A 55,570-nucleotide genomic window follows, 5' to 3' on the forward strand; every position below is an offset into this window, starting at 1 on the left:
CGCTTATTCTGGCAGGTCCCCCCTTCAATTGGGCAAACCCGTTGGCGCCATTGTGGGCCCTTATCGAATCCTGAGCGTGGAATATGACGCCATGGCTGTGATGACCCACAAAACGCCACAAGAGGCGGTGCGTGGGTTTGGACAAGCACCGACCAATTACGCCCTAGAAACGGGCATCGACAAAGTAGCGCGTTTCCTCAACATGGACCGCATTGCTTTGCGCCGTGTTAATTTGATTGGCAAGGATGAGTTTCCTTACCTCATTCCTAGTGGCACCCACTACGACTCGGGTGACTACGACACGGTCATGACCAAAGCTTTGAACACAGCGGCTTTCGAAGACTTGCTGAAAGAGCGTGATCACTTGCGCTCACAAGGCCAATTGGCAGGCATTGGCATTTCCACATGCTTGGAGCCTTCTGGCGGCAACTCCTCTTTCGAGCCTTTGTTCAATCCTAAAAACCAAACCACCACTTGGATGGACTCGTGTTTGGTGCGTGTCGATTTGTCGGGTGCCATCACGGCGTTGATGGGCACATCTACTTCGGGTCAAGCCCACGAAACCATGGTGTCAACTGTGGTGGGCGAAGTCTTGCAAAAAGAGCCCGATGGCATTCGCGTGTTGCATGCTGACTCGCTCAACGCCCTGCCCTCCAACAGTCCAGTAGGCAGTCGCATGGCCATCATGTTGGGTGGTGCGGCCGCTGGCGCTGCCAAAAAAATCAAACAAAAACTATTGACAATTGCGGCACACAACTTGGGTGTTGCGGTTGAAGACTTGGTCTATGAAGACGGGCATGTGCACGTCACGAACAACCCATCTCAAAAAATGTCATGGGATACCTTGGTCGAAATTGCACACCGTCACTTTCACAAGCTCCCCGAAGGCATGGAGCCAGGACTGCAAGAAAAGTTTGTATGGGAAGTTCCCACTGGCGGCATGCTGCCGACTGAAGATGGTCGCGTACAAATGTACCCTTGCCATTCATTTGAATCGCATGTGGTGTTGGCCAGCATCGATCCAGAAACTTGCAAAGTTAGCATTCGCAAATATGTGTGCGGTCACGATTGCGGCGTGATGATCAGTCCCGACGTGGTGCATGGCATGACCTATGGCGGCATTGCCCATGGCTTGGGTGCGGCGCTGATGGAAAAGTTTGCATTTTCCCCCGAAGGCCAGTTGTTGTCGGGGACCTTCATGGACTACCTGTTGCCATCCTCTGCAGAGGTGCCCGCCATCACCATCGTGGACCACTGCACCCCCTCACCGCTCACCGAGTTTGGCCAAAAAGGCTCTGGTGAAGCCGGCTATTTGGGAAGTCCAGCCGCCATTGCGAGCGCCGTGAACGACGCCCTGTCGACACAAGGCGCCAAGATCGACCACTTGCCCATGACACCGCAAGCCATTTGGACCGCGCTGAATGTTGCGCGATCTGCACAAGCTTAAAAGGACAGTTGATTGAAATGACACATCAAAGTAAAACACAATTTGTTTCGGGACCTGCAGGAAAAATTGCAGTTCACACGCAAGGTTCTGAAACAGGTCCAGCGGTCATCCTGACGCATTCCATCCTGTCGTCCAGCATGATGTGGTTAGAGCAAGCCTATCTGCTATCTTCGTCTGGTTGGCGTGTGATCGCCATCGACACGCGCGGCCATGGCCAATCCGAATGCCAGTCAGTGATGTGCACGATGGACGACTTGGTGGCCGATACGCTGGCCGTGATGGATGCCATGAATATCTCCAAGGCCCACTACATGGGCTTGTCGCTGGGCGGCATGAGCGGTGTGGGTCTGGGCATCCAACATGCCGATCGCTTGCTGAGCATGGTGCTCTGTGATTGCAGAGCCGACATGCCCTCCCCGATGGGCGATGTTTGGAATGATCGAATCACGAGCGCCATCACAGAAGGTTGCCAGTCATTGGCCGTCGCCACCACAGAACGATGGTTTGGTGTGCCCTTCCTTGAAGCCAATGAAGTGGTTGGAAAAGCCTTCCGTCAAACCATTGCAAGTACCACAGCCTCAGGCTTTGTCAGCTGCGCCCGTGCCATTCAAGGTCTCGACTATTTGGATCAAGTGTCGCACATCAAGGTGCCCACCACCTTGATCGTGGGCGCCAAGGACGGTCCATTGCCACAGGCCATGCAAGACATGCAACAGCGAATTACGGGTGCCAAGCTCGAAGTCATACCGGATGCAGGCCATCTTCCCAACATCGATCAGTCCGTTTTATTCAACGCAGCAATGATGCGTCACTTTTTTCAAAACCCAGCATGGAGTCAAGCATGAGCGATCAGATCCAAATTCAACAAGATGGCCGCATTTTGCGCATCACTTTTAACCGCCCAGAAGGCAACGGTGTGTCCGACAGCATGGCAGCCGCCTTGTCAGATGCCGTCATGAAGGCACATGAAACATCTGATTGCGTGGTCCTTCGCAGCGTAGGTCCTGACTTTTGTACCGGACGAGTTCGTGACGCAGACTTCCCACCTTCACCAGAAGCTTACTCACGTCGCCCCGAATACGATTCGATTTTCAACAGCTACAAAGCATTGCGCAGTTGTTTGGTGCCAGTGATTGGCGTCATTGAAGGCAAGTGCATGGGCTTTGGAACCGCCATTGCAGCTTTGTGCGATGTTTCATTTGCCAGCGACAAGGCCACCTTCAACATCCCCGAAATTGCGCACAACGTGATGCCCACCATGGTGATGTCCGCCATCTACGACCGCATGAATCGCAACGCCATTTTGTACATGGCCTATTCAGCTGACTTCATCAGCGCGGCGCAAGCTCAGTCTTACGGCATCATCAGCAATGTGGTGCCCGAAGCGCAATTGGATGCAGAATTGAATCGATTCTGCGACTTATTGCTCAGCCGTCCTCGCCCTGCCATTTTGGGCTTGAAGGAGTATTTGCGTGTGGCACCCCGCATGGACGAACAAGGTGCCATTGACTATGCGCGCAGCTTGCATTCCATGGTCAACACTTCCGCGGCCATGAAGAAAAAAGCCCACTGATTTTTTTGACACAGAAAGCACGCCATGGAAATACTGGGCCAACAACTGATTGCAGCGCCACGCCAAAGGGTGTGGGATGCATTGAACGATCCCGTCATTTTGAAGGCCAGCTTGCCGGGCTGTGAGTCCGTCGAGCGCGTCACACCAGACGAGTTTCGTGTGGTCATCAAAACGGCCATTGGCCCATTGAAGGCGCGCTTTCAAGGTTCTTTGAAAATAGCCGAAGCCTCGCCGCCAGAATCTTGTGTCATGCAATTTGAAGGCCAAGGTGGTGCAGTTGGATTTGGCAAAGGCACATCTACCGTCACGCTCAAGGAAGTCCCTGAAGGGACTGAATTGTCGTATGAAGCAAAAGCACAAATTGGCGGTAAGTTGGCACAAGTGGGCTCACGCCTGATTGACAGTGTTGCCAAAAAAATGGCCGATGACTTTTTCAAGGCATTTCAAAACGAGTTGTCACCCCAAGACAACAAGACCTCTGCAACTGAAGCACCTGCAAGTGCTTCAGCAGCGCCAACGGTTGCCAATCCTTCGAAACAGCCTGTCACCACGACCTCCCTCCAACAAGGGACGTCTGCAGAAAACCCAAAGGTACCGGCTTGGTGGCTTTTTCCTGCCGCCTTGTTTGGCGCCGCGCTCATGCTGGCCGGCTCTCGCTGGATGCATTGACTTGTTTCACTGATCGTTTGAAGGAGTTACACCATGCAACAGTATTTCAACGAGCATCTCACCTTGAAGCATCGCAATGCCAAGTCTTGGCAAAGCGGCAGCCTTTTTCTCAAGGCCCTTGCATTGTCGGCATTCGCTGCCGTGTCATTCTCGGCCATGTCCCAATCGGCCAGTCCAGCAGCAAGCGTTGTCATTGCAAACAGCTTGATGCAATACGACAAACCCGATCGTGCAGAAAAGATTTTGGAAGCCGCCAGCAAAGAAGGCACCCTGACGCTTTACACGGCATTCAGACCTCAAGATTTGCCTCTGATCTTGGGACCCTTTGAGGCCAAATATGGCATCAAAGTGAAAGCTTGGCGCTCTGGCAGTAACAATGTGACACAGCGCGTGGTCCGAGAAGCCGCAGGCAAAAAACCCGAGGTCGATGTGATCATGATGCCCGCCAGTGAGATGGAGGCCGTCTATCGCGAGAAATTGCTCCAACCCGTCACATCACCACTGGTCAAGGACCTGATCCCCAGTGCCACCGTTTCGCACAAACAGTGGTCGACCGTCTTCATGAACGTCACCGTTCACTCTTACAACACCCAGTTGATCAAAAAAGAAGATTTGCCAAAGTCCTTCAACGACTTGTTGGATCCCAAATGGAAAGGCAAGTTGGGCGTGGAGTCCAAAGCCGAAGAGTGGTTCAGCAAAGTGGTCACCGTGATGGGTGAAGAGAAAGGCACCAAATATTTTCGAGAATTGGTCACCAAAAACGGCATGTCAGCACGCTTAGGCGCATCGCTGCTGCACAACCTGGTCATAGCGGGTGAAGTGCCATTGGCCTTAACGGTTTACATCGACTTGCCCGAGAAAGATAAGCGTGCTGGCAAACCGGTCGATTGGTTTGCACTCGACCCTGTTGTCGCGCAAGGCTTCAACATGGCCATTGCCCAAAAAGCACAGCATCCTGCCGCTGCGCTTCTTTTTTATGACTACATGCTGTCGCCAGAGACGCAAAAATTATTGGCCTCGCTGCATTACTACCCCGCCAGCACCAAAGTTGCCAACCCTTATACCAACATGAAAATTGAAGTGATTGACCCCGTGGTCACCATGGACAGCTTTGCCAAGTGGACCAAGTCTTTTGATGAGATCGTGATCAAAAATTCCAGTTCCAAATAAACACGCCAATTGACCTATGAAAAAAAGTACCCAAACTGCGTCTAAAACAGCCAAAGCGGCAAAGACGTCGAGCACGATAACACCCCAACGTGGCTACCGTGATTTGCACGAGCATTTGGCCGATCTCGATAAACAGGGTTTGTTGGTCACCATCGATCGCCCGATCAACAAAGACACCGAATTGCACCCCTTGGTTCGCTGGCAGTTTCGCGGTGGCATTGCCGAACCTGATCGCAAAGCTTTTTTGTTCACCAACGTGGTCAACGGCAAAGGCAAGAAATACGACATTCCCGTGGTGGTGGGCGCCTTGGCCGCTACTCGCAAGATTTACAGCGTGGGCATGGGCTGCAAGATTGAAGACATTGGTAAGACTTGGAGCCACGCCATTGCCAACCCCATCAAACCCCATGTCATGAAAGAAGCCCCTTGCCAGGAAATTGTGGTTCAGGGCAAAGAACTCTTAAAGCCAGGCAAAGGCGTCGACAGTTTGCCCATCCCCATTTCCACACCGGGTTGGGACAATGCGCCCTACACCACCCTCTCGCAGTACATCACCAAAGATCCCGAAACTGGCATCCAGAACATGGGCATCTACCGGGGTCAAGTGAAGTCGCCTACGCGCTTAGGCATGAACCCCTCTTTGGAAAATCAACCTGGCATTTACACCCATTGGGAAAAAGCCAAAGCCAAAGGTCAGAAATTACCAGCGGCCATCATTTTGGGTTGCCCTCCCTGCGTGGCCTTCACCTCTGCGCAAAAACTGTCGGAAGACACAGACGAGTTGCATGTTGCAGGCGGTTTGGCTGGCGCGCCAATCAATGTTGTCAAATGCAAAACCGTTGACTTGTTGGTCCCGTCAGAAGCAGAAATTGTGATTGAAGGCTACATCAACACAGAGTGGCTTGAACCCGAGGCGCCCTTTGGTGAGTCACATGGCCACGTGAACTTGCAAGAGTTCAACGCCTACATGGAAGTCACGGCCATCACACGCCGCAAAAACGCGATTTTGACGTCCATCATTTCGCAAGTGACACCTTCCGAATCAAGTTTGATCAAGCGCGTGGCCCTCGAGCCTGTTTTCCTCAATCACTTGAGCAAAGCAATGGGCATCAAAGGCGTCAAAAAAGTGGTCATGCATGAGCCACTGACCAATTTGCGCAAAGTGATCTCCATTGTGGTCGACCGAAAAATGCCACAAACAGAAGTATGGCGTGCCCTGTATGGCGCGGCATCCTTGCTGCGCTCTGGCGGCAAAATGGTCATCGCCGTCAACGAGGACATTGACCCAGACAATGCAGATGCACTGCTGTGGGCCATGAGCTACCGTGCCAATTTCGCACTCGACTTGCAGGTGCTGCAAAACCGAGATCCAGGCCACGGACCTCGCAGTCCGCGCAATGGCGGCATGGACTCTTCTTTGTTGATCGATGCCACACTCAAAGATGACTTCCCACCCATTGCATTGCCCAAGAAAGAATTCATGGAGAACGCCAAAGCCATTTGGGAAGAATTGGGCCTGCCCAAATTGAAACCAGAATCCCCTTGGTTTGGTTATTCTTTAGGCGACTGGAGCGAACGCAACGAACAAATGGCACAGCGTGCGGTCAAAGGCGACTACTTCATCACAGGCGAAGAAATTGCCAAAATGCGTCGCAATGACGTGCCCATGAACACTGAAATCAAGCACGTCATGGCCAATGAAGTTCGCAAAGCTTTGCCCGAGAAATCAAAGACGAAGGTTCAGGCTAAAGCTAAAACGCCAACGAAAACAGCAGCGAAGGCGCCATCTAAAACTTTGGCTCAAACCAGCGCAAAATCAGTGGCTCAAAAGAAGACCACCCAAAAATAACAGGTAGAGGTGAGACATGGAAAGCGCGAAGCAAAACAAGCTACTGACCGAAGTTGGCAAAGGCACGCCCATGGGCAATTTGATGCGCCGATACTGGCAGCCCATTGGCGCATTGGTTGATCTTGAGAACAAGTGGACCCGACGAATCAGGCTGCTGGGCGAAGATCTGGTCTTGTTCAAGGACCGGCAGGGCCGCTTGGGCTTGATTGCCGAGCAATGCCCGCACCGACGCGCTTCATTTGCCCACGGCATTCCCACCCAAGACGGCATTCGTTGCCCCTACCATGGCTGGGAATACAACGCGCAAGGCAAATGCATCAACCAGCCTAACGAGCAAGACAAATGCGGATTCAGAGACAAAGTCAGCACCGACGCTTACCCCGTTGAAGAAATGGGCGGCATGCTTTGGGCCTACATGGGTCCCCAGCCACAACCTTTGCTGCCCCGCTGGGATGGCTTTGTGGCAGAAGGCACCATTCGCATCATGGGTCGCACCATTTTGCCGATCAATTGGTTGCAAATTATGGAGAACTCGCTAGACCCAGTTCACACCGAGTGGTTGCATGGTCATCACTATGAATTCTTGAAAGAGCAAGAAGGCGTGAAGGTGGCGATCAGCGCACGCCACCTCAAAATCGACTTCAAAGAATTTGAATATGGCATGACCAAGCACCGCTTGTTAGAAGGCCACTCTGAAGACGGTGACGACTGGAAAGTAGGCCATCCCATTGTGTTTCCCAACATGCTGGCCGTTGGCAATGGCGATGAAAAATCGCGCTATTACTCATTCCAAATGCGCGTCCCAGTGGATGACACCCACACCATGCACCTTTGGTTCAATGCTTATGTACCACCGAAGGGTGTGGAAGTGCCAAAGCACCTTTTGGAAAAAGTGCACACCTACGAAGTTCCCTTCATGGATGCACAAGGTGAATACATCGTTGACAACGTCGATGGTCAAGACATGATGGCTTGGATTAGCCAAGGCCCCATCGCCGATCGAACGCTAGAAAACCTGGGTGCAACTGACAAAGGCGTTGTGATGTACCGTCGCATGCTCAAACGTGAAATGGAGAAAGTGCAAGCCGGCATTGACCCCATGGGTTTGGTTCGTGACAGCAGCCGCAATCAATGCATCGATTTGCCGAATGAAAAGAAAAAGCACCACAACAGTGACGGCTTTACCAGCTTCATGATGCGCACACACGCCAAATACTCACCCATTGCCAACGACCTGTCTCAACTGTTCGAACCCCACCTTCACAAAGCGACAACACCATGAACTTGAACGAACTCAAGCAGCGCCTGATTGACGCTGGTCACATTTTGGAAAATGCAGGTCAAGGTGATTTGACGCGTGGCCATGTGTCCATTCGTTCACCCGAAGACCCCTCCCTCTTCATCATGAAGCCTCACAGTTATGGTTTCGATGAAATCACACTGGAGAACATCGTGGTGTGCAACATGGATGGCGTGAAAATTGATGGTGGCGGTAGAAGACACAGCGAAGTGTTCATCCATTCGGAAATTTACAAAGCGCGTCCGGACGTCAATAGCGTCATTCACACCCATCCCACCTATGCTGTGGCTTTGTCTGCTACAGGTCAGGCGCTGGAGCCCATCAGCCAACCTGCGGTGGCTTTTGCAGACGGCCTGCCTTATTTCAGCCGAGCCATTGATTTGGTTCGCAGCCAAGACCTCGGTGCCGCTGTCGCCAGCGCCTTGGGTCAGCACAAGGCGGTCTTGTTGCGCAACCATGGGGCCGCCATTGTGGGGGCCAATGTTGAGGAAGCCACCATTTTGTCCATCATGCTAGACAACGCCTGCCAAATTCAATTGGCCACCATGGCCGCAGGTGGCATCGGTGAAAAGTTCACCCCAGAGCAAGTGAGCAAATTGCACCATGACATTACAAGGCCAGAGCAATATGTCATCAATTTTGAATACTTGAGAAGACGAGCACTTCGCCAATTAGGCCGCTGAACCTACAACAAGGAGACAACATGCGCTATGTAAAATTTTCGGTGATGGCCACTTTGATGTTGGCGCTGATGGGACAGGCCTCAGCGCAAGTTGTTGATGCATCCAAGCCAATGTCGATTGCCGAATTGGCTGTCTACCAAGGACCTGACAGGCAAGCCAAATTGATTGAAGGTGCGAAGAAAGAATCTGGACTGTCGGTCTATCACGTCTACCCTGCTTTGACCAACATCATGAATGAGTTTGGCAAGAAGTACAACATCAAGGTAAAGTCTTGGCGAGCAGGATCAGAGGCTGTGCTGCAACGTGTGACCAGTGAAAACCGAGGCAACAAATTCGATGTCGACATCGTTCAAAACAATGCACCAGAAAACGAAGCTGCCTTTCGCGAAAAGTTGCTGCAAGAAGTGAAGTCGCCCTATCACAACGATTTGTTGCCACAGGCCGTTCCTGCGCACAAGCAATGGGTTGGCATCACCGTGGACATTTGGACAGCGGCCTACAACACCGAAAAAATCAAAAAAGAAGATTTACCCAAATCCTACAAAGATTTGCTCGATCCCAAATGGAAAGGCCAACTGGGCATTGAAGGCAACAACCACGCATGGTTTGGCGCCTTGATGGGCAAAATGGGCGAAGAAGAAGGCCAAAAGCTGTTTGCCAACATCGCCAACACCAACGGCATCTCCAATCGAAAAGGCCATTCCTTGCTCACCATGATGGTGTCCTCTGGCGAAGTCCCCTTGGCCCTGACTGTCTACAGCTGGAACCCTGAGCAACTTAAAGTCAAAGGGGCACCGGTTGAAGGCTTGGCGCTGCAACCCTTGATGGCACAGCCCAGCACCATTGCCATGCTGAAAAAAGCACCCAACCCTTATACAGCTTTGCTCTTTTATGACTACATGTTGACCGAGGGTCAAAAGCAGTTGCATGACTTGAAGTTTGTGCCGACCAGTAAAAAGTTTGAGCTGCCATTTCCTAAAGTGCCTCTGAACTTCATTGATCCCGCCATGGCCCTAGACCAGCAAGCCAAGTGGTTCAAGATGTTTGAAGACACGGTGGTCAAGCGCTCCAAATAAAGCCCGCCATGGCCCATCCTGAAGCTCAGCGCCCCTTGCAAATTGCCATCGTTGGATTTGGGGCTGCTGCGCAGGCCTTTGTTCCCGCTCTGCAAAACAACCCACAATTTAGCTTGGTTGCCATTGTTGAAAACAATGCACAAGTTCAAAGCAGTGCGAAGGCCATGGGCGTGCCCGTTTTCAGTCAACTTGAAGACTTAAAGCAGATTGAGCATCTAGATGGTGTGTACATTGCCACACCCACACCGAGTCATGCCGAGCAATGCATTCAAGCCCTTGCCAATGGCTGGCATGTGTTGGTTGAAAAGCCCATGTGCAGCAATTCAGCAGAGGCCTTGCGCATGGTGTCTGCCGCCCAACAGTTTGGCAAATCAATCACAGTGGGTCATTCACACAGCTTTGATGCCCCCATTCAGGCCATGCGACGCATCATTCAGAGTGGTGAAATGGGAGCAGTTCAAATGGTCAACACCTGGTGTTTTACCGATTGGGTCTATCGACCCCGCAGACCCGAAGAACTCGACCCCGCGTTGGGTGGGGGTGTCACCTTTCGGCAAGGTGCCCATCAAATAGACATCTTGCGTGCGCTGTGCGGCCCCAAAGTTCAAACCGTCAAAGCCAAAGTCTTCAACACAGACCCAAACCGAAACACGCCTGGCGCACACGCCATCTATTTAGATTTTGAAAACGGTGCGGCAGCCACGGCCATCTACAACGGCTACGCAGGACTCTCCAGCATGGATTGGACGCAAAACGTTTCTGAGTGGGGATTTTTACAAACCGCAGAGCAGCGCCCCTGGAAAAGGCGGCCTTTGCAGCAATCCACGGCTGAACAAGAATTGGCATCCAAACAAGAACGCGCCAAAACAGCCATTCCAGGTTCGGCGCCATTGCAACCCCATTTTGGCTTGACCGTGGTCAGTTGCGCATTGGGAGATATGCGCCAAACGCCAGCGGGAATTTTGATCGCAACTGCAGACGGCGAACGCGAACTCAAATTACCGCATCACCAAAGTCCACGCGACTTGGTCTTGGAAGAAATTGAAGAAGTTTGGCGAGGCACAGGTCCCGGATGGCACGACGGCCAATGGGGTTACGAGAACTTGAGAATTTGCGAAGCGGCCATTGCATCAGCGCACAGCGGCCGCGAATGGGTGATGACGCCTTAAGCCCAGGTTGACTCGGGCAATGGCCAGCCCAACAACTCGGCCAATCGGCAGACCACCCAAAAGGACTCGGCACCATTCACCAAGTCTGGTTGCGTCTGCAATCCTCGCCAACATTTTTCTAGCGCGTCGTCTTCTGTAATGCCCAATTGAAATTGCTGCGTACTGACTGTGTCAACCAGCATATTGGCCAGGTCTTCACAAAGCTCATAGCGCCGTGTCAATTCAGCGCGCGGCAAACTGGGCTTGTGCTGATGCGGCTTGACGTAGAGCTTCATGAACGACTCTGGAATTTCGCTTTGATTTTCCTCGTACATGTCAGGCCGCACATTGCATCTTGAATTTGCTCACATGTGGTCGATGATCACTTGACCAAAGCCTGAACAACTGACTTGCGAGGCCCCTTCCATGAGGCGTGCAAAATCGTGAGGCACGCGTTTGCTTTGAATGGCCTCTTCCATGGCACGAATGATGATGTCTGCGGCCTCCGTCCAGCCCATGTAGCGCAGCATCATTTCGGCAGACAATATTTCAGAACCCGGATTGACGTAGTCTTTGCCTGCAAATTTGGAGAGTGCGTCCACCGTTGCTTCAAAACAAGCGACGCTGTCGGACATGTTGGCGCCTGGGGCAATGCCAATGCCGCCCACTTGAGCAGACACCGCATCCGAAATGTAATCGCCATTCAAATTGAGCGTAGCCACCACCGAGAACTCTTGAGGACGCATCAAAATCTGTTGCAAGAAGGCATCCATCGCAATGTCTTTGATCGTGATGGTTTTGCCTGTTTGAGGGTGCTTGATGGCGCACCAAGGGCCATCGTCAATCAACTGGGCACCAAACTCTTCTTGGGCCAATTCATAGGCCCAATCTCGAAACGCACCTTCGGTGTATTTCATGATGCTGCCTTTGTGAACCACCGTGACGCTGGGTTTGTCATGGTCGATGGCGTATTGAATGGCCTTTCGAACCAAGCGCTTGGAACCTTCACTGGAAACTGGCTTGATGCCGATACCCGACGAACTTGGAAAGCGAATGCTGTGGGCACCCAATTCTTGCGTCAGGAAGGCAATGAGTTTTGTGGCTTCTGGGCTGTTGGCCGCATATTCAATACCGGCATAAATGTCTTCTGAATTTTCTCGAAAGAGCGTGATGTTTGTCTTTTCAGGTTCACGCACAGGTGAAGGCACACCTTTGAAATATCGCAAAGGACGTAAGCAAACGTACAAATCCAGTTCTTGGCGAAGCGCCACATTGAGTGAGCGGATGCCACCACGGGACGGCGAACTGAGGGGGCCTTTGATAGACACCACATAGTCTTTGAGCGCAGTCAGTGTTTCTTCTGGCAGGTATACATCGGGGCCATAAAGCGCAACCGCTTTGTCACCGGCAAAGACTTCCATCCAATGAATGTTTCGCTGCCCCTTGTAGGCCTTTTGAACTGCCGCATTGACCACTTGGATCATGACCGGCGTGATGTCGACACCTGTGCCGTCTCCCTCGATGAAAGGGATGATGGGGTTGGCCGGAACATTCAACGAATTGTCTGCGTTGACGGTGATGGCGGCGCCCTCTGCGGGAATCTGAATGTGTCGGTACATGGAACTGGTCTCCGTTATTTCATTCTATCGATAAATCAGTCACAATCCATCGTCCATCGAGTACGTCACACACCTACCGCAACCCTCCCTACCTAGCAGCAATGAACATCCTGCAACACATTCGGTCAAAGCTGGCCATCTGCACATTCGCATTCAGCAGTTTGATCGCGGCCGCCCTGGTGCCATCCAAGGCGCATGCCGAAGGCGTACCCCAAACACAATTGCCCAGAACCACGCTGAATGCAGGCATGCACCTCCTCCAAGTGCAACTGGCACAAGATTTTGAACAGCGCCAAATCGGCTTAATGTGGCGCAAGGAGATGCCTCAAAACGAAGGCATGCTGTTCATTTTTGAGCAGCCCGCCGTTCAATGTTTTTGGATGCGCAACACTTACCTACCCTTGACAGCAGCATTTGTCGCAGACGACGGCACCATCATCAACTTGGCCGACATGAAGCCCATGAACGACAGCTCACATTGCTCGCACAAGCCCGTTCGTTTTGTCTTGGAAATGAACCAAGGCTGGTTTGCCAAACGCAACATTCAAGCGGGCTTCAAACTCACTGGCCCCGTCTTCAGCAAGTAAAGGCCAGGTGCTGCCTCAAACGCCCCAAACCACGTCAGCTGATTTGTCCTGACACATCTTGAGCATTTTCAGCATCGGTTGACTGCGTTGACGCAAGGACACCAGCTTGGGGTCTTGCAGTCCTTCAGACTCCTCCAAGGCAATGGCTTGCTGTAGAGAATCGATGGCCGCTTGGATTTGAGTTGACAGGAATATACCTTTGACCTGGTCCTCACGTCCCATGATTTTGAGCAAGCGCTTGGCATCGGGTTCGAGCATGATGAGGTCACCCGTGACTTTGGATTTGAATTTGTACAGCATGGCAAAGTGTCCTTTTGCAGGTTCAACGCTTGTCGAAAATCTCACAAGAAATAAATATATAGTACACCTCCATGAACCTCCAAGATCGTTTCCTGATGGCCGGTGTCATGGGCTGGCCCGTGATGCACTCTCGTTCTCCCTTGATGCACAACCACTGGTTTGCCCAAGAAAAACTAAAAGGCGTCTATGTGCCTTTGGCCATCCAGCCCGAACATTTAGAACGTGCATTGCGCAGCCTGCATGGCCTCGGATTTTCTGGCTGCAACTTGACCATTCCACACAAACAGCAAGCCCTGAAAATCGTGGATGAGATTGATCCTGTTGCGCTCAAAATTGGCGCCATCAGCTGCGTGGCAGTCAAAGAAGATGGCCGTTTGATCGGCAGCAACAACGATGCAGCGGGCTTCATACGCAATGTCAAAGAATTTCAACCGGACTGGAAAGCCAGCAGCGGCCCCATCGTGGTGATCGGCGCTGGCGGGGGCTCTCGGGCTGTTTGCCAAGGTTTGATTCAAGAAGGTGCTACCGAAATTCGCTTGGTCAACCGGCACTTAGAACGTGCGCAAATCGTCCAGTCAGAGCTGGGGGGCGCCATTCAAGCGCATGCTTGGAAAGACCGTGCTGACCTGATGGCCGGTGCCAGCATGGTGGTCAATACCACCAGCCAAGGCATGGTGGGACAAATGCCACTGGACATTCAACTCGACACATTACCCGTGGATGCCTTGGTCACAGACATTGTCTACACACCGCTTGAAACACCCTTTTTGGCACAAGCCAGAATGCGTGGCAATCGCACCTTGAATGGCCTTGGCATGCTGCTGCATCAAGGCCCTTTAGGCTGGAAAGTGTGGTTTGGCATTGAGCCCAAAGTGACCCCTGAGCTTCGAAAATTACTTGAGCAAAGTCTGACCTAAGTCAAACTTCAGGGGCGGGGTTCAGCCCAATTTGGCTTTGAAGTGGTCCCAGCAACGCTGGAACAAAGCTTCGTTCCACAGTTTTTCGCGGCACATTTGAATTTCGTGCTCGCTGAATGAATACGGGGTTCCCAATTGCATGGCCATGTATTGGCGGTGTGCATTTTCTTCCATGTAACTGGCTAGCACAAATGCCTCGCGAATGCTTTGACCCACTGTGACCGCACCGTGTGACTTCATCAAGGCGGCAGGTCGGTCGCCCAAGGTGGCTGCCAGGCGATCGGCCATTGGCTTGTTGTTGATGGAATTGGGTGAATCCAGCAATGGCACTGGATAGACCAAAGCACCTTGGCCATATACAGGCAAATAAGTTTGCCCGGCCATGGTGAGGTAAGTAGACCACTTGGGATGGGCATGAACAACCGCTTTGAGGTCGGGCCGTGCGCGGTAAATACCGGCATGCAAATGGAATTCCAAGGGCGGCTTGCCATGGCCCTCGACCACCTGACCTTCCATGTCAATGGTGCAGATGTCGTCCACCGTCAATTGACTTCTCTGGCACGAACCGATGTTGATCAACATCTGGTTGTTGGGCAAGCGAATGCTGGCATGGCCGTTGTAATCAATGATGTCTTGCGACTCCAGCATGCGGATGCAATCCACCAGTTGCTGTTTCAATTCAAGTGTGTCAGTCATGGTACTGTGCTTTTCTAAATATCAACCCGCAAACGAATGGCTTGCCCTTAGATCACCACTTTGGTCATCATGCCCTGGGGGAAAATTTCCTCGGGTGTGAATTCTCGATGGGCAATGCCTTGCTGGAAGGTGTACTTGGCCATCAACTCCCATGTCGGACGATTTTCTTCAATGCCATAAGGAAAGGTGTCACCTTCAAACTTGTCGCGCATTTTGCGCGCATAGGTGGCCAACCAAGGTAAGGGATAACGGGAGACCGCGGGGTCCATCAGACGTTCAATGCTTCGGCGCTTGGATTCCAAAAAGGCATTGAACAGATTGCGCGGCACCCATGGATTTTCTTCCACCACACTTTTCTTCATGGCAATGATGTGCATGATGGGCCAGACTTTGGTTTTGGCAAAGTACTCGTCTTCCATGTCCAAGAAGTCAGGGAAGAGACGAACCACATCGGGATGGCCTTCCAAGAAGCATGTGGGGGGACGCGCAATGATGGCGCAATCAATTTCGCCAGAGGCCAACATTTCGCTGAGAGATTTGTCGGCAACGCGGGTTAACTCAACACCTTCAGGCAATGTGATCTCGACCTTTTCTTCACGACCTGGCGCATTGGCACCAGCTTGATACCACTTAACGTCTTGCAATTTCACGCCCATGTCGTTGTGCAACCAGCCGCGCATGTAGACCGCTGCGGAATGCGCCCATTCAGGCGAACCGACTTTTTTGCCAATCAAGTCTTTGACCGACTTGATGCCTGATTTTTTGTTCACATAGAAAGAGCTGAAGCGAAACAAGCGTGAGCACACGATGGGCAAACCAATGATGTCGCTGTCGGGGCGTGTCACTTGCGTCGTGAATTTGGCGAAAGACAATTCTGAAATATCAAATTCACGATTGGCGGTGAAACGTGCAAAGCACTCATGGTGACCCAAATTCAACCAATTCAAATCAATGCCTTCGGGCTTGACAAAACCCATGCGGATGTCGCGAAAATGATCGTAATCGGTGGTTGCAATCGACAGGTTCAGCAATGACATAAATTGGCTCTTAACAGAAGGGAAATGAGCTGGCCAGTTTATCTGAAGCTGTCTATCGCTGTGTGAGTGGCCGGCACAAGCATGGCGCACCAGACCCTGTGCAAAGGGCCTTCACAGCGGTGCGTCAGGGTCCGTGGGCCGCTCAGGCCTTGGCAGATGAACTTAGATGAAAGTGTTCTGCGCTGGCCAGTTGCCAATATTGGGCAAACAGGCCCTCTGGCAAGACGCCTTGGTTCAAGGCACCTTCAGACACACTGGGCATGAGGTCAGCCAAATTCTGGATTTCGTGCTCACTGATTCTGCGCATGATGTGACGCAATTGCAGCTCGGAAGGCCCTGACAGACCCGTGGCTTGCAACATCTCACGAACGGACTCGAGTGTTTGAAGGTGAAAATTTCTCACGCGATCGGCTTTACTGGGCACCACCAAGGCCACTTGGCGATGAGGATCTTGGGTGGTCACCCCTGTAGGGCAATTGCCGGTGTGGCATGTTTGGGCTTGAATGCAGCCCAAAGCAAACATGAATCCGCGGGCGCTGTTGCACCAGTCAGCCCCCATGGCCAAAGTTCGAATGACGTCAAAGCCACTGATGATCTTGCCGCTGGCCCCCAAGCGAATGTGCTGACGCAAATTCAATCCCACCAAGGTGTTGTGAACCAAACGCAGACCTTCAATCATGGGCATGCCCATGTGGTCTGTGAACTCCACGGGTGCCGCGCCCGTACCGCCCTCAGCACCATCCACCACAATGAAGTCGGGGTAGATGCCAGATTGCTGCATGGCTTTGGCAATACCAAACCACTCCCATGGATGACCAATGCACAGCTTGAATCCGACGGGTTTGCCATCACTGAGTTCGCGCAGTCTTTGTACGAACTGCAGCAATCCCAATGGCGTTTCAAAACTGCTGTGACCTGCCGGCGATACACAGTCCACACCCACAGGCACACCCCTCGCCTCTGCAATTTCCGGCGTCACTTTGGGGCCAGGCAAAACACCCCCGTGGCCTGGCTTGGCGCCCTGACTCAGCTTGATCTCAACCATTTTGACTTGCGGAGATTGCACATTCGCTTTGAAGCGATCAGCATTGAAAGTGCCGTCGTCGTTGCGGCAACCGAAGTAACCGGAGCCAATCTCCCAAATCAAATCACCGCCATGCTCCCGGTGGTAACGCGAAATAGAGCCTTCACCGGTGTCGTGTGCAAAGCCGCCCTTCTTGGCACCCAAATTCAGTGCCATGATGGCATTGGCACTGAGTGCGCCAAAACTCATGGCAGACACATTGAACAAGCTGATGTCATAGGGTTGGGTGCATTGGGCACCGCCCACATGCACTCTGAAATCGTGCGAAGCAATGACCGAGGGACTGATGGAATGGGTGAGCCATTCATAGCCTGCTTCTCTGACATTCATTTGCGTGCCAAACGGCCGCTTATCGGATTCACCTTTGGCCCTTGCATAAACCAAAGAACGCTGTGATCGAGAAAATGGGACGGCCTCACCATCGCCTTCAATGAAGTATTGGCGCAGCTCAGGTCGAATGAATTCCAGCAAAAAACGAAAGTGCCCAATGATGGGATAGTTGCGCAAGATGGCATGGCGAGTTTGCTGCAAGTCATGAATGCCCACGCCGACCAAAACAGTGAGCAACAGCACCCAAGCCAAACTGGCCTGCCCCACCACCAATTGAAGCGCAGACAAAACCCAAAGGGCCACCACTGCAAAAAAAGCCAAATACCGAACAGGTACACGCTGATCAATCCAATTCAACATCGATAAGTCTCCAGGTGACAGCCAAAAATAGCAAAGCCCTTGAAAAAGGGCTCGCAGATCAATCGTTCAAATGACAAGCGGCTTGATGCATGAAGCCAATCGTTTTCAATTGAGGTTCTTCAACTTTGCAACGCTCGGTGGCCTTAGGGCAACGGGGGTGGAAGTGGCAGCCTGTAGGCCGATTGACGGGATTGGGGACATCGCCCGTCAACACGATGCGCTTCTTCTTGGCCGTTGGATCCGGTATCGGCACAGCCGACAACAAAGCTTCGGTATAGGGGTGCTTCGGTTGGGTGTACAGCTCTCGTGAGGTGGCAATCTCAACAATGCGGCCCAAGTACATCACAGCAACACGGTTGCTGATATGCTCCACGACAGACAGATCGTGCGCAATGAACAAATATGTCAAGCCCATCTTGGCTTGCAAGTCTTCCAACAAGTTGATCACTTGTGCTTGAATGGAAACGTCCAAAGCTGAAACAGGCTCATCGCACACAATCAGCTTGGGCGATACGGCCAATGCACGGGCAATGCCAATGCGTTGCCGCTGACCACCCGAAAATTCATGTGGAAAACGCTTCATGTGGTCGGCATTCAAGCCAACTGTTTCAAGCAAAGACACAATGCGCGCCCGATATTCTTCAGGCGAATGGGTGAGTTTGTGAATGGTCAAGGCCTCGCCAATGATAGCCTCAACGGTCATGCGCGGATTCAAAGACGCAAAGGGGTCTTGAAAAATAATTTGCATGTCACGGCGAATCTCGCGCAGTGCATCGCTGCCCATGGTGCTGACGTTTTGACCATTGAACTTGACCTCACCCGAGCTGGGTTCGATCAAGCGCAAAATGCATCGACCGGTGGTGGACTTGCCACAACCCGACTCGCCCACCATGCCCAAAGTTTCGCCAGCATCGATGTGAAAGCTCACGCCATCGACTGCGTGCACGCGATCCACCTCGCGCCCAAAAATACCACCTTTGATTGGGAAGTGTTTGGTCAAACCTTTGACTTCCAGCAAAGGCGTTGAACGGGTAGACAGGGTCGTTTGATCTGACATGGGATTTAGAGTGAGAAGTGGCAAGCCACTTTGTGCCCCGTTGCAATCTCGCGCAACTCCGGCATTTCTTGGGTGCAACGATCGCTGGCATGCTGGCAACGCGGTGCAAAACGGCAACCTTTTGGCGGGTTGATCAATTTGGGAACAGAGCCAGGAATGGCTTCTAACCTTTGCTTCTGCGCACTGTCGAAATCGATGCGCGGAATGGAGCGAATCAAACCTTGGGTATAGGGATGTGCAGGGGACGCAAACAAGTGCTCAACGGTAGCCTCTTCAACCACCCTGCCCGCATACATCACCACCACGCGTTGTGCCGTTTCGGCCACCACGCCCATGGCATGGGTAATCAGCATGATGGACATGCCCATCTGCGATTTGAGATCGTTCAGCAAATCGAGAATTTGCGCTTGAATGGTCACGTCCAATGCAGTGGTCGGCTCATCCGCAATGAGCAGTTTAGGCTTGCAGGCCAAGGCCATGGCAATCATGACGCGTTGTCGCATGCCACCCGAAAACTGGTGCGGATAGTCATTGACACGCTGTTCGGGCTTGGGAATGTTGACCAAGCGCAGCATTTCAGTGGCTTGAGCCAGGGCTTGCTTGGGCGTCAGTCCTTCGTGCAAACGCAAGGATTCGGCAATTTGCTCACCCACACTCAACACGGGGTTGAGTGATGTCATGGGCTCTTGGAAGATCATGGCGATTTCTTTGGCACGCAAACTGCGCATGGCTTGCGCATCCGCTTGAACCAAGTCCTGCCCTTCAAACCAAATTTGGCCATTGGCAATGCGGCCAGGCGGCATGGCCAACAACTTCATGATGGTCATGGCTGTGACACTTTTGCCGCAGCCCGACTCACCCACCACACCCAAAGTTTCGCTGCGGTCAATGTGAAAGTTCACACCATCGACCGCATGCAAGACACCATCATCGGTGTCAAAGTGCACCTTCAGGTCTTGAATTCTCAACAAGGGGTTGGACATTCAGAAACCTCTTTACAGCACACGGCGTGGATCATAGGCATCGCGCAAACCGTCGCCTATGTAATTGATGGTAAGCACAGTGATGAAAATCAGCGCGCCAGGAAATAAAGCCCAATGAACGGCAACGTCCATGTGATCTTTGGCATCAAACAAGATGCGTCCCCATGTGGGAATGTCGGGGGGAAAACCCAAACCTAAAAAAGACAAGGTGGATTCGGCAATGATGGCCGCAGCCACGTCAATGGTGGCCGCCACAATGACCGGCCCCATGGCGTTGGGCAAAATGTGCACGGTCACTTGACGCCACTTGCTGGCACCCAAGGCACGAGCTGCCTCCACAAATTCTTTTTCACGCAAAGTGAGAAACTGCGCACGAACCAAACGCGCCACAGGCATCCAACGCAAACCGCCAATCACGGCGACCACCAAGATGAAAACACCGGCTTCAGGGCCAATCAATTTTTTGAGGGTGTCGTTGAAGAGGTAAAAGATCAACAACAACAAAGGCAATTGAGGCAATGACAAAAACAAATCGGTAACCCACATGAGGAATACATCGACGGGTCCTTTAGACATACCAGCCACCGCGCCAATGACCACCCCAAAAGTGATGGCAATCAGCATGGCCGCCAAGCCAACGGCCAAAGAGATTCGGCCACCATAAAGCATTCGCGCCAAGAGGTCTTGGCCTAAATCATCGGTGCCCAATGGATGATTCCAAGAAGGGCCCTGCATTCGCGCATCAAAGTCAATGGCGTTGATAGGCACTTGCCATACCCAAGGTCCCAACAAAACAGCTAGCACGATGATGCTGAGCACCACCGTGCACAGCACAGCCAATTTGTGACGTTTAAAACGACGCCAAGCTTCTTTGCCTGGTGAGTGAACTACTGCTTTGGGCCCAGAGGCCTTGGCATCAGTTGAAGGAGATGCGAGGGTCGAGCCAGCCATACAAAATATCTGCCAAAAGATTACACGCAATCACCAACGTGGAGAAAACAAAGGTTACAGCCATCACAACGGGTGTATCGTTGGCCAGCATCGAACTGATGATGAGTGAACCAATGCCAGGAATTCGGAAAATTTGCTCTGTGACAATGGCACCGCCAAAAATGGCGGGCATCTGAAGGGCCACCAAAGTGACAACTGGAATGAGCGCATTGCGCAGCACGTGTTTGGTAATCACCACTTTTTCAGCCAAACCTTTGGAGCGCGCAGTGGTGACGTAATCCAAACGAATCACGTCCAGCACAGCCGAACGAACGTAGCGAGTCCAGGCGCCAGCTTGGAACAAGCCCAGCACTGTGACGGGCATGATCATTTGCTTGAAGTGCTCCCAAAAAAAGTTGACTCCCGTATCAGGTATGTCTGCACGATAAACAAATGGAAGCCAGTCCAGGTGAATGCTGAAGAACAAGATTAGCAAAATACCAGTAAAGAACGTTGGAAGCGAAAAGCCAATGAAGGCCAACGTGCTGGCAACTTGATCAAACAGCGAGTATGGGCGTGTGGCGGCGTAGACGCCGACAGGAATCGCAATGCACAAAGCCAAAATCTGCGACGATCCAATCACCAACAAGGTAACTGGGATGCGCTGCATGATGAGGGTTTCAACGTTGATGCGACTGATGAACGAGTAGCCCCAGTCGCCTTGGACCATGGCGGTTAGCCAGTTCCAGTAGCGAACCAGGAGCGGGTCGTTCAAGCCAAACTTTTCTCGCAAGGCCTCGGCCACTTCGGGTGGGATATTGGGGTTGGAGACCAACTCCGCAAACGGGTCACCCGGCGCCATGGCCAAGACCGTGAACAGCACCAAACTGATGCCCAGCAAGCTGGGCACGGCGATCATCAACCGCCGCAGGATGTAACGAAACATAGGGCTTTGATTAAGATTTGTACCAGTCTTTCAACAGCCACAAGTCGTTGTCCCAACCGGACAAAGGAGCTACCAAGTTTCTAACGAGACCCGCTGTTCGGGGACGATAGACCAGCGGAATGATAGCGATGTCATTGACAGGCATGTCGTTCATCTTCACAAACATGTCTGCACGCTTGACAGGGTCCATTTCTGATTGGGCAGCCAAGTAGATTTTGTCGTACTCGGGGTTGCTGTAACGGGTGGAGTTACGACCCAACCACTTGTTGGCTTTGGTTGCGAACTGCGAAGTCAAGTACTGATTCATGAAAATTTCAGGATCAGGCTGAGGCATGGTGGTCGTGAACATCTGCACGTCTGCAAAGAACTTGGTGTAAGTGTCTGGGTTGGCAGGATCAGATGAGAAGTAAACCGATGCAGGCACCGATTTCAATTCAAAATCAATACCGGCTTTTTGCGCAGCTTGCTTGATGATTTGCTGTGTCTTTTGGCGAGGACCGTTGATGGAGGTGGAGAACACCAACTTCAACTTCTTGCCACCTTTTTCACGAATACCATCAGGGCCCTTTTTCCAGCCTGCGTCTTCCAACACCTGAGCTGCTTTTTCAACGTTGTATTCAAACTTGGTGTTTTTAGACACAAAGCGTTGAGGGTTGTTCAAGAAGTTGGAGGTGGCAATTCCTGTTCGACCGTAAATGTACTTTTGGACACCCGCACGGTCGACCACCAAGCTGATGGCTTGGCGCACGGCAAATTCGGACAAGATGGGGTGCTTGGACTTGGCGTGAGCGCGCTCACCCTCAATTTCCGTCCAAGGATCGGCCATGTTCAGTTGGATGAATTCGATGTTGCCACCTGGCGTGATGGTGGTTCTGCCTTTGCCACCTTGTTCAAGGCGCAATAACAACTCGTCTTCGACTTGCAAGTTCCAAGCGTAGTCGTATTCACCTGTTTGCAGCACAGCGCGCGCTGCAGAAACGGCGTCACCACCACCCTTCATCTCAATGCTGTCGAAATAAGGACGGTTGGGTTCATGGTAATCGTTGTTGATCACACCACGCAGCATGTCACCAGGTTTGAAGTCGGTGAATTTGTAAGGACCAGTGCCAACGGGCTTCAAGTTGGCAGGCGCATCACGCGAAGCGCTACCTTTATAAGATTCAAAGATGTGCTTGGGAATGATCATGCCAGCAGCGCTGACAAAAGGATCGGCCCAGAAAGGCGATGCCTTGGTATATTCAACTTTAACCGTATGGGAGTCAACTTTAGTGACTTTGACGTCAGCATAAGAGCCCCGTGTGTATGCTGAAGTGGCAACATCTGCTGCATAGGCTGCCGTAAACACCACGTCGTCTGCTGTGAAGGGTTTGCCATCGTGCCACAACACATTCTTTTTAAGCTTCCATGTGATGGTTTTGCCATCTTTTGAAACACCACCGTTGGCGGCTGAAGGAACCTCGGCAGCCAAAATTGGCACCATGTTGCCATCGTGATCCCAAGCGCCCAGTGGTTCGTAAAAAATACGCGAGCCTTCTTGGTCTTTGGTACCGCTGGCAAAGTGAGGTTGCAGCAAAGTGGCACCTTGCCACCACAGCAACTTCAAAGGACCGCCACCGCCACGCTTGGTAGGTTTGTAAGTCGAGGCTGTTTGAGCTTGTGCCAAGCCAGAGGTCAAGAGCATTTGAGCGGCCATTGGCACGGTCAAACCGACACCCACCATTTGGCGGATGAATTGCTTGCGGGTCACTGAATTGTCTCGGACCTGGTCGATTAGACCGCGAATTTCGCTCTCGTTCATCTTGCTCTCCTGAAATAAAAAATGAGATGTTTGATAACAAATCGGACACTAACTCTAATCTATAAATTCAACATTAGGGTTTTGCTTTAGACGGAATCGACATAAACTAATTTCTTTCCAACAAAGGATTGACATGGCCATCAAAAAACGATCAGTTCAACTGCCCAGCATGACGCCCGGTACGCACCGCACTGTTTCTGTGCTCAGCTTTGGTAAATCTGGTGCACGTCCCAAGGTGTACATGCAAGCCGCCATTCATGCCAATGAGATGCCTGGCACCATGGCACTTCACTATTTGATGCCCATGCTGGCCGAAGCCGACAAAAAGGGCTTGATCAAAGGTGAAATCATTTTGGTGCCAACCGTGAATCCTATTGGACAGTCACAGTTGGTAGGCAATTCTCATGCCGGCCGTTACAACCACCTCAGCAACGAAAACTTCAATCGCAATTGGATTGATGTCTCTGAAGGTGTGGCCGAAAAAGTTTGGAAAAAAATTGGCAGTGATCCCCATGCCAACGTCAAGATGATTCGCAAGGCCGCGCTGGAAACCCTCAACGCCATGAAGCCTGCCAACGAATTGCAAACCCTGCGGGTTGAAATGCAAAAACTCAGCACAGATGCCGACTACGTGCTCGATTTGCACTGCGACATTTATGCGGCATTGCACTTGTTCACGGCGCGCAATGATTGGGTCAAAGACCGCCACGGCCCCTTGGACAATCAAGGTGCCGTGCAAGCCTTGGCAGCCGACTTGGGCGTTGAGGCCACCATGTACAACGACCCCTACCCTAGCACCCTCACCTTTTCGGGTGTCAACAGCGCCTTGTGGGCACGCTTGCAAGACAAGTTCCCTGATGCGGCCATTCCGCAAGCCTGTATGTCGGTCACTTTAGAAATGCGCAGCCAACACGATGTCAGCGATGCCCTTGGCAAATCCGATGCAAGCAACTTGTACCGCTGGTTGGTTCGCCAAGGCGTGGTGGGCGGCAAAGCAGCCCCCCTCAAAAAGATGAAATCAGCGCCAGCCCCCATCAGCGGCATGGATGTGGGCTACAGCGCCGGCACAGGCTTCTTGGTGTTCCATGTCAAACCTGGCGCCAAAGTTAAAAAGGGTCAACCCATTTGCGATGTGATCGACCCCGCCAACCCTCACGGCCCCAAAGGTCGAACCACTTACAAGAGCGCCACCGACGGCATTGTGTTCTCGCGCCGCTTGGATGGCTATCTGTCGTGGCCAGGCCAAGTGATGTACCGCATCTCGGGACCTAAGCCCTTGGCACACCGCATTGGCATGTCGGGCTTGGACGATTGAAGGCTTAGATTTTGCCGAGGTAATCGGCCTTGCCAATTTCCACGCCACTGGCGCGCAGCATGCTGTACGTGGTGGTGGTGTGGAAGTACAAATTGGGCAAACCGTGGCCCAACAAAAACTGCATGCCCTTGTAGTGCGTCTCTTTGTCGCCGCGCTTCACGATGATGTCTTTGTCTTCGGTACCGTCGATTTGCTCGGCCTTGAAGGTTTCTAAAAAGGCAATGGTTTTGGCAATGCGCGCTTGCAAATCCTTTAAATCTTTTTCGGTGTCTTCGTGTGCCGGAATCTCCACACCGGCCAATCGTGCAACCAAACCTTTGCTCACATCGCAGGCAATTTGAACTTGTCGGCTAAGCGGAAACATGTCAGGGTAAAGACGCATCGTGGCAAACACCACAGGGTCAATTTTTTTGGCTTCCGCATGAGCCTGCGCTTTGCCCAAAAGGTGCGACAAATTGGTCAAGCCATTGATCAAACGTGGCACGCTGGCTTGGTACATTGAAATCGTCATAGAGTCTCCGTTGAAAAAATATTAAAAAGTCGCCATGAGAAGTGCATCGCTCAAATAATCAGTTCAAGCAGCATCTAAAAATCGTTCGACAAGGCGCGTCCAATAGGCCGCCCCGTAAGACAGGTTTTGATCGTTGAAGTCGTACTTGGGGTTGTGCAGCAAAGCGCTGTCGGTGCCATTGCCCAAGCGCAAAAAGCAACCAGGCTTGTGCTGCAAATAATACGCAAAATCTTCACTGCCGGTCACGGGGCCAAAAGGCGAGACCACCTTGTCTTCACCCACCAACTCCACGGCAACTTGACGCGCAAATTCCGTTTCTGCAACAGAGTTGATCACCACGGGATAACCGCGCTCGTAAATGATCTCCACCTCACCGCCAAACGATGCCACCTGCGCAGTGACCAGATCTTTGATGCGTTGCTCCAAACGTTCGCGAACTTCAGGACTGAAGGATCGAATGCTCATCGACAAACTGGCGGTATCGGGAATGACATTGGAGACACTGCCGGCATGCGCCGTGCCGATGGTCACCACCGAAGTTTGCAAGGGGTCGATGTTGCGCGACACCACCGTTTGCAAACTCATGATCAAACTGCCCATGATGACCACGGGGTCCACCGTCTGATGCGGTCTGGCGGCATGGCCGCCCTTGCCTTTGACTTTGATGTAGCAGGTATCAGAAGCGGACATGAAAGCGCCAGCACCAAACATGAACGTACCCACCTCCACGCCAGGATGGTTGTGAATGCCAAAAATGGCATCGCAAGGAAAGCGCTCAAACAAGCCATCTGCAATCATTTGCTGGGCACCGCTGTCCTTGCCTGCTTCTTCCGCAGGTTGAAACACCAAGTGGACTGTGCCTTTGAAATTTTTGGTTTTGGCCAACTGTTGTGCAGCGCCCAACAACATCGCCGTATGGCCATCGTGGCCACAGGCATGCATGGTGCCAGGGTGTTCGCTGGCGTAGGGCTTTTGCGTTTCTTCTTGAATGGGCAAGGCGTCCATGTCTGCCCGTAAAGCAATGGCCTTGCCTTCTCCGTTCTTCAATGAGGCGACCAAGCCGTGCCCCCCCACATTGCGGGTGACCTTGTAGCCCCATCCTTCCAACTGATCGGCCACCCATTGAGCGGTTGATTTTTCTTGAAAAGACAGTTCAGGAAAACGGTGCAAATGTCGACGCGCTTCACTCAAGGATTCTTGAGCTCCCACAAGGTCTGACAGTTTGCAAAAACAATCGTAACGAGCGTTCATCGTGGTGTCCTTTGAGCGGTTCAAGCCTTGGAGGCAACGTAAGGTGTCTGTGCGGTACCCAAGTCCCAATACAGACCTGTCATCACCTGCAAAGCTTCTTTGAGCAGCTCTGGTGGCAAGTGCTCATTGGGCGCATGCTGAGAACAGCCTGGATAAGAATGGGGCACCCAAATGGTTTTCAAGCCCAACACGTCGGTGAAGATGTCATTGGGCAAAGATCCGCCCAAATTGGGCAAGATGGCCGGTTTTTTCTGGGTGGTGCTTTGCAAGGAGTTTGCAGCCCAGGTGACCCAGGCGTCATCGGGGTCAATGCGCGTTGCCTTGAAAATTTCGTCGCGGGCGGCCGCAATTTGCACATAGCCAAAGCCATGACTGTCCAAGTGTCTGCGCAAAGCGCCCAAGATGTCTGAGCTGTCGATGCCCACCACAAAGCGCAACTGGCATGTCGCCTTGGCTCTGGGCGGAATGGCATTCACGGGGTTTTCGGGGTTGCCTGTTTTGAATGCCAGCACTTCAAACGAGCACCAACCAAAGACTCGCTCTGCGGGGCTTAAGCCAGGTTGTCCCCAATCGGGTTCAATTTGAGGGCCATTGGGCCCGCCGTCAACTTCGCAATCAGCCAACACCCGGCGCACGGCATCTGGCAAAGCCTTAGGGCGCCATTCCGGTACTTTGATCTCGCCATGGTCTGTCACCAAGCTGGCAATGGCATGGGCCAATTGAATACCGGGATTGGAGATCAAGCCGCCCCAATTGCCTGAGTGATGCGCCCCCGAACGCGATTCAATGCTCAGCTCAAAATTGATACTGCCTCTGGAGCCTAGAAAGATGGTGGGACGTTCCGCTCGCAAACGTGGCCCGTCTGATGCAATCAGCAAATCGGCTTTGAGCAAGTCGGCGTGTTCTGCACAAACCTCCTTCAGGCCAGGTGAGCCCGTCTCCTCGCCCATCTCGATGATGAATTTGGCATTGAAGCCCAAGTGGCCTCGCTCTGCCAAAACACAGGCCATGGCTTGCAGGTTGACCGAGTGTTGGCCCTTGTTATCGGCAATACCGCGGCCATACCAACGGCCCTCCAATTCGGTCAAGTCCCAAGGCGTCACGCCTTCACGCCACTCGGTCTCGAGGCCGCGTATGACATCGCCATGGCCATAGCCCAGAACCGTGGGCAACTGGGCCCCCTCGATGCGCTGTGCAAACAAAAATGGCGCCTTGGCTTTGGAATGCTCTATCAAGCGGCACTCAAACCCCATGGCTTCAAGCGCTGGTCGAATTTCCTCTTGCAAGTAAGCTGGCAACTCAGCCGCTCTGGCGGGGTTTTGACTCTCTGTAGGACGCTGAATGCGGCGTTGAAGGGTCGCCTTGAAAGATCCGTCGTCAAATGCGGTGGTTGCACGTTGCAGGGCTGCCTGTCGGGTCATGGTGATCTGTGATGGACTGCTAAAAACATCAGACTACCTCAATTTGAACAACTGAGAATCCAGAGGCTGTACAAACACGCAACACTTGAAGCAAAATTGAGCCAAATTCTCACACCACAAGTCACAACAATTGGTTATTCAACCTATAGTTGAATAACAAGTAGTTTAAAAACAGGTAGTTTATATGAGCCATCATCATCACGACGATCAAAAACCCCATTCCCACGGCCATTCTGATGAACATGAGCACAGCCATGCACCATGGAAACATAACGGCGTGCGTGTGGTGCCCGGCAATCAATTGGACGGCAATGTACCCTCCACACCCGGTATGGACCGAAAAGCCGCGATCAATTTCGCGCGCGTGGGCGCTGAAAAGTTGTGGGCCGGCACAGTCACCATCCACGCCAACGCCAAAACTGGCGCCCACCATCACGGCCATTTAGAGAGTGTGATTTACGTCATCAAGGGCCGTGCACGCATGCGCTGGGGCGACCAACTGGAATTCACAGCAGAAGCAGGACCTGGTGACTTCATTTATGTGCCACCCTACGTGCCGCACCAAGAAATCAACGCCAGCCCCACTGAAGTTTTGGAATGCGTTTTATGCCGAAGCGATGGCCAAGCTGTGTCCATCAACCTGGACATCGAGCCCGTCGAAAAACCAGAGCAAGTTTTGTGGATCGACCCCACACACCCCAGCGGCGGTGTTTGAATCAATCCAATTTGGCGCCTGAATCCTTGACGATCTTGGCCCAACGCACCAAATCGCTTTTCACAATTTGGGCCAATTGATCCCCAGTGCCTTTGAAAGGCTCGCAGCCCAAGGTGGCCAAACGGTCTTGAACGTCTTTGGCATCCAAAGCTTTGGCCACATCGTTTTGAATTTGGAGCAAGATATTTTTAGGCGTGCCCGCAGGCGCAAACATGCCATACCAAGGCGTCGCACCAAACCCTGGCACCGTCTCCCCAATGGTGGGTGAATCGGGCAAGGCTGCCAAGCGTTTTTCATTCACAACGCCCAACACTTTGAGCTTTCCGGCGCGAATGAAGGCGATCGATGAAGGCATGCTTTGGACAGACAATGGCACTTGTCCACCTACCACATCGGTGGCCGCTGCAGCTGCTGCTTTGTAGGGAATGTGCAGCAATTGAATATCGGTCGCCTTCTGAAGCATTTCCCCAATCAAATGGTTCAAAGTGCCATTGCCCGCAGACGCAATAGACAAGGTGCCTGGCTTTGATTTGGCCAAGGCAATCAGCTCGGCCACATTATTGGCAGGCAAGGCAGGGTTGGCCACCAACACATAGCCCGCTTTGGCCAGAGGCGCCACAGGATCGAAGTCTTTGACGGAGTCAAAACCCGTTTTGGCGTACAAAAATGGATTGATTACCTGCGCACTGTCTGCATTGACCAGCAAGGTGTAGCCGTCGTTTTTGGCTTTGGCCGTATAGGCAGTGCCCACATTGCCACCTGCTCCCGGGCGATTCTCCACAATGACAGACTGCCCCCACTGCTCTGACAACTTTTGCGCCACAACCCTGGCAATCGCATCGTTGGCACCGCCAGCAGCTTGGGGCACCACCAATGTCACTTGGCGAGAAGGAAACTTTTCATCGGCATGGCTGATGCCTGTGAGGCAGATGGCCAGCGCCATCAACGTTGATTTCAAGGGGGTCAACAGCTTGTTTTGCATGGCACTTCACCTTACGTTTGGGTACTCACATGCGGCATCTCGGTGCACCGACACTGTGCTGAAGACCATTGTTCCGAGAAAACGAGCGAACTCCAAGTCGGGTTTGCCATAATCAAGCGCATCGAATGGCTTACAGCCTAAGCTCAAAGACTTTTCAAAGACTTCTCAAAACCGTCTCAACGACCCCTTACTGACTGTCAGCATGACCCAAGATTTCAAAGCCAGCCCTCGTTTGACCAGCCTGTCTCATGGCGGGGGTTGCGGCTGCAAAATTGCACCCGGCGTTTTGAGCGAAATTCTGCGCTCCACGACAGCCATGCCCTTGCCTCCCGAATTGCTGGTGGGCATTGAAACGGCTGACGATGCCGCCGTTTACAAGCTGAACGACAGCCAAGCCCTTGTGGCCACCACCGACTTCTTCATGCCCATCGTCGACGACCCCTTTGAGTTTGGTCGCATTGCAGCCACCAACGCCATCTCCGATGTGTACGCCATGGGCGCACAACCGATCATGGCCTTGGCCCTGGTGGGCATGCCTGTCAATGTGCTGCCATTGAGCGTGATTGGCCAAATTTTGGACGGCGGACAAAGCGTTTGCAGAGCTGCAGGCATTCCGATTGCTGGCGGACACACGATTGACTCAGTTGAACCTATTTATGGCTTGGTCGCTTTGGGCCTGGCCCACCCCGATCACATCAAGCGCAATGCCGATGCCAAAGTGGGTGATGTGCTGGTCTTGGGCAAACCGATTGGCGTGGGAATTTTGTCTGCCGCTCTCAAAAAAGAAATGCTGCCAGACGAAGGCTACAAAGCCATGATCGACAACACCACAAAGCTCAATACAGCGGGCCCCGACCTGGCCAAACTCAAAGGCGTTCATGCCTTGACCGACATCACTGGCTTTGGCTTGGCAGGCCACTTACTGGAAATGGCGCGCGGTGCCAAATGCACTGTTCAATTAGATTGGGACAAAGTGCCATTGCTGCCAGGCGTTAAAGCATTGGCTGCGCAAGCTTGCATCACTGGAGCATCCGGTCGCAACTGGCAAGGGTACGGTGCTGAAGTGGCACTGCCCGCCAACTTTGCGTCGGTCGACCAAAGCTTGATCACCGACCCCCAAACCAGTGGTGGCTTGTTGGTCTCTTGCGCGCCGACTGAAGTGGCCAACGTCATGGCCACATTCAAAGCGCATGGTTTTGATCATGCCGCGGTGATCGGTCAAATCTGCGCGCCAGAATCACATGCCTTGCGCGTCACACAGGCAGGTGCTGCGTGAGCGTTCATCCCGTCAGCGCGCAAGAAGCCATGTTGCGCATGGCCACACCCATTGGCACGCCCGGTGGTTACAGTGCCATCATCGATGCACGCACCGAAGATGAGTTTGCGCTTGACCATTTGCCGGGTGCCGTGAACTGGCCCTCACTGGACAACGAACAGCGCATCACCATTGGTACCTTGTACAAACAAGTGAACCCGTTCGAAGCCAAGAAACGTGGCGCCGCATTGGTGGCTGCCAACATTGCAAAACACATTGAGCGCCATGTGATTGACCTGCCACGCGATTGGCAACCCTTGGTGTACTGCTGGCGCGGCGGCAAACGCAGTGGCTCTCTGGCGTTAATTTTGGGCCAAATTGGTTTCAAAGTGTCCATCATTGAGGGTGGCTACAAAGCATTTCGCAGCCAAGTGATAGAGGCCATCCCGCCCTTGGCGCAGCGGCTTCAGTGGCGCGTTATCTGCGGCCCAACGGGCGCTGGCAAAACACGCTTGTTGCACTGCTTGCGCGAGCAAGGTGCACAGGTTTTGGACTTAGAAGGTTTGGCAAATCACCGAAGTTCCGTTCTGGGAATCATTCCAGGCCAAGCACAGCCCAGTCAAAAACACTTTGATACCTTGCTCTGGAACGAGCTTCGCCAATTTGACACACTCAAGCCTGTTTACATTGAATCTGAAAGCCGCAAAGTGGGCAATTTGGCGGTGCCAGAGTCTTTGATCTTGGCGATGCGCGCCAGTCCCTGCTACCAGTTGGAATTGCCCGAGGACGAGCGTGTGCAATTGTTGTTGGAAGACTATGACTTCTTTGTCAAAGACCCCGACTTGTTTTGCAAACGCCTGGATGCGCTGGTGGCCATTCGCGGCAAACAGGTGGTGGACGAATGGCAACGCTTGATCCACTTAGGCGAGATCAATACGGTGGTGCGTGAACTCCTCACCACCCATTACGACCCAACCTACTATGCCTCCATGAAACGCAACTTTGACCAAATCGACCAAGCCCAAGTCATCGCTGCGCCCGATCGTTCGCATCAAAGCATGACCGTATTGGCCAAAGCTTTGGCCTTGACTTGAGTTCAAGCAAAAAAGCTTCCTCATGCAACGCTCTGCGTCTTTCATCATGTTGTACAAAGTCATTCTGAATTTGCTTTTGGCTGGGTTTTTATCAAACCTGAATTTCGCCTATGCACAGTATGAAAAAACACCCTGGACTGGCACCCCCAAACTACTGAGTGGCGCTTTCAAAGACAGCTCGGGCCAAGCTGTGACTGCAGAATCGCTGAAGGGCAAAAAGGTGGTCATGAACTTTTGGGCCACATGGTGTGCACCTTGCAAAGAAGAGCTGCCCACTTTGCAAGTGTTCTCTGATTTGCAAGATCCCAGCAAAACAGTCATCCTCACGGTCAACGTGAAAGAGCCGCCTAGCCGTGCTTTGCGCTTCATGCAAAACAACCAAATCACCCTGCCCTTGATTCCCGATCCCCAAGGCGAATGGGCCAAACACTTTGGCGTCAAAGTCTTTCCCACCACCCTGCTGGTGGCACCGTCTGGGCAAATACAGTGGCGCATTGTGGGTGAAGTGGATTGGTCAGCTCAAACGCCGCAATCTTGGCTCGATAGCCTGCGATAATCAGAAGGTTGCGAAACGCTTTTGTGGCGCAATGACCTGCCTTCGGGGCATTGTCTGAAATTGCGCGAGATGCTGTCGTGCAAGACACAGGCTCTTATGTGCCGACAGGTCTAACCTTCATTTCGGAGATCTCTTAATGACCCCCGCTCGTCGCTCCCTCCTTCAGGGCGCTGCGTCCCTTGGCGCACTCTCCTTGGCGCCTTGGTCCACAGCAACCGCACAAACAGCGCAAACTGCTGCTCGCACGTTCTCACCACAGCCTGGTGACTGGCGCACCTTTGAAGTTACCACCCGCGTGGACATTCCCAAAGCCAACGGCGTCACACGCGTTTGGTTGCCAGTGCCCAGTGTCAACTCATCTTGGCAAAAATCAGAAGCTAGTTCATTCACCAGCAACGGCATCACCCGCATGCGCAGCGATGGTTTGCAAGGTGTGCAATTTTTATACGCAGAGTTTGCCGCCAACATCGAAAAGCCTTACGTCGAAATCACCAGCCGTGTTCAAACGCAAAGTCGTGCACCGATTGCAAAAGGTCAAGCGGCCGCTCCAGCAGAGGACGCCGCAACACTGCAGTACTTCACACGCGCAACGCACTTGCTGCCGACTGACGGCATTGTGAAAACAACGGCGCAAAAAGCCATTCAAGGTGCTAGCACCGATCTCGAAAAAGTTCGCGCCATCTACGATTGGGTGGTCGCCAATGCATGGCGCGAACCCAAAGTTAGGGGTTGTGGCGAAGGCGATATCAAAACCATGCTGGAAACAGGCAACTTGGGCGGCAAGTGTGCCGACATCAACGCGCTCTTTGTGGGCTTGTGCCGCTCTGTGGGAATTCCTGCACGCGATGTTTACGGCATTCGCTTGGTGCCCTCGGCCTTTGGTTACAAAGAACTCTCAGGCAATCCGGCCAGCCTCAAAGGTGCGCAGCACTGCCGCGCGGAAGCCTATGTCAAAGGACAGGGCTGGATGGCCATGGACCCTGCCGATGTGGCCAAGGTGATGCGACTTGAAACGGCCGAATGGCTCAAATCCACTGACCACCCCGTGGTCAAGCCTGTTTACAACACCTTGTTTGGTGGCTGGGAAGGCAACTGGATGGCCTACAACACGGCGCACGATTTGACATTGCCCCAAAGCAAAGGCGATCGCATTGGTTTCTTCATGTACCCCACTGCAGAAAATGACGAAGGTCGTTTTGACTCCTACGCACCTGATGATTTCAAATATCAAATCACGGCCAAAGAGTTGAAAGCGACTTAAGCCTCACGGCAAAGTGCGCCGATATCAACGCCGATACATGTTGAAAGTTGACAAAAATAATTAAATATTTCAGTCAACAAGCGTGTCTTCCCTGCCGTTGAATGATCACTCCCGATCGGTGGAGTTTTCAAACAACATGAAGGAAACATCATGACTAAACTTCTCGCAACATTGATCATTGGCGCATTCTCTGCCGCAGCATTTGCAACCACACCTGCCACGCCTGCAGCGCCCGCAACACCTGCTGCTCCCGTCAAAGCGGAAGCCAAAGTAGATGCCAAGGCTGTCGCTAAAACAGAAGTCAAAGCTGAAGCAAAACCTGAAGCCAAGAAAGCAGACAAAGCAGCCAAAGAAGTTGCCAAAGACGCCGCCAAGAAATAATCATTTCATCGGCATGAACCTTCATTGAGCGGCTGCTCAATGAGACCTCCACAGAGCCCTCTTCAACAGGGGCTCTGTTTCTGTTTGAGGCGCACAAAAGTCATGCACGGCAGAAAAACGGATAATCGAATAAGATAACCCGTCTTTTCCATTCGAAGTTTGTATGTCTTTATTCCCCAGCATGAACCACCGCGGTGTGTGGTTCACCACCCTCATGGCTTCGGCTATCCTCATGATCACCATGGGTACGCGTCAGTCGATGGGGCTTTACGTGGGGCCACTCAACACGGACACCGGTTTGGGCATTGTCACCATCAGCCTGGCCATGGCCGTTGCACAATTTGTCTGGGGCGCCATTCAACCCTTTGCAGGTGCATTGGCCGACAAGTATGGCCCGCGTCCTGTCTTGCTTTATGGCTTGTTGATCTTGGTCATCGGATCAGCCCTGACGCCCTTCGTCACCAGCGGCCTCGGCTTGATCTTGACGCTGGGCATCCTCACAGCCATAGGCTCTGGCGCATGCAGCTTTTCAGTTTTACTGGGTGCCGCAGCACAACGCATGCCCACAGAGTCACGCGGCGTGGCATCAGGCATCATCAATGCAGGTGGCTCCTTTGGCCAGTTCGTCTTTGCGCCCATCATTCAAAAGCTCATTCAATGGATTGGGTGGATGGGTTCAATGTGGTCCATGGCCGCTGTGGCTTTGCTGGCCATTCCTCTGTTGAACCGCTTAACTAGCGAGACACACGCACCCGCCAAAGCACCCGACCCCGAGGGTGGACTTAAAAAGGCTGTGCAAGACGCACTGAAATCACCCAGCTATTTGCTTTTGCACCTTGGTTTTTTCACTTGTGGCTTTCACATTGCATTCCTGGTAACGCATTTACCCACTGAAGTGGGTCTGTGCGGCTTGAGTCCAACTGTGGCCAGTTGGTCCTTGGCCATCATTGGACTGGCCAACATTGCCGGCAGTTTGTTCGCAGGCTCTTGCATCAATGCCTATCGCAGCAAATACATTTTGGCCATCATGTACAGCTCGCGTGCCGTTTTCGTGTTGCTGTATCTGCTCGCCCCCAAAACCGATTGGACTTTTTATGTCTTCGCCGTGGGTCTGGGCTTTACTTGGTTGGCCACGGTACCCCCCACAGCGTCATTGGTGGGCAAACTCTTTGGGGTTCGCTACTTGGCCACGCTGTTTGGTCTTACCTTGCTGTCACACCAAGTGGGTGGATTCCTTGGCGCCTATCTTGGCGGCTTGGCCCTCACCATGAATGGCGACTACCAGTGGATGTGGTATGCCGACATTGCCCTGTCTGCGATGGCCGGCGTGATCAACTTGCCCATCAAAGAAGCTCCCATCGCCAAATTGCAAGCGGCTTAAACGGCTTTACCGCTGCGGCATGTCTTTGGTAGAGAAGCCCAAGCTGATGGTGGCATCTTCTGGAATGGGTGGCATGGTGTCATGCCATGCTTCCCACTGCGCTTTCATGGCCGCCAATCGATCAGGCTCTTGCTTGGCCAAATTGGCGCGCTCCCGGGCATCTTGAACGATGTTGAACAGATAGTCGGTGCCGTCCACACGCAAATACTTCCAATCACCTGCGCGCAAAGCACGTTGACCTCGGTGATTCATGCGCCAGTACATGGGGCGATCGAATGTGGCATCGGGCGACTTCAGAATGGGTGCCAAAGAAACCCCATCAAATGGATACTCTGGGTGGGCATGGCCACCGCCCAGCTCAACCATCGTGGCTGACCAGTCCATGGTCATGCAGTGCTGATCCGTGATACGGCCTGGCTGCACTATGCCTTGAGGCCAGTGCGCAATCCATGGCACGCGAATGCCCCCTTCTGTCAGGTCCATTTTGCCGCCCACCAAGGGCCAGTTGTCGCTGAAACGTTCACCACCGTTGTCACTGGTGAACACAATCAAGGTGTTGTCGAGTTGTCCTGCTTCCTTGAGCGCATCCACCACCCAACCAATGCCCTCGTCCATGTGGTGAATCATGCGATGGTAGGTGTGAATGTTGCCACCTTGCAAATGGAAAATATTGTCCTTGATGCGATCGGCCAAGGCATGGTCTTCACGCGTCTCCCAAGGCCAATGCGGGGCGGTGTAGTGCATGCTCAAGAAAAAGGGCTGATCGGGCGTGGCCGTCATGCGCTTCACAAAGTCGACGGATTTGCGAGAAATTAAATCAGTCAAATAGCCTTCGTGGGGCTGCGTTTCTTCACCCACCCACAAATCATGATCACCTGTTGAGGCGCAATGTGTAAAGTAATCGACACCGCCAGCCATCGGTCCAAAAAATTCGTCATAGCCTGAGCGCAAGGGACCAAACGCAGGCGGATATCCCAGGTGCCACTTGCCAATCAAGGCGGTGCGATAGCCCTGCGCTTTGAGCAAGGACGGCAAGGTGGGATGGCTGGTGGGCAAGCCCAAGGTGGTACTGGTTTTGGCTTTGCTGTTGATGGGCTCTTCTGCGGCGCCGCGCAAGCGGTATTGGTACCGAGCAGTCATCAAACCAAACCGCGTAGGCGAACACACGGGTGAATTGGAATAACCATCGCTAAAGCGAAGGCCATTGGCCGCCAATGCGTCAATGACAGGCGAGACTTTGCCGAACTTGGCATCCCGGCCGCCATAACATCCCAAATCGGCAAAACCCAAGTCATCGGCCACGATGAAGATGATGTTCGGACGCTGCATGATTTTTTCCTACTCAAGCAAAAGAGAGATTTTCACACGGTTCTGCCCTCTCATGGTTGTACCCGTTGACAAGGGTTTTCTGCCTTTTAAACTGAATTCAAACGCTCATCCAAGAGCCACCTTCACAACCGCACATTGGACACCTCATGAAAATTCGCACCAGTTTTTGGCTTGCTTGCCTGGCTTGTCTAGCTTGGACAGGCCTGGCCTTGAATGCCAACGCACAATCGTTTCCACAAAAGAGCATTCAAGTGGTGGTGCCCGTCGCCGCAGGTGGCGGCACTGATTTGTTGGCGCGCAATTTAAGTCAGCGCGTCAGTGAAATTCTGGGGCAGCCTTTGGTGGTCGACAACAAGCTAGGTGCAGGCGGCAACATTGGCGTGGAGTACGTCATGAAATCCAAACCCGATGGCTACACCCTCTTGGTGAGCCCCGCTACCATTGCCACCAACGTGGCCGTCTATCGCAAACTTCCTTACGACCTGATCAAAGACCTGCAGGCCATTACCTTGATCGGTCAAACCGGCGTGGTACTGGTCGTGCACCCATCCGTCAAAGTCAACAACCTCAAAGAATTCATTGAATTGATGAAGGCCAAAAACGGCGACATGAATTACGGCTCAGCGGGCATGGGCAGTCCGCAGCACTTGCAGGCTGAGTTCTTCAACCAGTTGGTGGGCCTGAAGTCCAATCACATTCCCTACAAGGGCCAAGCCCAAGCCATGAACGATTTGATTGGCGGCCAATTGCAATACATGTTCAGCCCCATACAAAATGCCTTGCCTCAAATTCAGCAAGGCCGCCTGAAAGCGTTGGCGGTGGCCTCTGCAACGCGACACAAAGCCATGCCACAAGTGCCGACCCTCAATGAACAAGGCTACCAAGGCGTGGAACTCACCAATTGGTTTGCGGTCTATGCCCCCATCAACACGCCGCCCGCCGTTGTGAAAAAACTCAACGCCGCTTTCATTCAAGCGGGTAAGGAGCCCAAGATGAAAGAGAAGCTGGACACACTCGGCTTCGAAAGCTTTTTCACCACTTCTGAAGAGGCCACCGATTTCATGCGCTCAGAAATTGTTCGGTGGGCCCGGGTGGCTGCATACGCAGGCATCAAGGCCGAGTGAGTCCCTTGGCCATTCAATGGTGATGCTGATGCCCGCCAGCTGCGGGTGCGCCTGCCGCAGGCATTGAAGGCATGGCGGCGTCCAGCGTCAGATCAATCTGAAACTTGGCGCCCTTGCCGTCCTGAAACTTCAGCGTGACAGGCACTTTGGCGCCCTTTTCTAAAGGTGACTTCAAGTCCATCAACATCAAATGAAAGCCACCCGGCTTTAACTCAACCACCTTACCGGCTGGCAAATCCAAAAAGGGAATGGGTGCCATTTTCATGACGTTGCCTTCCATTTTCATTTCATGAATTTCAGCCACGCCAGCAATGGGCGTGCTGACGCTCAAGAGCTTGCTGTTTTCTTTGGCCACCAACTTCAAGAATGCACCCGTGGCTTTTTGACCCGTGACAGTAGGCCTCACCCAAGCGTCCGAGACGGCGACATTGGCGTTGCCCGCAGGGGCTCCTGCCGTGCCTTCCGCTTTCAAAGTCAGCAAGGCCGCAGGGTATTTCATGCCCTTTGTCGATGTGCCTGTTGCAGGAATCTCGGCCCAATCGTTCTGACCTTTCTCGCAAGTTTGCAAAACACGCAACCACACAGGACCGGCCTTTTCAGGCAATTTGGTCATGAAGGCGAACTCGTCCGAAGTGCCATCTGGCAATGAGGCCTCCTTGCTGCTGGCAACCCATTCCAACTCCACCAAATCCTCTGTCACTGTTTTGCCCTGACTTTGGTAAGGCTCTGCCAATTTGCCTTTCTTCATTTTGATCACCCAACCATTCTTGGGCTGGGCTTTGAAGGCTTCAAAACCAGAGGGAACATAAACTTTGACGCCCGTGGTGGCCGAGCCCTCGCAGCCATGGCCAATGCGCACAGCCCCTTTGTAGTAACTGCCTGCCAAAGCGGATGGCTCGGTGAGCACTGCGTGCGCATGAACGCTGGTTGGCAAGGCAACTGTTGCTAGCGTAGCAGCGCCAAAAAACGCAATTTTGTGAGAGATGTTCGAAAAGTGTGTCATGTTGTTCTAGCCTTATTGGATGTCGTATTTAATTTCAGCGTGCAAGGTACGCTGTGTGTAAGGATGGAAATTCCAGTACTTGTCGTTGTTGAGATTATCGATGCCCACGGCCAGGCTTGTTTGCGCATCGTATTTGTAACGAAGGCGTGCATCCACCGTGAAGAATTTGCTCACACCCATGTAGGTGAAACCATTGACATCGGCATTGTTCAGCGTACGGTACTGCGGGCCACTGTAACGTGCTGCCAAGGTACCGGTCCAAGCAGGCGACATGCGATACGTGGCCACAGCCGTGGCACGCCAACGCGGAATGTTCGGCTGCTGTTTACCCAAAGTGTCACCCGCAACAGCCACAAAGCCAGCGTTCTCTTTGATGATGGAGTCGGTGTAGGTGGCACTGCCCGCCAGGTCCAAGCCTTGGAGGCCCAGATCTTTCGCAGTCATCGATGTTTCTAAACCTTGCGTTGCAATGCGGCCTACATTTTGAACGCGTGAGATGCTGGCATTGGCAACAGGGTCAAAGATGCTCTGGGAGAACAAACCGTCATGCGTAGACTCTTGGAAATAAGTCAATCGCCAGTTGGCTTTTTGCCATTCTTTTTCGTAGCTGAGTTCGGTCGTCAATGTACGCTCTGGCTTCAAAGCAGGGTCATTGATATAGCGCGAGTTGGTGGTAGAAGTTGCACCATACAACTCAAACACCGTGGGCATGCGAACAGCACGGCCCGCAGATGCTTTGATGACGCTGTCGGGCGTTAGTTGAAAGGCCAAGGCCGCTTTAGGCGACACAAAATTTTCTTCGCGATTGGCCCAAACTTGGTTGTAGCCGTTGGCCGCAATCTGCGTTGTGCCTTTGCTGGCACGCCAAGTTTCTGAGCGCAAGCCCAACACACTCGTCCAACCCGGAGCTATGCGCCATGTGTCTTGCGCGTAGAGGCTTTGAGTTTGTGTTTGTCCGCACACAAAACTCGACTTGGCACCGGCTGCATCGGTGGTCCAATTGACAGCGATGTTGGAGGTCAAATAGTTCAATGTGTAATTGTCTGATTGGTAACCGAAGTCAAGCACATGCGCGCCCTTCAAGCCCATGGGGCGCCATGTACCTCGCAAGGCCAAGTTGTTCCAACCTGTACCGGCGCCATCGGCCAATGTGCCAGCGCCACCCGTTAACGCAGATGGCAAGGTGGCCGTGGCTGCGTTCTGACGTTTTTGATCTTTGTTGTAATCGTACAAGCTGCCCGCAATTTCCCAATCAAATTCGCCCTTGGTGTTGGACTTCAAAGACACGCCATGCATAAAGTGGGTGATGCTTTCGTTGGTGAGCGGAAAGTCACCACCCGTGAGCGCTGCATATTGCTTGCTATTGATCACAATGGGTCCACTGGTCACAGGTGCGCCCGTCGCTGCATTGGTGAGGTAAGACACAGGGCGGCCTTCAGAAAAGTTTTGCCAAGTGCCCAAGGTGTAAGTGGCGCGCAAAGTACTTGAAACGTCGTAGGCCACTTTGATCTTGGCGTGGTCTTGTTGGGTGCTGTATTGCGTGCCGAAACCAATGTAGTAGATGTCTGCATTGGCCGTATTTTTATCGGCCAACCAGCCGTTGACTGCCACGCCATTGGTGGGCGTTGTGCCTGTACTCACGGTGCGTGTGGCAAAGGTCAAAGGCTGACCGGAACTGTTGGTGTGATTCAGGTTAATGAACCATGACCAGTCGCCATTTTTATTCCCCATCGATGCACTCGATTGCCATGCACGGTAACGCGTATCAGTGTTGTACAACTGAAAGCCTTGGTTTGAATAACCCACTTTGACATGCGCTTCAAAACTTGTTGGCATGCGCGTTACAAAGTCCACCACCGCACCCACCGAGTTGCCAGGATACGCGGCAGAAAACGGGCCGTACATCACATCCACGCGCTCAATTTCTTCAGGCGTGACCATGCCCCAACGCGGTGGGAAACTCAGGCCACTGATGCTGTTGCCCAAGTAATTGGACAGCAAGATGCCGTCCGCATAGACCGCTGATCGTGCGGGATTGCCCGTACCCGAAGCGCGGCTGGACAAAATGGCGTGGTTGTAATCGCCTTCATAGCGCTTGCGGACCAGCAAGCTTGGGAAATACTTCAATGCATCTTCACTGTCCGTGGCATTGATTTTCTCTTGCACTTCAGAGCCCTTGATGCTTTCCATCGTGGTGGGAATGTGCGTTGGCAACGACGAAGGACGACCTGATTTAATGGTCACCACGCCCACTTCTTTCACGGGCTGCTGTTCTTGGGCCATCACGGCGCTTGAAAAGGCCACAGACAAAGCCATGACCAGAGGTTTCACCTCAAATCTTGATACTGAATTCACTTTGAATTTCCAAAAAATAAACAAGGCGATGCACAACCCCTTGGGGGTGTACAGCCAACAAAGTCAACGCATGCGCGCGTTGATCCGTGGGTTGATTTCAGGAAATAGAAGGCGGGCCGCGTGACGGCAGAGGGGGCGCCGTGACCGACGCAATGTGCGCTGCGGCAAGCGGCCGGAGGGCATGCGCTAAAGCGCTGGGTTTTTCAAATGCCAGGGAATCAGTGTTCAGTGGGATGACAACGGCCGCACACAAGGGGCAGTCCATGCTGGTACTGGCCTGTGTGTCTGTCCCCTCTTCACCCACGGCCACCATTTTCATGCCGCCCATGCTGCTACACACCATTTGCGTCTCTGTGGGGTGCACGATGGGCGCGGCAATGGCCGCACCAATGAACAAAGCAAACCACACCAGCACCAGGCGGGCGATGAATTTGTGGGTTTGCGAGTTGAACATGTGGCGTATTATCGCTGAAGCCATTCCATCCTTCAGCTTCTCGCATTATGAAAAAAATACTCCTTTTGGGCTCAGGCGAACTGGGCAAAGAATTCGTCATCAGTGCCCAACGTTTGGGCTGCCATGTCATTGCCTGTGACAGTTATGCCGGCGCACCCGCCATGCAAGTGGCCGATGAATGTGAAGTGTTCAGCATGCTGGACGAAGCGCCCTTGCGCGCCGCCATTGCCAAACACCAACCCGATTTGATCGTGCCCGAGATTGAAGCCATCCGCACCGAGGTGTTGTTGGACGTTGAAAAAGAAGGCTTCGAGGTGATCCCCAGTGCACGCGCAGCCAACCTCACCATGAACCGCGATCGCATTCGCGATGTGGCGGTGGGTTTAGGCGTTCGCACGGCCAAATTCAACTACGCCGAATCCAGTGAAGAACTGCTTGCTCAGGCCAAAGCCATTGGTTTTCCGGTGGTCATCAAACCTGTCATGAGTTCATCGGGCAAGGGGCAAAGCGTTGCCAAAACCGAAGCCGACATTCAAGCCAGCTGGGACTATGCGTGCGCCGGCATGCGCGGTGATCGCAAAAAAGTCATCGTCGAAGAGTTCATCAACTTTGAGTTTGAAATCACCCTCCTCACCATTCGGCAACGCAATGGCCAAACTTTGTTCTGCCCGCCCATTGGCCATGTGCAAGAACGCGGTGATTACCAATACAGCTGGCAACCACAGGCCATGGCGCCTGATTATTTAAAAGCAGCCCAAGAGATGGCCGAAAAAGTCACCGCAGATTTAGGCGGTACCGGCTTGTTTGGTGTGGAGTTTTTTGTCACCGCCAAAGAAGTCATCTTCAGCGAACTGAGCCCTCGTCCGCATGACACTGGCATGGTGACCATGATCAGCCAAAACCTGAGTGAATTTGATTTGCACGCTCGCGCAGTGTTGGGATTGCCCATTCCTGTGATTGAGTGCGTGGAAGGTGCAAGTGCCGTGGTGCTGGCCGACCGTGAAGGCAAGAACCCAAGTTACGCGGGTGTGTCGGCTGCTTTGCAAGAACCCGGCGTCGATGTCCGCATTTTCGGTAAACCGACCACGCGTCCTTTTAGGCGCATGGCGGTGGCCTTGGCCAAGGGCGATCAAGCCTTAGAGCGCGCTCGCGCAGCAGCCTCCAAAATCAGCGTGCACGTGTCTTAAGGATTTACTTCACTTCAGTGATGAACTTGTCGTTGGTGCGACGCACCTTCTTCATGTTGACCAACCAGTCTTTGTCGGCTTCGCGGTAGCCCAAAGGCAAGATAACTGTGCTGCGCAATCCACGTGCAGCCAAGCCCAAGATTTCATCCACAGCAGCGGGATTGAAACCTTCCATGGGCGTCGCGTCGACTTCTTGCTCGGCTGCAGCGATCAAGGCTGTGCCCAAGGCAATGTAAGACTGCTTGGCGGCGTGTTGGAAGTTCACTTCGGGGCCTTTGGCTGGATAGTTGGCCAGTAACATCTTGCGATAGTTCTCAGCACCTTCGTTCACAAAGCCGCGCACTTCATTGTTGTAGTCAAACATCATGTTGATGCGCTCGGCGGTGTAATCATTCCAAGCGGCAAACACCAAGAGGTGTGAACCTTCTGTGATTTGCGCTTGGTTGTTGGCAGCCGCTTGAATCTTGGCGCGAATTTCAGGGTTGGTCACCACGAACACTTCGTAAGGTTGCAGACCACTGGAAGTGGCTGTCAGGCGAATGGCTTCCAAAATGCGTTGCACTTTGGCTTCAGACACGGACTTGGTAGGGTCCATTTTTTTGGTGGCATAACGCCAGTTCAGGGCTTGCAGCAAATCCATTTGGGAATGTCCATCTAAATAAAAACAAGGCTTGAGTTTAAACGCCTTGGTGCATTTATTCAGGCGCAACGCGATTAAGTCTCACATGTGCCCAAACGGCTCGATTCGAACAGTTAGGATTGGCGCATGTCCAATTGGCTCCCTCTTCTCGCTACGCTGTCCATTCAAGCCATGGTGGCCATGGCCCTGCTCACCCTGCCGGTGATGGCCCCTGTGGCCGCCAAATCCTTGAGTGTGTCGCCTGCGCTGGTGGGCGTCTACGTGGCCATCACCTACGCGGGCGCTATGTTTGCCAGCCTGACCTCGGGCACCACTGTCAGCAGGCTGGGACCCATCAGGGTGAGTCAATGGGGCCTGATGCTTTGTGCCACAGGCCTATGTCTGTGCGCTGTACCTTGGTTGCCCGCCATTGGCTTAGGTGCCCTCATGATTGGGTTGGGCTATGGGCCCATCACACCGGCCAGCTCGCAAATTTTGGCCAGGACCACACCGCCTTCCCAAATGGCTTTGGTGTTTTCAATCAAACAAACTGGCGTGCCCGTGGGCGCCATGTTGGCCGGCGCCATCGTGCCCTCCCTCATGCTGTGCATCGATTGGCAATGGAGCTTGGTGGTGGTGGCTTTGGCTTGCGTGGTGAGTGCCGTCATGTCGCAACCCATGCGAGAAGGCATGGACGATCTGCGGCAACCGCAACTGCCATTTCAAATGGGCACCCTCACCACGCCCCTGCGCATGGTGCTGGGTCATCGCGCACTGAGCACCATGGCTGCGTGCTCTTTCATGTTCTCCATGGTGCAAATGTCCTTGACCACCTATTTGGTCACCTATCTGCACGATGACTTGGCCTATGGCATGGTCAGTGCAGGTTTGCTCTTGTCTGTGACGCAAATGGGCGGCATTGGTGGGCGGATTGCATGGGGTGTGGTGGCCGATCGTTGGATGGGGGCTCAAAAAACATTGGCCTTGTTGGCGTGCTTGATGGCTTTGAGCGCACTGGCAACCGCATTGCTATTGCCCATCATGCCCGTTTGGGGCATTTGGGCCATCTTGTTGGTGTTTGGTGCATCGGCCATTGGTTGGAACGGGGTGTACTTGGCCGAAGTGGCCAGACAAGCCCCTGAGGGCAAGGCCAGTGTGGCCACAGGCGGCACCCTCGCCTTTACGTTTTTGGGCGTGGTGATTGGCCCGCCCCTGTTTGGCGCTTTGTCCTCTGCTTTTGGCACCTACCGTGCAGGCTTCTTGGCCTTGGTGGTGACTTCCAGCTTGTGCGCTTGGGTGCTTTACCGGTTAAAGCCTAGTGCGGTTATGCCTGCGCCCTAATAAAGTCGACACCCTTTTCTGCAATCATGATGGTGGGCGCATTGGTATTGCCCGAAACCAAATGCGGCATAACCGACGCATCGATCACACGCAGGCTCTGAAGGCCATGCACGCGCAACTCTGAATCAACCACCGCCAAGGGGTCATGGGCTGGGCCCATTTTGCAAGTGCCCACAGGGTGATATTCGGTATCGGAGTGATCTCTTAAAAAGTTTTCAACCTGCGCTGGATTGTTGGCGTCAAAGGGGTAAAGCATTTCACCTCGGTAGGCAGCCAAGCCTTCAGATTGCATGATGCGCAAGCCCATTTGGGTGGCCGACATCATGGTCTGCAAATCTTCTTTTTCTTTAAAGAAGGCCGGATCGATCAAGGGCTTGTCCATGGGATCACGGCTGGCCAAGGTGACACTGCCACGGCTTTTGGGTCGCATCAAGGTGACATGCAAAGTGTAGCCATGGCCCCAATGCATTTTGCGGGCGTGATCGTCCACAATGCCGGTGCACAGAGCCAATTGAATGTTGGGGTAATCGGTGTTGCCCTCGGTCGACACAAAGCCTTGCGTCTCGGACACATTGGAAGTGATCCAGCCTGTGCGTTTGTCACGCCACTCCAGCATGGCCTTGATCATGTTCCAAGTGCCCTTCAAAGAAAATCCCATGGCGTCGTTGATTTTGTGCGTTTTGTAAATCAACACCGTGGTGACATGGTCTTGTAAATTCTGACCCACGCCTGGCAACTCGTGCACCAACGGAATGCCCATGTCTTGCAGATGCAATGCAGGCCCAATGCCAGACAACATCAGCAACTGCGGTGTGCCAAACGCACCGCCCGACAAAACAACTTCTTTGCGCGCACGCACTTCATGTGACACGCCATTGACCATGTAGCGAACACCCACCGCACGCTTGCCTTCCATCATCACTTGCGTGGCATGTGCATGCGAGATGACGTGCAAATTATCTTGATGGCGATGCGGATCGAGGTAAGCCCTTGCGGCATTCCAACGCTCGCCGCCCTTTTGTGTCACCTGGCCTGGCGACACCCCAAATTGACGCTCGCCGTTGTAGTCTGGATTGAAAGGAATGCCTTGCTCTTGGCAGGCTTGGATGAAAGCTTGGTTGACAGGACTGGGGCTGCGCAAATAACTGACGTTCAAGGGCCCGCCAACACCGCGGTAGTCATTGGCACCAAAGCATTCATTGTTCTCTGATTTTTTAAAGTACGGCAAGACATCTTGGTACGACCATCCCGAATTGCCTAAGGCCGACCAATTGTTGTAGTCGTGCGCATTGCCACGGGTGTACACCATGGCATTGACCGAAGAACTTCCGCCCATCACTTTGCCGCGTGGCTGAAATCCTTTGCGGCCCTTAAAGCCGGCTTGTGGAATGGTGTTGTAACCCCAGCTGTTGATGTTCAAGGATGCAGTGGCCGCAAAGCCCAAAGGCGCACGCACAAACACAGAATCGTCGGGCCCTCCGGCTTCCAGCACGCACACTGTCAGCTTCGCATCTTCACTCAGCCGGCCTGCCACACAGCAGCCCGCTGAACCACCGCCCACCACCACATAATCAAATTCGGATTGCGACATGAGATGCCCTTTTGCGTGTTAATCATTCAGGTGAACGGGCATCAATGATTGGCACCCATGCCCCATTTGATGTCACGTTCATCGCTTTGCAGATGTTGCACCAAGACCTCGATGGCGCACAACAGGGCTTGTGCTAATGTCTCCGAACTCATGCTGGCCAAGGAAGGACCGCCTCTGGCTGCCACTTGCGATGGCAACAAGGGCACATGCACAAAGCCACTGAGCACTGGCGTGTTGCAAAGCAGGTGCTGCAAACCGTAAAACACCTGGTTGCATACAAACGTACCGGCCGTTTGAGAGATGGCGGCAGGATGGCCTTTCGCCTTGAGATGCATGGCCATTTTTTTAATGGGCAAGCTGGAGAAATAAGCAGCGGGTCCTTGCGCAATCACCGGCTCATCAATGGGTTGCGCACCTTCGTTGTCTGGAATTCTGGCGTCGCATACATTGATCGCCACGCGCTCAATGGAAAAATCACTGCGACCATCCGCTTGACCCAGCGCAATCACAGCCCGCGGTTGATGCAATTGAATGGCGGCGGCCAAAGCGTCTAAGGATTTCGCAAAGACACATGGCAATTGAGCGACCACCAAGCTTGCCCCCTGCACTTGTTGCCCCGCCAGCAATTGGGCAGCCTCCCACGAAGGGTTGACCGTTTCGCCGCCAAAGGGTTCAAACCCTGTGATCAAAATTTTCAATGGAGACTCCCTCTGGAAGCTGTGGTGAGCACGCTCAACAGCATGGTGGTATTTGAATTCATTTTAGGGAAGAATGTGTGCATGACAAACACCATGCCTCACGACTTCTTCTCACCTGTTACCCCTTCATCGGTCATCGGCTTTGTGGGCATTGGCAACATGGGATTTGCCATGATGGCCCGACTGCTGGACCAAGGCTGGCCGTGTGCCAGTTACGACATCGATCCCCTTCAAAACCGCAAGGCACAAGCAGCGGGCGCACAGCTTGTGAATGCGGCGTCAGACATTGGGGCGTTGTGTCGCATCAGCTTTGTGGTCGTGGTCAATGCAGACCAAGTCCGAGACGTACTTGAAGGCGATCATGGCCTGCTAACGACAGCTCAAGCGGGTGATGTGATTTACTTGTGCCCGACCTTAGGCCCGGTTGACGTTGGGCAGTTTGCACAACGCGCCCTTGGCAAAGGGGTTCATGTGATGGACTCGCCCATGTCGGGCGGACCCGTTCGCGCGCGCCAAGGTCAGATGAGTTTGATGATGGCCGGCCCCAGCCACATTCTGTCTCAACACCAGACATTGCTAGATGCCATCACGCCGCAGCGCTTTGTCATCAGCGAAACGCCCAGTGATGCGGCCAAAACCAAACTGGCCAACAACTTGCTGGCCGCCATTCATTTGGCTGGCGTCAGCGAAGTGCTGGCCATGGCACAAGCCTGGGGCTTGAATGCCCAAACCACCTTGGATGTGATGCAAGCCAGCAGTGGACAAAGTTGGATTGGCCAAGATCGCATGCAAAGGGCATTGAACAATGACTTTGCACCACGTGCGCACACCAGCTTGTTGGCCAAGGACACGCGATTGGCCTTACAAGCTTGCGATGAATTGAAAGTCAGTCCGCCAGCGCTTGGCCAACTGGCCACGCAGCAATTTGAGCAAGCTTGTGCCCAAGGCTTTCAAGAGATGGACGACGCCAGCCTGTTTTTGCAAGCTGGCGGCAAACCCTTGTCAGGGCTTTGAATTACGCCATCGCTGGTTCGGGCGCTTTCACTGCAACGTAGCCCATCTCGTCCAATGCGGCAGCCAAATGTTGCACGCTGCGAGCTGGGTTGTGCAGTTTTTCAAGGCCGAACAAACCGATGCGGAAAGTCATGAAGTCTTTGGGTTCGTCACATTGCAAAGGCACGCCTGCTGCTGTTTGAAGGCCCAAGGCTAAAAACTTTTTGCTGTTGTGAATGTCGGCATCTTGGGTGTAACTGACCACCACACCAGGTGCTTGAAACCCTGTAGCAGCCACACTTTTAAAACCACGCGATACCAACAGTGCACGAACTTGGTTGCCCAACACCAACTGTTCTTGTTTGACTTTGTCAAAACCGTAGGCTTGCGTTTCCTTCATGACTTCACGCAACTGCGCCAATGCATCGGTGGGCATGGTGGTGTGGTACATGTGCGTGCCGGCTTCATAGGCTTCCATGATGTTCAGCCACTTCTTCAAATCACAAGCAAAGCTAGAGCTTTGTGTGGCATCAATCGCTTTGCGCGCACGTTCACTGAGCATCACCATGGCACAGCAAGGTGAGCCGCTCCAGCCCTTTTGCGGCGCGCTGATCAAGATGTCAACGCCGGTGGCTTTCATGTCTACCCACATGGCACCGGACGCAATGCAATCCAACACAAACAAGCCACCTACCGCGTGCACGGCATTGGCGACGCGTGTGAGGTAATCGTCTGGCAGCATCATGCCGGCAGCGGTTTCCACGTGAGGTGCAAACACCACTGCAGGTTTTTCACGCGCAATTTGTACTTCTACTTCTTCAATGGGGCAAGGCGCCCATGCCGACTTGGTGTCTGAAGTCAGTTGCTTGGCTTTCAAAATGACAGATTCAGCAGGTATAGAACCCATGTCAAAAATCTGCGTCCAACGGTAACTGAACCAACCATTGCGAATGACCATGACTTTTTGGCCGTGTGCAAATTGGCGCGCCACAGCTTCCATGCCAAAGGTGCCACTGCCAGGCACCAAAACCACCGAATGAGCCTTGTAGACATCTTTCAAGATCGATGAAATGTCTTTCATCACGCCTTGAAAGCGTTGGGACATGTGGTTCAGTGCACGGTCTGTGTAAACCACAGAAAACTCGAGCAAACCATCGGGATCGATGTTGGGCAATAAAGCGGGCATGGCAATTCTCCTAGGGCCGGACAGTCTGTCACCCTTTGCGTTCTATTTCAAGGGTCTGGACCGAAATAAGCGAATAGATTCAGACGTAATAGGCTTCGACTTTGCCTTTGAGCTTCAAAAGCAAGGGATTACCCTTGCGATCAAGCGTCTTACCGGAAGGCACTTTGACCCAGCCTTCGCTGATGCAATATTCCTCCACATCGTGGCGTTCTTTGCCATTGAAGCGGATGCCAATGTCGTGCTCAAAAACAGCAGCCACATAAAAAGGACTGCGGGCATCAATGGACAAATGGTCAGGTAGTTCGGGGCGTGAGATTGTGTCACTCATGTTGTGGCGATCGATCAAAAACAGAATAGACTGGAATTCTCCAACATTTCGACAAATTTGGACATATCCAAATGTAGGATTCGTACACAGACGTTCAAAAGAAATGTTTCTTCACTCATTTTGGCAACATCGCAAGAGGCAACGATATTTGAGTGAGCCTAATTTTTAGCCCCTGCAATTCACCCCATTCCCATGCAAAAAAATAGACAAGACCATAAATTTAAAATGAAATTCAATCAATGCTTCAAAGCATTCGCGCTGTCAGTTCTCGTTTCATCAGCAATCGCACAAACCCCTCAAGGCGAAATCAAAGCAGGACCCCTTGCTCATACGCAAGAGTCGATGGCGTCATTGGTCAGCGAAGCGCAAGTTGCATTTCCAAGTCAATTAACAGCCAAAGACATTTATGTGGGACCACTTAAAAACGCTCCCCAAGTCGGCAATGCCAAGGTGCCAGTTGTTTTATTCATGCATGGCTCATCTGGCTTAGGCCTTAAAGCCATTGCAGATTGGCAACAATGGCTTGCCAGCTTTGGCGTGGCCAGCATTGCGCCCAACTCATTTGCGCTCAAAGATCGGCTGACCTACACATCGCCCATCGACAAAGACACATACGAAAAACTGCATGCTTTCAGAGCGTCTGAAATTGAGATCACGCTGAAAGCACTGCAACAAATGCCGTGGGTTGATGCCAACAAGATTGTCTTGGCGGGAACCAGTGAAGGCTCAGTTCCAGTGGCGCGTTACAAAGGCAAAGAATTTGCAGGTCGCATCATGTTTGCATGGTCTTGCGAAGACAACTATTTTGTCAAAGCACACCAAACCAATATTCCTGATGACCAACCCGTTTTGAACATCATCAGTTCAACCGATCCCTATTTCTCGCCTAGCAACGCATGGCTGGGCAATGCCCAAGGTGTAGGTCATTGTGGCGCCGTGTTAAAGAACAATAAAAAAGCCAGCATTGTTCTCATACCTGGCGGTCCGCACACGGTCTTGACTTTTCCACAAGCCAAAGGGCCTGTTCAAGGATTCTTAGCCGACTTATTCAAGCTCTAAAAAGCAACCATCAGTGACCAAGCGCTGTTGCAGCGCTTGCACCGAGATGTCTGAAAAACTTTCGCCGTGACTCAAATGGGCCGCTGCAGTTCCTGCAGCTTGCCCCATGACAAAGCAGCCCCCGCTGACACGGGCCGCCGATTGACCTTCATGGGTCATGGACGCGCATCGCCCTGCCACCAACAAATTGTGAATGCCTTGCGGTACCAACATGCGCCAGGGCAGTTGGTTGTAGAGCCGTTGGTGGGGACCCACAGGCTTCTCTGGAAAACGCCATTCAATTTTGCCCTGCGCATGCATTTCCATGGGCCACGCATTCACGCCAACGGTATCCACAAATGAGGCACAAGAAACGATGTCGTGACCTGTTAAGGCATACACGCCTTGAATGCGGCGACTTTCACGAATGCCCACTTGCGGGGCAATTTCTGTGATTTGCGCTTTTGCAAATCCAGGCACTTCGTTCTTAAGAAATCTGAAAAATTCCCCCACTTGCTGACGACCTTCCAACTCACCTTGACTGAGTTGACGCGCATCGGTAGCGTCCATGGCCATGCCGTTGGCTTGCGCAATTTGCGTCACATTGGCGCGCCATTCACTTGGGTTTTTTTGGGGCCGCAAAATAGCGCCCTCACGCGGAAATTGATACTGTCCTGGCTTTTCAGCTTGGACCTTTTTCATCAGCAAATTGATGGCCTGAAACTCACCCACAGCGGCCAAAGCTTGCTCTGAATCGACATGCGCAATGCGAAACATGGTGGTGGGATACAAGCCGCTGCCCAGGCCATCACCCACTTCAAAGGGTACACCTGCAAAAGCGGCCACATCGGCATCGCCCGAACAATCGATGAAGGATTTGGCCAACACGGTTTGCCGACCCGATTTGGTTTCAACAAACAAAGCTTGAATGCGGCCGTCTTCGACGTGAACTTGCGCGGCCCATGCATGAAACAAAATTTCTACGCCCACATCACGCAGCATTTGATCGGCCACACATTTGTAGGCCGACATGTCGTAGGACCTGACGCGAATGCGGCCTTGCATACCGTCTTGGGGATCGTTCAAACCGTCTACAGCAGAAAGCCGGTCAAAGATCTCGTCCACCACACCGTGAACCACTTGCTGCATTTGGCCTTGGCGAATGCCATACAGGCCTGCAAAATTAGTCACACCACCGGCAGTTCCCATGCCACCTAAAAAACCATAGCGCTCAATCAACAGCACCTTGGCGCCATGCTTGGCTGCGCTCCAACTGGCCGCAATGCCAGCAGGCCCACCGCCCACCACCACCACATCAAAGCTGCCATAAACAGGCAGTTGCCTGGCAGGCTCGGTCCAAAGCGCCATTGGCGTCTTAATCAATGGTGACGCCTGTGCGCTTGATCACGGGTGACATCACGCGCAGCTCTTGCAGCATGAAGCTTTTCAACTCTGACTCTGTGCCGCCAATGGGCTCCATGTACTGACCATAGAGTTTTTCTTTGACGTCGGGCATGGCCAAGATGGCATTGATTTCCTGGTTCACGCGTTGCACGATGTCTGATGGCGTCGTGCCCGGCGCCATGACGGCCATCCATGCCACGTTTTCAATGCCCGTAAAACCTGCTTCTTTCATGGTGGGCACATCGGGCAAGAATTGACTGCGTTTGGCCGTAGAGACCGCCAACGCACGCATTTTGCCGGCCTTCACTTGGGGCAACACCGCAACGGCAGGCACGCATGCAAACTGCACATCACCTTGCAACACGGCCATGATGGCCAAGGGCGAAGAAACATAAGGAATGTGCACAGCAAAGGTGTCGGTCTTGACCTTCAACAATTCCACCCCCAGCTGTGACAAACTGCCGATGCCTGTGGAGGAAAAGTTGAACTGCCCCGGTTTGCTGCGCATGGCATTGATCAAATCCGTCAGGGTGTTGATGCCCGTATCACTTCGCACAGCGCACACATTGGATTGGCCACCTGCCAAAATCACGGGGCGCAATTCTGTGAAGGGGTCGTAGCTGAGCTTCTTGTACAGCACGGTGTTGTAAACCAACGGGCCGTTGGTACTGATCACAAAGGTATAGCCATCACCTGCTGCTTTGGCCACCGCGCCAGTACCGGTGTTGCCACCCGCGCCAACACGGTTGTCGATGATGACGGGCTGACCCAAACGCGTTGCAAGTTTTTCAGAAATGATGCGCGCAATGACATCAGGCGAAGAGCCAGGGCCATAAGGCACAACCAATTTAATGGGGCGCGAAGGCCAGTTGGCTTGCGCCCATACCGCAGAGCACATGAGCCCAAAGGCCATGCCAATGAGCCAACTTCTAGACAAAAACTTCATGGTGTCACTTCTTCCGTTTGTGAGAACAAGGTTTGCTCAGCCGCAATGAATCCAGCGACCAAGCTTCGGTATGCAGATTCAACAATGTCCTCAAATCCCGGAAAGTTGTCTGCATGCTCAGAGGCTAAGTTTCTCACTTTTTTGAACACCTCGGCTTGCCTGGCAGGGGCAGCCACCTGAAATGCGTCTTTTTTAAACCGAGTGGCATCACGTACTCGCAAAGATCTGGCCGCCATCAAGGCCACAATCTGACGGTCTAAATCGTCAATTTGATCGCGTAGCGTCTGTAAATTGAGTGCCAATTCAACATACGCAGGATCCTTGAATCGTCTGACGGCGTGACCTGTGGCCAATGGCTCCTGTGAGTTTGTCATGATCGCTTGGAAACCTTTCAATCGGCCGTGATGTTGGCTTGCTTGATCAGGTTGCCGTATTTGGCAAACTGAACTTTCAAATCAGCGGCCAATTCGTCTGGGCTGGTGCCCTTGGGGCTCAAACCCAAGCCAAACAGTTGCTCCTTGATCGCTGGATCTGAAATGGCTTTCACAATTTCAGCATGCAATTTTTGCAGGATCGGTTTGGGTGTGCCTGCCGGCGCCATCATGGCGTACCAAGAATTGAACTCAAAACCACTCAAGCCCGACTCAGACACTGTGGGCACATCGGGAAATTGCGGCAATCGCTTGGGCGTGGTAACTGCAATCAAGCGCAACTTGCCGGCCTTGATCAAAGAACTGACCGTTGCAATACCTTGAAACGCAACTTGGACTTCATGACCCGCCACACCCACAGCCGCTTGCGTCGCGCCTTTGTATGGCACATGTGTCAGTTGAACGCCTGCTTGCGAAGCAAACAAAGCCATGGCAATGTGTTGCGGGCTGCCATTGCCACCCGATCCGTAGTTGAGTTGGCCTGGCGATTTTTTGGCCGCTGCAATCAAGTCTGCGGCAGTGCGAATGGCGGAGTCAGCGGGCACCACCACGCCCCACTCCACCGTGGCCACCAAGGAAATAGGTTCAAAATCTTTTTGAATGTCCCAAGGCATTTTGGCCTGCAAATTGGGCAGCATGGTCATGATGCTGTCGTTGAAGCCGCCCAAGGTGTAACCATCTGGTGCCGACTTGGCCACCCTGTCGGCACCAATCAAACCTGCCGCACCCGCTTGATTTTCAATGGCAATGCCCGTCCCCATGTTGGTCGCCACTTTTTGCATGACGATGCGCGCCGCATTGTCCACCGCACTGCCAGCAGCCAAAGGCACGATCAACTTGATGGGCTTTTGCGGATAGCTGCCTGTTTGCGCTTGAACTGAAGCGCTCAGCAAGAAAGCGATGCCCACCAAAGCGGTGCCCAGTTGGCGCGCAGAGGTCCGCAGTAAAGGGGCCGAAGTGAAAAATGAGGTTGCGGTCATGACAAGGCCTTTTGGAGTGGGCTATAAAAATTGAAGCGGTGCGATTTGACGTTCTGCTGCCAACTCGTTCAGTTGTTTCACCAAGCCGGGTGCCAACACAACGCCATGCGTTTCATGGTCTAGGCGTTTGTGATGGCTTTGCTCGCCTGGCAACCAGATTCGATCAACGCCTGGCATTCGCTCTGCAGTGCGCAGTTCTTGAATGAGTCGGTCGATGTTTTGTTTGAATTCATCAATGTCGCCAAAAGCCGCAGGGTCAATCACGGCAATGGCCTGACCCGTGTTGGTGGTGCTGACGAAATCTTTGTTGAAGTCAATCACCTGACTGCCCATGGCGGCACCATTCAAGGTGCCTGCCAAAATTCCCACCACCAACGACAAACCATAACCTTTGTAGCCGCCAATGGGCAACAAGAAACCTTCGTCGCTTTTGGTTGGATCCAGTAAGGGCTTGCCTTGGCGATCAATCATCCAACCTTCAGGCATCATTTCACCGCGCTGCGCTTTGGCTTTGACTTTGCCATAGGCCGCCACCGTGGTGGCCATGTCAAGCACAATGGGAACTTCCTTGCCGCTGGGGATGGCCGCAGCGATGGGGTTGGTCGACAATAACATTTCCAAGCCGCCCCAGGGTGGCAAGTGATTGGCATTTCCCACCGCAAAATACAAACCGATCATGTCGTGTTGCAAAGCCATGCGTGCGTACAGGGAAGCTGGGCCTGCATGGTTGCTAAGGCGACTGCCCACCCAAGCGATACCTGAGCTTTTGGCTTTTTGAATGGCCAATTCAGTAGCACGCTTCATGACCAAATGGCCCATGCCATTGTCACCATCGATCAAGGCCATGGCCGTTCGTTCTTGCACCACGCGAATGTTGGGCT

At 52.9% G+C, this 55,570-nt stretch carries 54 protein-coding genes (2 of these 54 running past the window's edge); 25 read left to right on the forward strand and 29 right to left on the reverse strand.

Annotation, left to right across the window (positions count from 1 at the left end; all coding sequences use genetic code 11):
* The 10 genes in view from B9Z46_RS00995 to B9Z46_RS01040 are tightly spaced (at most 33 nt apart) and all read left to right on the forward strand, a layout consistent with a single transcriptional unit that may run on beyond the window.
* Positions 1-1,447 carry the 3' portion of a xanthine dehydrogenase family protein molybdopterin-binding subunit gene (locus B9Z46_RS00995; RefSeq protein WP_199220516.1) on the forward strand. It extends 950 nt beyond the left edge of the window, so the window shows 1,447 of its 2,397 coding nt (coding positions 951-2,397); the start codon falls outside the window, past its left edge; its stop codon occupies positions 1,445-1,447.
* Between the two features lie 17 nt (positions 1,448-1,464).
* Complete coding sequence (locus tag B9Z46_RS01000) at positions 1,465-2,292, forward strand: alpha/beta fold hydrolase (protein ID WP_108254229.1); 828 nt, start codon at positions 1,465-1,467, stop codon at positions 2,290-2,292.
* On the forward strand, positions 2,289-3,020 hold the full coding sequence (locus B9Z46_RS01005; RefSeq protein WP_158268378.1) for an enoyl-CoA hydratase/isomerase family protein: 732 nt from the start codon (positions 2,289-2,291) through the stop codon (positions 3,018-3,020). The genes B9Z46_RS01000 and B9Z46_RS01005 overlap by 4 nt, the downstream gene beginning before the upstream one ends.
* A 24-nt stretch (positions 3,021-3,044) precedes the next feature.
* A complete protein-coding gene (locus tag B9Z46_RS01010; protein ID WP_082466767.1) occupies positions 3,045-3,689 on the forward strand; it encodes a carbon monoxide dehydrogenase subunit G in 645 nt (214 codons plus the stop codon).
* Between the two features lie 33 nt (positions 3,690-3,722).
* Positions 3,723-4,859 (forward strand): ABC transporter substrate-binding protein, encoded by a 1,137-nt coding sequence (locus tag B9Z46_RS01015; protein ID WP_108254231.1) that lies wholly within the window; start codon positions 3,723-3,725, stop codon positions 4,857-4,859.
* Between the two features lie 16 nt (positions 4,860-4,875).
* Entirely contained in the window at positions 4,876-6,708 is a 1,833-nt protein-coding gene (locus B9Z46_RS01020; protein ID WP_108254232.1) for a UbiD family decarboxylase, read from the forward strand.
* A 16-nt stretch (positions 6,709-6,724) separates the two neighbouring features.
* On the forward strand, positions 6,725-7,990 hold the full coding sequence (locus B9Z46_RS01025) for an aromatic ring-hydroxylating dioxygenase subunit alpha (RefSeq protein WP_055360691.1): 1,266 nt from the start codon (positions 6,725-6,727) through the stop codon (positions 7,988-7,990).
* Positions 7,987-8,691 (forward strand): class II aldolase/adducin family protein, encoded by a 705-nt coding sequence (locus B9Z46_RS01030; protein ID WP_055360690.1) that lies wholly within the window; start codon positions 7,987-7,989, stop codon positions 8,689-8,691. Before B9Z46_RS01025 ends, B9Z46_RS01030 begins: the two co-directional genes overlap by 4 nt.
* Before the next feature lie 20 nt (positions 8,692-8,711).
* Positions 8,712-9,767: an ABC transporter substrate-binding protein gene (locus B9Z46_RS01035; protein WP_233245867.1), complete on the forward strand. Its 1,056-nt coding sequence runs from the start codon at positions 8,712-8,714 to the stop codon at positions 9,765-9,767.
* Positions 9,768-9,775: 8 nt separating this feature from the next.
* A complete protein-coding gene (locus B9Z46_RS01040; RefSeq protein WP_055360688.1) occupies positions 9,776-10,936 on the forward strand; it encodes a Gfo/Idh/MocA family protein in 1,161 nt (386 codons plus the stop codon).
* Here B9Z46_RS01040 and B9Z46_RS01045 read toward each other — a convergent pair.
* Both B9Z46_RS01045 and icd read right to left on the reverse strand, forming a co-directional pair.
* The gene (locus B9Z46_RS01045) at positions 10,933-11,250 is read right to left on the reverse strand and encodes a hypothetical protein (protein ID WP_055360687.1); all 318 of its coding nucleotides are present in this window, start codon (positions 11,248-11,250) and stop codon (positions 10,933-10,935) included. The genes B9Z46_RS01040 and B9Z46_RS01045 overlap by 4 nt on opposite strands.
* Before the next feature lie 30 nt (positions 11,251-11,280).
* Positions 11,281-12,534, reverse strand: coding sequence for an NADP-dependent isocitrate dehydrogenase (icd, locus tag B9Z46_RS01050; protein ID WP_055360686.1), 1,254 nt, complete (start codon positions 12,532-12,534; stop codon positions 11,281-11,283).
* Between the two features lie 101 nt (positions 12,535-12,635).
* On the opposite strand from icd, the gene B9Z46_RS01055 reads away from it, so the two are divergent.
* Positions 12,636-13,121 carry a DUF192 domain-containing protein gene (locus B9Z46_RS01055; protein WP_055360685.1) on the forward strand — a complete coding sequence of 162 codons (486 nt, stop codon included), beginning with the start codon at positions 12,636-12,638 and terminating at the stop codon, positions 13,119-13,121.
* A gap of 15 nt (positions 13,122-13,136) precedes the next feature.
* Here B9Z46_RS01055 and B9Z46_RS01060 read toward each other — a convergent pair whose 3' ends face one another.
* Complete coding sequence (locus B9Z46_RS01060) at positions 13,137-13,421, reverse strand: DUF1840 domain-containing protein (protein WP_055360684.1); 285 nt, start codon at positions 13,419-13,421, stop codon at positions 13,137-13,139.
* 71 nt (positions 13,422-13,492) lie between these two features.
* Between B9Z46_RS01060 and B9Z46_RS01065 the strand changes: the two genes are divergently transcribed.
* Entirely contained in the window at positions 13,493-14,338 is an 846-nt protein-coding gene (locus tag B9Z46_RS01065; RefSeq protein ID WP_108254233.1) for a shikimate dehydrogenase, read from the forward strand.
* A 21-nt stretch (positions 14,339-14,359) separates the two neighbouring features.
* Here B9Z46_RS01065 and B9Z46_RS01070 read toward each other — a convergent pair whose 3' ends face one another.
* The 8 genes from B9Z46_RS01070 to B9Z46_RS01105 form a co-directional block, all read right to left on the reverse strand.
* Positions 14,360-15,034, reverse strand: coding sequence for a class II aldolase/adducin family protein (locus tag B9Z46_RS01070; protein ID WP_055360682.1), 675 nt, complete (start codon positions 15,032-15,034; stop codon positions 14,360-14,362).
* A 47-nt stretch (positions 15,035-15,081) separates the two neighbouring features.
* On the reverse strand, positions 15,082-16,071 hold the full coding sequence (locus B9Z46_RS01075; protein ID WP_055360681.1) for an ABC transporter substrate-binding protein: 990 nt from the start codon (positions 16,069-16,071) through the stop codon (positions 15,082-15,084).
* 142 nt (positions 16,072-16,213) lie between these two features.
* Complete coding sequence (locus B9Z46_RS01080) at positions 16,214-17,845, reverse strand: FMN-binding glutamate synthase family protein (RefSeq protein ID WP_108254234.1); 1,632 nt, start codon at positions 17,843-17,845, stop codon at positions 16,214-16,216.
* Positions 17,846-17,903: 58 nt separating this feature from the next.
* Positions 17,904-18,902 (reverse strand): ABC transporter ATP-binding protein, encoded by a 999-nt coding sequence (locus tag B9Z46_RS01085; protein WP_108254235.1) that lies wholly within the window; start codon positions 18,900-18,902, stop codon positions 17,904-17,906.
* Between the two features lie 5 nt (positions 18,903-18,907).
* Positions 18,908-19,885 carry an ABC transporter ATP-binding protein gene (locus B9Z46_RS01090; RefSeq protein ID WP_108254236.1) on the reverse strand — a complete coding sequence of 326 codons (978 nt, stop codon included), beginning with the start codon at positions 19,883-19,885 and terminating at the stop codon, positions 18,908-18,910.
* A gap of 12 nt (positions 19,886-19,897) precedes the next feature.
* Positions 19,898-20,836 (reverse strand): ABC transporter permease, encoded by a 939-nt coding sequence (locus B9Z46_RS01095; RefSeq protein ID WP_055360677.1) that lies wholly within the window; start codon positions 20,834-20,836, stop codon positions 19,898-19,900.
* Positions 20,802-21,761: an ABC transporter permease gene (locus B9Z46_RS01100; RefSeq protein ID WP_055360676.1), complete on the reverse strand. Its 960-nt coding sequence runs from the start codon at positions 21,759-21,761 to the stop codon at positions 20,802-20,804. Before B9Z46_RS01100 ends, B9Z46_RS01095 begins: the two co-directional genes overlap by 35 nt.
* A gap of 10 nt (positions 21,762-21,771) precedes the next feature.
* Positions 21,772-23,559: a peptide ABC transporter substrate-binding protein gene (locus B9Z46_RS01105; RefSeq protein ID WP_108254237.1), complete on the reverse strand. Its 1,788-nt coding sequence runs from the start codon at positions 23,557-23,559 to the stop codon at positions 21,772-21,774.
* A gap of 133 nt (positions 23,560-23,692) precedes the next feature.
* Here B9Z46_RS01105 and B9Z46_RS01110 point away from each other — a divergent pair, with 133 nt between their 5' ends.
* A complete protein-coding gene (locus tag B9Z46_RS01110) occupies positions 23,693-24,874 on the forward strand; it encodes a succinylglutamate desuccinylase/aspartoacylase family protein (protein ID WP_108254238.1) in 1,182 nt (393 codons plus the stop codon).
* A 4-nt stretch (positions 24,875-24,878) separates the two neighbouring features.
* On the opposite strand, the gene B9Z46_RS01115 is transcribed toward B9Z46_RS01110, so the two are convergent.
* The 3 genes from B9Z46_RS01115 to B9Z46_RS01125 all read right to left on the reverse strand — a co-directional run bounded on the left by B9Z46_RS01115 (position 24,879) and on the right by B9Z46_RS01125 (position 28,057).
* Positions 24,879-25,385, reverse strand: coding sequence for a DUF1993 family protein (locus B9Z46_RS01115; RefSeq protein WP_108254239.1), 507 nt, complete (start codon positions 25,383-25,385; stop codon positions 24,879-24,881).
* Between the two features lie 63 nt (positions 25,386-25,448).
* Positions 25,449-26,636, reverse strand: coding sequence for a M20 aminoacylase family protein (locus tag B9Z46_RS01120; protein WP_108254240.1), 1,188 nt, complete (start codon positions 26,634-26,636; stop codon positions 25,449-25,451).
* Positions 26,637-26,656: 20 nt separating this feature from the next.
* Positions 26,657-28,057 carry a M20 family metallopeptidase gene (locus B9Z46_RS01125; RefSeq protein WP_055360671.1) on the reverse strand — a complete coding sequence of 467 codons (1,401 nt, stop codon included), beginning with the start codon at positions 28,055-28,057 and terminating at the stop codon, positions 26,657-26,659.
* 184 nt (positions 28,058-28,241) lie between these two features.
* On the opposite strand from B9Z46_RS01125, the gene B9Z46_RS01130 reads away from it, so the two are divergent.
* Complete coding sequence (locus B9Z46_RS01130; protein WP_108254241.1) at positions 28,242-28,772, forward strand: cupin domain-containing protein; 531 nt, start codon at positions 28,242-28,244, stop codon at positions 28,770-28,772.
* Position 28,773: 1 nt separating this feature from the next.
* Here the strand turns inward: B9Z46_RS01130 and B9Z46_RS01135 are convergent, their stop codons facing one another.
* A complete protein-coding gene (locus tag B9Z46_RS01135) occupies positions 28,774-29,715 on the reverse strand; it encodes a tripartite tricarboxylate transporter substrate binding protein (RefSeq protein WP_231717721.1) in 942 nt (313 codons plus the stop codon).
* Between the two features lie 241 nt (positions 29,716-29,956).
* On the opposite strand from B9Z46_RS01135, the gene selD reads away from it, so the two are divergent.
* The 6 genes from selD to B9Z46_RS01165 all read left to right on the forward strand — a co-directional run bounded on the left by selD (position 29,957) and on the right by B9Z46_RS01165 (position 35,682).
* Positions 29,957-31,030, forward strand: a complete 1,074-nt coding sequence (gene selD, locus B9Z46_RS01140) for a selenide, water dikinase SelD (RefSeq protein ID WP_055360668.1) — start codon at positions 29,957-29,959, stop codon at positions 31,028-31,030.
* The gene (mnmH, locus tag B9Z46_RS01145) at positions 31,027-32,103 is read left to right on the forward strand and encodes a tRNA 2-selenouridine(34) synthase MnmH (protein ID WP_055360667.1); all 1,077 of its coding nucleotides are present in this window, start codon (positions 31,027-31,029) and stop codon (positions 32,101-32,103) included. Before selD ends, mnmH begins: the two co-directional genes overlap by 4 nt.
* 22 nt (positions 32,104-32,125) lie before the next feature.
* On the forward strand, positions 32,126-32,659 hold the full coding sequence (locus B9Z46_RS01150) for a TlpA disulfide reductase family protein (RefSeq protein ID WP_055360666.1): 534 nt from the start codon (positions 32,126-32,128) through the stop codon (positions 32,657-32,659).
* Positions 32,660-32,795: 136 nt separating this feature from the next.
* Complete coding sequence (locus B9Z46_RS01155; protein WP_108254242.1) at positions 32,796-33,920, forward strand: transglutaminase-like domain-containing protein; 1,125 nt, start codon at positions 32,796-32,798, stop codon at positions 33,918-33,920.
* A gap of 150 nt (positions 33,921-34,070) precedes the next feature.
* Positions 34,071-34,301 (forward strand): hypothetical protein, encoded by a 231-nt coding sequence (locus tag B9Z46_RS01160; protein WP_055360664.1) that lies wholly within the window; start codon positions 34,071-34,073, stop codon positions 34,299-34,301.
* Between the two features lie 163 nt (positions 34,302-34,464).
* Positions 34,465-35,682, forward strand: coding sequence for an MFS transporter (locus B9Z46_RS01165; RefSeq protein WP_055360663.1), 1,218 nt, complete (start codon positions 34,465-34,467; stop codon positions 35,680-35,682).
* A gap of 6 nt (positions 35,683-35,688) precedes the next feature.
* Here B9Z46_RS01165 and B9Z46_RS01170 read toward each other — a convergent pair whose 3' ends face one another.
* Positions 35,689-37,011, reverse strand: a complete 1,323-nt coding sequence (locus B9Z46_RS01170; protein ID WP_055360662.1) for a sulfatase — start codon at positions 37,009-37,011, stop codon at positions 35,689-35,691.
* Positions 37,012-37,157: 146 nt separating this feature from the next.
* On the opposite strand from B9Z46_RS01170, the gene B9Z46_RS01175 reads away from it, so the two are divergent.
* Positions 37,158-38,135 (forward strand): tripartite tricarboxylate transporter substrate binding protein, encoded by a 978-nt coding sequence (locus tag B9Z46_RS01175; protein WP_055360661.1) that lies wholly within the window; start codon positions 37,158-37,160, stop codon positions 38,133-38,135.
* 13 nt (positions 38,136-38,148) lie between these two features.
* Here the strand turns inward: B9Z46_RS01175 and B9Z46_RS01180 are convergent, their stop codons facing one another.
* The 3 genes from B9Z46_RS01180 to B9Z46_RS01190 form a co-directional block, all read right to left on the reverse strand.
* Entirely contained in the window at positions 38,149-39,138 is a 990-nt protein-coding gene (locus B9Z46_RS01180) for a DUF1775 domain-containing protein (RefSeq protein WP_055360660.1), read from the reverse strand.
* Between the two features lie 12 nt (positions 39,139-39,150).
* Positions 39,151-41,454, reverse strand: a complete 2,304-nt coding sequence (locus B9Z46_RS01185; RefSeq protein WP_055360659.1) for a TonB-dependent receptor — start codon at positions 41,452-41,454, stop codon at positions 39,151-39,153.
* 136 nt (positions 41,455-41,590) lie between these two features.
* Positions 41,591-41,971, reverse strand: a complete 381-nt coding sequence (locus B9Z46_RS01190; RefSeq protein ID WP_108254243.1) for a DUF2946 family protein — start codon at positions 41,969-41,971, stop codon at positions 41,591-41,593.
* 23 nt (positions 41,972-41,994) lie between these two features.
* Here B9Z46_RS01190 and purT point away from each other — a divergent pair, with 23 nt between their 5' ends.
* Complete coding sequence (gene purT, locus B9Z46_RS01195) at positions 41,995-43,134, forward strand: formate-dependent phosphoribosylglycinamide formyltransferase (RefSeq protein WP_108254244.1); 1,140 nt, start codon at positions 41,995-41,997, stop codon at positions 43,132-43,134.
* Positions 43,135-43,138: 4 nt separating this feature from the next.
* Here purT and B9Z46_RS01200 read toward each other — a convergent pair whose 3' ends face one another.
* Positions 43,139-43,774: an NAD(P)H-dependent oxidoreductase gene (locus B9Z46_RS01200; RefSeq protein ID WP_108254245.1), complete on the reverse strand. Its 636-nt coding sequence runs from the start codon at positions 43,772-43,774 to the stop codon at positions 43,139-43,141.
* A gap of 126 nt (positions 43,775-43,900) precedes the next feature.
* On the opposite strand from B9Z46_RS01200, the gene B9Z46_RS01205 reads away from it, so the two are divergent.
* Complete coding sequence (locus B9Z46_RS01205) at positions 43,901-45,094, forward strand: MFS transporter (protein ID WP_108254246.1); 1,194 nt, start codon at positions 43,901-43,903, stop codon at positions 45,092-45,094.
* Here B9Z46_RS01205 and B9Z46_RS01210 read toward each other — a convergent pair.
* A complete protein-coding gene (locus tag B9Z46_RS01210; RefSeq protein ID WP_108254247.1) occupies positions 45,078-46,685 on the reverse strand; it encodes a GMC family oxidoreductase in 1,608 nt (535 codons plus the stop codon). The genes B9Z46_RS01205 and B9Z46_RS01210 overlap by 17 nt on opposite strands.
* A gap of 41 nt (positions 46,686-46,726) precedes the next feature.
* Positions 46,727-47,383, reverse strand: coding sequence for a pyroglutamyl-peptidase I (pcp, locus tag B9Z46_RS01215; protein ID WP_108254248.1), 657 nt, complete (start codon positions 47,381-47,383; stop codon positions 46,727-46,729).
* Positions 47,384-47,464: 81 nt separating this feature from the next.
* On the opposite strand from pcp, the gene B9Z46_RS01220 reads away from it, so the two are divergent.
* Positions 47,465-48,397, forward strand: a complete 933-nt coding sequence (locus B9Z46_RS01220; protein ID WP_233245868.1) for an NAD(P)-dependent oxidoreductase — start codon at positions 47,465-47,467, stop codon at positions 48,395-48,397.
* Position 48,398: 1 nt separating this feature from the next.
* Here B9Z46_RS01220 and B9Z46_RS01225 read toward each other — a convergent pair whose 3' ends face one another.
* Positions 48,399-49,562, reverse strand: a complete 1,164-nt coding sequence (locus B9Z46_RS01225; protein WP_108254249.1) for an aminotransferase class V-fold PLP-dependent enzyme — start codon at positions 49,560-49,562, stop codon at positions 48,399-48,401.
* Between the two features lie 79 nt (positions 49,563-49,641).
* Entirely contained in the window at positions 49,642-49,890 is a 249-nt protein-coding gene (locus B9Z46_RS01230; RefSeq protein ID WP_108254250.1) for a DUF3297 family protein, read from the reverse strand.
* Positions 49,891-50,232: 342 nt separating this feature from the next.
* On the opposite strand from B9Z46_RS01230, the gene B9Z46_RS01235 reads away from it, so the two are divergent.
* Complete coding sequence (locus tag B9Z46_RS01235; RefSeq protein WP_233245869.1) at positions 50,233-50,949, forward strand: dienelactone hydrolase family protein; 717 nt, start codon at positions 50,233-50,235, stop codon at positions 50,947-50,949.
* Here the strand turns inward: B9Z46_RS01235 and B9Z46_RS01240 are convergent.
* The 5 genes in view from B9Z46_RS01240 to B9Z46_RS01260 are tightly spaced (at most 21 nt apart) and all read right to left on the reverse strand, a layout consistent with a single transcriptional unit that may run on beyond the window.
* Complete coding sequence (locus tag B9Z46_RS01240; RefSeq protein ID WP_108254252.1) at positions 50,935-52,296, reverse strand: FAD-dependent oxidoreductase; 1,362 nt, start codon at positions 52,294-52,296, stop codon at positions 50,935-50,937. The genes B9Z46_RS01235 and B9Z46_RS01240 overlap by 15 nt on opposite strands.
* Before the next feature lie 7 nt (positions 52,297-52,303).
* Positions 52,304-53,278, reverse strand: coding sequence for a tripartite tricarboxylate transporter substrate binding protein (locus tag B9Z46_RS01245; protein ID WP_233245870.1), 975 nt, complete (start codon positions 53,276-53,278; stop codon positions 52,304-52,306).
* Positions 53,275-53,652: a chorismate mutase gene (locus tag B9Z46_RS01250; protein WP_108254253.1), complete on the reverse strand. Its 378-nt coding sequence runs from the start codon at positions 53,650-53,652 to the stop codon at positions 53,275-53,277. The genes B9Z46_RS01245 and B9Z46_RS01250 overlap by 4 nt, the downstream gene beginning before the upstream one ends.
* A gap of 17 nt (positions 53,653-53,669) precedes the next feature.
* A complete protein-coding gene (locus B9Z46_RS01255; RefSeq protein WP_233245871.1) occupies positions 53,670-54,689 on the reverse strand; it encodes a tripartite tricarboxylate transporter substrate binding protein in 1,020 nt (339 codons plus the stop codon).
* Between the two features lie 21 nt (positions 54,690-54,710).
* Positions 54,711-55,570: the 3' portion of an Ldh family oxidoreductase gene (locus B9Z46_RS01260; protein ID WP_108254254.1), read on the reverse strand. The gene runs 199 nt beyond the window's last position; 860 of the gene's 1,059 nt are visible here — the last part of the coding sequence; its start codon lies beyond the right edge, outside the window; the stop codon is at positions 54,711-54,713.

The sequence above is a fragment of the Limnohabitans sp. Hippo4 genome, assembly GCF_003063605.1.
GTDB lineage: Bacteria > Pseudomonadota > Gammaproteobacteria > Burkholderiales > Burkholderiaceae_C > Limnohabitans_A.

What these genes read in the sequence shown, in the direction of transcription:
- B9Z46_RS01185 (WP_055360659.1), bottom strand. Translation starts at nt 41,454, where the DNA reads ATGGCTTTGTCTGTGGCCTTTTCAAGCGCCGTGATGGCCCAAGAACAG.
- B9Z46_RS01180 (WP_055360660.1), bottom strand. Translation starts at nt 39,138, where the DNA reads ATGACACACTTTTCGAACATCTCTCACAAAATTGCGTTTTTTGGCGCT.
- B9Z46_RS01100 (WP_055360676.1), bottom strand. Translation starts at nt 21,761, where the DNA reads ATGTTTCGTTACATCCTGCGGCGGTTGATGATCGCCGTGCCCAGCTTG.
- B9Z46_RS01235 (WP_233245869.1), top strand. Translation starts at nt 50,233, where the DNA reads ATGGCGTCATTGGTCAGCGAAGCGCAAGTTGCATTTCCAAGTCAATTA.
- B9Z46_RS01090 (WP_108254236.1), bottom strand. Translation starts at nt 19,885, where the DNA reads ATGTCCAACCCCTTGTTGAGAATTCAAGACCTGAAGGTGCACTTTGAC.
- B9Z46_RS01255 (WP_233245871.1), bottom strand. Translation starts at nt 54,689, where the DNA reads ATGACCGCAACCTCATTTTTCACTTCGGCCCCTTTACTGCGGACCTCT.
- B9Z46_RS01020 (WP_108254232.1), top strand. Translation starts at nt 4,876, where the DNA reads ATGAAAAAAAGTACCCAAACTGCGTCTAAAACAGCCAAAGCGGCAAAG.
- B9Z46_RS01030 (WP_055360690.1), top strand. Translation starts at nt 7,987, where the DNA reads ATGAACTTGAACGAACTCAAGCAGCGCCTGATTGACGCTGGTCACATT.
- B9Z46_RS01045 (WP_055360687.1), bottom strand. Translation starts at nt 11,250, where the DNA reads ATGTACGAGGAAAATCAAAGCGAAATTCCAGAGTCGTTCATGAAGCTC.
- B9Z46_RS01075 (WP_055360681.1), bottom strand. Translation starts at nt 16,071, where the DNA reads ATGTCATTGCTGAACCTGTCGATTGCAACCACCGATTACGATCATTTT.
- B9Z46_RS01210 (WP_108254247.1), bottom strand. Translation starts at nt 46,685, where the DNA reads ATGTCGCAATCCGAATTTGATTATGTGGTGGTGGGCGGTGGTTCAGCG.
- B9Z46_RS01010 (WP_082466767.1), top strand. Translation starts at nt 3,045, where the DNA reads ATGGAAATACTGGGCCAACAACTGATTGCAGCGCCACGCCAAAGGGTG.
- B9Z46_RS01040 (WP_055360688.1), top strand. Translation starts at nt 9,776, where the DNA reads ATGGCCCATCCTGAAGCTCAGCGCCCCTTGCAAATTGCCATCGTTGGA.
- B9Z46_RS01165 (WP_055360663.1), top strand. Translation starts at nt 34,465, where the DNA reads ATGTCTTTATTCCCCAGCATGAACCACCGCGGTGTGTGGTTCACCACC.
- B9Z46_RS01005 (WP_158268378.1), top strand. Translation starts at nt 2,289, where the DNA reads ATGAGCGATCAGATCCAAATTCAACAAGATGGCCGCATTTTGCGCATC.
- B9Z46_RS01095 (WP_055360677.1), bottom strand. Translation starts at nt 20,836, where the DNA reads ATGGCTGGCTCGACCCTCGCATCTCCTTCAACTGATGCCAAGGCCTCT.
- icd (WP_055360686.1), bottom strand. Translation starts at nt 12,534, where the DNA reads ATGTACCGACACATTCAGATTCCCGCAGAGGGCGCCGCCATCACCGTC.
- B9Z46_RS01085 (WP_108254235.1), bottom strand. Translation starts at nt 18,902, where the DNA reads ATGTCAGATCAAACGACCCTGTCTACCCGTTCAACGCCTTTGCTGGAA.
- B9Z46_RS01105 (WP_108254237.1), bottom strand. Translation starts at nt 23,559, where the DNA reads ATGAACGAGAGCGAAATTCGCGGTCTAATCGACCAGGTCCGAGACAAT.
- B9Z46_RS01055 (WP_055360685.1), top strand. Translation starts at nt 12,636, where the DNA reads ATGAACATCCTGCAACACATTCGGTCAAAGCTGGCCATCTGCACATTC.
- B9Z46_RS01065 (WP_108254233.1), top strand. Translation starts at nt 13,493, where the DNA reads ATGAACCTCCAAGATCGTTTCCTGATGGCCGGTGTCATGGGCTGGCCC.
- B9Z46_RS01130 (WP_108254241.1), top strand. Translation starts at nt 28,242, where the DNA reads ATGAGCCATCATCATCACGACGATCAAAAACCCCATTCCCACGGCCAT.
- B9Z46_RS01060 (WP_055360684.1), bottom strand. Translation starts at nt 13,421, where the DNA reads ATGCTGTACAAATTCAAATCCAAAGTCACGGGTGACCTCATCATGCTC.
- B9Z46_RS01120 (WP_108254240.1), bottom strand. Translation starts at nt 26,636, where the DNA reads ATGAACGCTCGTTACGATTGTTTTTGCAAACTGTCAGACCTTGTGGGA.
- B9Z46_RS01190 (WP_108254243.1), bottom strand. Translation starts at nt 41,971, where the DNA reads ATGGCTTCAGCGATAATACGCCACATGTTCAACTCGCAAACCCACAAA.
- B9Z46_RS01080 (WP_108254234.1), bottom strand. Translation starts at nt 17,845, where the DNA reads ATGTTGAATTGGATTGATCAGCGTGTACCTGTTCGGTATTTGGCTTTT.
- B9Z46_RS01220 (WP_233245868.1), top strand. Translation starts at nt 47,465, where the DNA reads ATGACAAACACCATGCCTCACGACTTCTTCTCACCTGTTACCCCTTCA.
- B9Z46_RS01035 (WP_233245867.1), top strand. Translation starts at nt 8,712, where the DNA reads ATGCGCTATGTAAAATTTTCGGTGATGGCCACTTTGATGTTGGCGCTG.
- B9Z46_RS01070 (WP_055360682.1), bottom strand. Translation starts at nt 15,034, where the DNA reads ATGACTGACACACTTGAATTGAAACAGCAACTGGTGGATTGCATCCGC.
- B9Z46_RS01135 (WP_231717721.1), bottom strand. Translation starts at nt 29,715, where the DNA reads ATGGCGCTGGCCATCTGCCTCACAGGCATCAGCCATGCCGATGAAAAG.
- B9Z46_RS01025 (WP_055360691.1), top strand. Translation starts at nt 6,725, where the DNA reads ATGGAAAGCGCGAAGCAAAACAAGCTACTGACCGAAGTTGGCAAAGGC.
- B9Z46_RS01205 (WP_108254246.1), top strand. Translation starts at nt 43,901, where the DNA reads ATGTCCAATTGGCTCCCTCTTCTCGCTACGCTGTCCATTCAAGCCATG.
- B9Z46_RS01200 (WP_108254245.1), bottom strand. Translation starts at nt 43,774, where the DNA reads ATGGATTTGCTGCAAGCCCTGAACTGGCGTTATGCCACCAAAAAAATG.
- B9Z46_RS01240 (WP_108254252.1), bottom strand. Translation starts at nt 52,296, where the DNA reads ATGGCGCTTTGGACCGAGCCTGCCAGGCAACTGCCTGTTTATGGCAGC.
- B9Z46_RS01170 (WP_055360662.1), bottom strand. Translation starts at nt 37,011, where the DNA reads ATGCAGCGTCCGAACATCATCTTCATCGTGGCCGATGACTTGGGTTTT.
- B9Z46_RS01230 (WP_108254250.1), bottom strand. Translation starts at nt 49,890, where the DNA reads ATGAGTGACACAATCTCACGCCCCGAACTACCTGACCATTTGTCCATT.
- B9Z46_RS01125 (WP_055360671.1), bottom strand. Translation starts at nt 28,057, where the DNA reads ATGACCCGACAGGCAGCCCTGCAACGTGCAACCACCGCATTTGACGAC.
- B9Z46_RS01225 (WP_108254249.1), bottom strand. Translation starts at nt 49,562, where the DNA reads ATGCCCGCTTTATTGCCCAACATCGATCCCGATGGTTTGCTCGAGTTT.
- B9Z46_RS01115 (WP_108254239.1), bottom strand. Translation starts at nt 25,385, where the DNA reads ATGACGATTTCAATGTACCAAGCCAGCGTGCCACGTTTGATCAATGGC.
- B9Z46_RS01150 (WP_055360666.1), top strand. Translation starts at nt 32,126, where the DNA reads ATGCAACGCTCTGCGTCTTTCATCATGTTGTACAAAGTCATTCTGAAT.
- B9Z46_RS01250 (WP_108254253.1), bottom strand. Translation starts at nt 53,652, where the DNA reads ATGACAAACTCACAGGAGCCATTGGCCACAGGTCACGCCGTCAGACGA.
- B9Z46_RS01015 (WP_108254231.1), top strand. Translation starts at nt 3,723, where the DNA reads ATGCAACAGTATTTCAACGAGCATCTCACCTTGAAGCATCGCAATGCC.
- purT (WP_108254244.1), top strand. Translation starts at nt 41,995, where the DNA reads ATGAAAAAAATACTCCTTTTGGGCTCAGGCGAACTGGGCAAAGAATTC.
- selD (WP_055360668.1), top strand. Translation starts at nt 29,957, where the DNA reads ATGACCCAAGATTTCAAAGCCAGCCCTCGTTTGACCAGCCTGTCTCAT.
- B9Z46_RS01245 (WP_233245870.1), bottom strand. Translation starts at nt 53,278, where the DNA reads ATGAAGTTTTTGTCTAGAAGTTGGCTCATTGGCATGGCCTTTGGGCTC.
- B9Z46_RS01175 (WP_055360661.1), top strand. Translation starts at nt 37,158, where the DNA reads ATGAAAATTCGCACCAGTTTTTGGCTTGCTTGCCTGGCTTGTCTAGCT.
- B9Z46_RS01000 (WP_108254229.1), top strand. Translation starts at nt 1,465, where the DNA reads ATGACACATCAAAGTAAAACACAATTTGTTTCGGGACCTGCAGGAAAA.
- B9Z46_RS01160 (WP_055360664.1), top strand. Translation starts at nt 34,071, where the DNA reads ATGACTAAACTTCTCGCAACATTGATCATTGGCGCATTCTCTGCCGCA.
- B9Z46_RS01110 (WP_108254238.1), top strand. Translation starts at nt 23,693, where the DNA reads ATGGCCATCAAAAAACGATCAGTTCAACTGCCCAGCATGACGCCCGGT.
- B9Z46_RS01155 (WP_108254242.1), top strand. Translation starts at nt 32,796, where the DNA reads ATGACCCCCGCTCGTCGCTCCCTCCTTCAGGGCGCTGCGTCCCTTGGC.